We start from the raw sequence: 53,568 nt of genomic DNA on the forward strand, positions 1-53,568 counted from the left end.
GCCCTGAACGCGGCCGCGCGTCGCCTCATCGCGCCGGGCCGCGCCGTCGAGCCCGCCGGCCTGCTGGCGCTGCTGGACGCCGAGCCCGGCCGGCGCGTCGTCACGCTGCCCACCGAGCATGGCCAAGAGCGCGCCGTGCTCGCCGTCTCCGCATTGACCGTGCAGGGACAGGCCTGGCGGCTCGCGGCGCTGGCGCCCATCGAGTCGGAACTGGAGACCGAGGCCCTGGCCGCCTGGCGCCAGCTCGTGCAGGTGCTGACGCACGAGATCATGAATTCGCTGACGCCGATCGCCTCGCTGGCCGGCAGCGCACCGGCCCTGCTGGAGGCCGGCGAGCACGCGGAGCTGCAGACGGCGCTGGCGACGCTGGCGCGCCGCGCGGCGCATCTGCAGGCCTTTGTCGAGCGCTATCGCAGCGTCAGCCAACCACCCGCGCCGACGCTGGTGGACACGCCGCTGCTGCCGCTGCTGCAGGCGGTGCAGCGGCTGGTGGCGCCCGCCTGGAGCGCCGTGGGAGGGCAGGTTGATCTCGCCGTCGAGCCCGAAAGCCTGGCCCTGCGCACCGACGCCGCCCAGCTCGAGCAGGTGCTGATCAACCTGGCGCAGAACGCGCTGCAGGCCTGCGCCGGCCGGCCGGCACCGCGGCTGAGCATCGAGGCGCGCCTGAGCCGCGGCGCGCGGCTGCGGCTGACGGTGGCCGACAACGGCCCGGGCGTCGCGCCGGGCCTGGAGACGCGCATCTTCACGCCCTTCTTCACGACACGCGAGGGCGGCAGCGGCGTGGGCCTGGCCGTCGTGCGCCAGCTCGTGCATGGCCTGGGCGGCACGGTGCGCCATGCCAAGCGGCCCGGCGGCGGCGCCTGCTTCGTGCTGACCTTCTGAAGCCCCCTCGTCCAAGGAGTACCTGGGCCGGTCTTGCAGACCGCGCCCAGCGGGCGCACCGCGTCCGGCCTCAGCCCCCGAGGGGACGACGATGCTTGCCGGATCGACCGGCAAGCACATCGCCAAGGCGGGCCGGCTAGCGAGCGGCCCCGCGCCCGGCCCGAAAACAGCTACAAACCCCCGGCATTCGTCGAGAAATGCCGGCTTTCCTTGATGGTGTGACCTTGTGGCGGATGTTAGGCTGCCCGTTGTTACACCCCAGGGATGGAGTCGATGTTTCACGAGCTGCAGGAGTTGCTGGGCGCCTATCTGATGCCGGTATTGATCGCGATACCCCTGGCCATCATCGTGCTCATCGCCGCCTTCAAGCGTGACGACTACCGTCCGCCGCGCGAATACACGCCGCCGCCGCGCTCGCCCGAGGGCACGCAGCGCGCCAACGCGCCAGTGGTGCTGCCGCCCCTGCCGGTCGGCCCCAATGCCGGCCCGTCGATGGCCAGCGCCTTCGTCACGGCGCCCACGCCGATGCAGCCGCCGGCAGCGGCCACGCCTGCGGCGCCCGTGGTGCCCGAAGGCCCGCCCACCGTCCTCATCGCCGATGACTCCGCCGTCGTGCGCACCAAGCTCAAGCGCCTGCTGGAAGGCGCCGGCTTCACCGTGGTCCAGGTCAATGACGGCAACGAGGCCATGGCCCAGCTGGAAGAGAAGCCCGAGATCGCCGTGCTGATCACCGATCTCGAGATGCCCAACAAGGACGGCTTCGAGCTGATCGCCGACGTGCACGGCAGCCTGACGACCGAGGACCTGCCCGTCATCGCCATCACCGGCCACGACGAGCTGCATGGCCGAGTGGGCCAGATCGAAGGCGTCTACGGCATCTTCAAGAAGCCCTGGAACGACCGCGAACTGCTCAAGCGCGTCGAGTCGCTGGTGCACCTGCGCACGGCTGCAAGCCGGCGCGGCCGCCGCGCCAGCGATCTGCGCGCCCCCCCGAGCGCCTGACTCGCGGGCCGAGCGCCGGGCCGCCCCTAGCCGGCCCGCCTTGGGCGATGTGCTCGCGGCTCGAAGCCGCGAGCATCGCCGTCCCCTCGGCTTCAAATCAAGCCGGCCTGAAGCTCCAGCGCAGCTTGATCTCCGCCTGACCGGTCCCGGCCGGCAGCCGCGCCTGGTCCTGTCCCTCTGAACTGAGCTGCACGAGGCGCTGCTGCAGCCAGGCCTGGGCCTCCCGCCATTGCAGGCCGATGCGGCCCTCCTGGCGCTGCGGGCGGCGGTTGGTTTCCTCGCGGGTGCGCACGCCCTGCACGTCCTGCGGCACCAGGGCCAAGGCCGTCCAGACGCGGCCGTTGCGGGTGTCGAGCACGGCCTGCAGCGTCGGGCAGGGCGCGTCGTCGCGGCGCGCTTCCTGGCCCAGGGCGGTCTCGGTGTAGTTCACGACGCCCTGCACGTCGTTGAAGCGCCCCTTGACGCGGTCGTCCAGCCGGGCCGTCGTCTGCAGGCCGCAGGCCATGGGCCCGGTGAAGAGCAGATAGGGCGTGGCCGGGCCGCTGTCCTCGGTGGCCTCAGCCCCCCCGCCGGCCTGGCGGCGCGCCTCGGCGCGGCAGGCTTCGCGGGCCTTGCCGGCGGGCTGGCGTTCACAGTTCGCTGTCGCCTGGCCGTAGCCCTGCAGCACGCCTTGGCTGCCACGGTTGACGCCGGGCATGCCGGCGGCGCTCAGCGCCGAGGCCTCGCGCATCAGGCAGGCCTGGTCCTGTCCGCAGCGGGCTTGCAGCGCCTGGGCCTTGGCCTGCATGGCGCGCCAGTCGGGCATGGGCGCCATGGGGGCGGCGGCCGCCGTGCGCTGGGCGGCTTCGGCCTGGCGGCGGTGGTCCTCGGGGTCCAGCGGGTTGTAGGGGATGGGCGCGCCGTCGCTCTGCAGCAGGGCGCTGAACTGCCAGCGCTGACTGAGGGTCTGCTCGCCGCGGTCGGCGCCGGCCTGCACGGGGCCCTGGCGCTGCAGCTCGACGTCGAGCACGAGGCGGCGTTGCTGGGGGGGCTGCGCTTGCGCGGTGTCGGCCAGCAGCCCGAAAGCGGCGAGGGCGAGCAGCAGGGTCGGTGCGGTGGGGCGTGAAGGCATGAGGAAGGCTCCGGCGTGGATGGGTTGGCCGGCATCGTCTGGCAGGCGACGCGGCGGCGCATCGCCCATGGGGAGCCAGCATTCATGACAGCGCCATGGCTCTCGCATGGCTCTTCGCGGGCGATGCGGCCGGGAGGCCCGAAAAACACACTGGCGGCCTTTCCAACCCATCCCGAGCCCACCATGAAAACGCTGCTGACCCTCCTCCTGGCGTCCACATCCCTGAGCGCCCTGGCCGCTGGCGGCCAACCCACCGGGTCGTCCGGTGCCAGCGCCTATGCCGGCGGCCAGACGCTGGGCGGCACCGGGCACGCCAGCGCCAACAACAGCTATGCCAATGTCAATGTGAAGGGCGTCGCGTCTGCCTCGCTGGTGGACGGCACCCTGCATGCCTATGCCTGGTCCAGCAACAACCCGACGCTGCCCAAGGGCTGCCGGCCCGACATGCTGTCGTGCAACTGGGGCACCAGCGCCGACGCCTGGTACTGGGACAAGATCACCCTCGAGGCCGGCGACGACTACGAGCCCGGCGAGGAAATCACCTGGAGCTGGTCGGTCGATGGCACGACGACGCGCGGCAAGTGGTGGAGCGGTGCCTCGGCCTACAGCTATTTCTACGTCGGCCCCAACGCCGAGGGCTGGCGCAAGCCCATCTATCTCGATGTGAAGAACCAGTCGCGCAGCATCAGCGGCAGCTTCGTCATGCCCGCGGATGGCAGCCCGCTGACGCTGTACAGCTATGGCTCGCTGTCGGTTTTCGCCGAGGGCGGCGCGGTGGCCGACTACTCGCACACCGCACGTTTCAGCTGGGCCCTGCCCGACGGTGTCACCTTCACCTCGGCCTCGGGCCAGTTCATGGCAGCAGCCGTGCCCGAACCTTCCACCTGCGGCCTGATGCTGGCCGGCCTGGCCGTGCTGCCCTGGGTGCGGCGCCGACTCGCTGCGCGTGACTGAAGTCCCAGCGGAAGTCCCGGTATCACCGCCGGTTACTCGACCGAAGCGGCGGCAAGCGCGGATGATGCGGCCACGCACTTCAGGAGAGTTGCCGCATGTCTTATGTTGACCCGCTGGATCAGCAGGCCCTGGACGTCAAGATTTCCGAACTGCTGGTCGCCACCTCCGACAGCTATGACACCTCGCTGGACCGGCAGATCACCGATGTGCTGCTGTTGCTGCGCAAGCAGTTGCGCATGGATGTCGTCTTCGTGTCGGAGTTCGTCGATGGCGAGCGGGTGTTCCGCTTCATCGACGGCGGCGAGCCCCTGGGCTTGCATGCCGGCGACGCGGCACCGCTGGAGGAAAGCTATTGCCAGCGCGTCGTCGAGGGCCGCATGCCCGAGCTGGTGCCGGATGCCCGCGTGCTGGTCGCAAGGGGCGAGCTGTTCGACCCGGGCATCGCGGTCGGCGCCCACCTGAGCACGCCGGTCGTGCTGCCGGATGGCCGCATCTACGGCACGGTCTGCTGCTTCAGCGCTGAGGCCCAACCCGACCTGCAGCAAAGCGCCCTGGCCTGCCTGCGCCAATGCGCGCGGCTGGTGGCCCGCAAGGTGGACGTCGAGCCGCGCATGGACTTTGCACCGACGCAGCTGGAGTGGCTGCCGACCGAGCCGGCGCCGTTTCCGGACATCACAGGCTAGGGCAACGTCCTGACCTTGATGTTCCTGAAATGCACCGTGCTCTCGGGGTCATGCCCCTGCAGCGCGAAGGTGCCGCTGGCGAGAAACCGCTGCTCCAGGCCCTTCTTGCGCACGATGGGCGATTCCTCGGTGTAGTCGGCCGTCTTCTCGTTGCCGACGAAGGTGGTGACGTGCTTGCCGTCGACGCGGATGGTCAGCGTGAACCACTGGCCATCGGGTGCGATGACCTTGGGGAAATCCTGCACACCCCACAACCCACCGGTGCGGCTGGGGTCGCTGTGCGAGTTGTTGACCTGCACCTCGTAGCCGAGGTTGGGCCAGCCGACCTCCTGCCACTTGGTGTGGAAATAGACGCCGGAGTTGGCCTTGGCAAAGGTCATCACATCGGCCTTGAACTCGAAGTTCTTGAAGTCGTGCTGCTGCACCGGGCCGACATAGAAGAGATGAGAGCGCGGGCCCTGGACGATGATGGCGCCGTCCTTGACGCCGAAGCTTCCGGGCGCATCGCTGGCACGCCAGTTGTCCAGCGTCTTGCCGTCGAAGAGCAGCTTCCAGCCCGCCGCGGTTTCTTCGGCGCTGAGCGTGTTGAGGTTCATGTCGGCGGCGTGGGAAACGGTGAATGCGGCGGCGAGGCCGGCGGCAACCAGGGTGGCTTTCATGTCAGGTCACTCCAACGATCTGCAGGACTTTGAGAGGCGGGCCGTCGAAAGTGACGGACGGGGTATTGCCGGCGAAGCCGAGGTCCTTCGAACCCTCGGGCGTCGTATAGAAACCGCCGGCCGTCAGGTCGCGGAAGCGCTTGAAGAAGCGTGCCGCGGCGGCGTGCTCGGGCTTGGCTTTCTGCACCCAGCAGATGTCGTCGGCGATCTGCGACTGCGCGGTGACATCGAGCTCGGCAAAGGCCTTGTGGAAGCGTGAACGGCTTTCGGCATCCAGCCAGGCCAGGCCCTTGACGATGACCTCCTTGTCCCCGGCCTGGTCGGGATAGGGCGCGCTGATCCACTCGTCGATGAAGAGGTGGACCTTGAGTTGCGCGGCGCTGGGCGAGCTCTCGTCGGCCGGGATGATGAGGCCGCACAGCGCCTGCGCGGTGCGCGCTTGCGTCGGCGTGAAGGTCAGCGGCCACAGCTCGCCGCTGCGGTAGGTCTGGGTCAGCTTGGGGTCGGTGCCATAGCCCTTGCCCTTTTTTTGCGTGGCCGGCGTGGCACCGGCGGACCGCTCCACGCCCATGGCCGCGCTGGCGGCCAGCATCCATTGCAGGGTCTGTCTGCGGTCCATGCTCAGAGCTCCTTCTTGCGCAGGCGGTCGACGATGTGGTCGGCCTGGCGCCAGGCCAGGGCCATGATGGTCAGCGTCGGGTTCTTGTCGGCATTGGACGCAAACGGCGCGCCGTCGGACAGGAAGAGATTGGGCACATCCCAGGTCTGGCCCCAGCCATTGGTGACCGAGGTGCGCGCATCCGCGCCCGTGATGGTGCCGCCGACCTCGTGGATGATGGAGCCGCCCGGCGCGATGGCCTTGACGCCGTCCAGCTCGGGTCCGCCGCCCTGCACGCGGCCGCCCATCGCCGTGATGATGTCGGCGAAGGTCTTCTGCATGTGGGCGGCCTGGCGGGTCTCGTGCTCGGCCCATTGCCAGTGGAAACGCAGCACGGGGATGCCGAAGCGGTCCTTCACGGTCGGGTCGATCTCGCACCAGGACTGCTCGTTGGGGATCATCTCGCCGCGACCCGAGAAGTAGACGAAGCTGCCGTAGAGCCGCCTCACGTCCTGCTTGAAGCCCGCGCCGTAGCTGCCTTGCGTGAGCCACTCCAGGCCCGCGCCGGTGCCCGAGGTGGGCATGCGCTTGCCGGTGCTGATCTCGATGTGATAACCCCGTGGGAAGCCCAGCTTCTTTTCCCAGTCGCGGCCCTGCTGCTGATAGAGCCACCAGGGCGAATAGGCATGGCCGCCACCGGCACCGTCCTCGTTGTGGGCGGGGAGGGCCTCGAGGCCGGGCACCTGGCCCGACAGATCGCTGCCGACGGTGTCCATGATGTAGCGGCCGACCTTGCCGCTGCTGTTGGCCAGGCCGCCGGGCTTGCTGTTCAGCAGGATGCGCACCGACTCGCAGGCACTGGCCGCCAGCACGACGGCGCGGCCCTTGGCCTCGATGTGCTTGCCGCTCTTGCGGTCGACAAAGCGCACGCCGCTGGCCTTGCCGTTCTTGGTCGTCACCTCGTAGACCATGGCGTCGCAAAGCACGTCGAGATTGCCGCTGGCCAGGGCCGGCGGCAGATGCACCGCGGGGCTCTGGTAGGTGGCACCGATGGAGCAGCCGCGGCCGCAAGGCGTGGCCCAGAAGCAGGCGGCGCGCTCGCGCATGGACTGGGCAACGAGGGCCTGGGCGCGCGGGTTGCCGGGATGCAGCAAGGCCGGCAGGCGGGCGTCGTCGAGCTTCTTCGTCAGCACCGCGCGGTGGATGGGCACGACGGGCACGCCCAGCTTGGCCGCGTGCTTCTTGATGAGGCGCTCGCCGACGCGCAGGGCCGGCGCCGGCAGCAGGCAGCCGTCGGGCGAATCGGGCGTGTTCTCCAGGCCCTCGCTGCTGCCGTAGATGCCGACCAGCATCTCGACCTTGTCGTAATAGGGCGCAAGGTCTTCGTAGCCGATGGGCCAGTCGAAACCCAGGCCGTCACGGCTGTGGGGCTTGAAGTCGTAGGGCCCGTTGCGCAGCGAGATGCGGCCCCAGTGGTTGGTGCGACCGCCCAGCATGCGGGCACGCCACCAGTCAAAGCGCTGGGTCTCGTCAGTGGAAGCTTGCGTGTAGGGTTCGCCGGGCACCTGCCACCCGCCATCCACCGTCGCGTCRTAGAAGCCGAAGGGCTTGTCCGGCGTGCYGGCACCGCGCAGCGGTGCGTCGGCGCTGGTCTGGAACATCGGCGTCTCGGTGCGGAAGTCGTAGTGGCGGCCGGCTTCCAGCATCAGCACCTTCACGCCTTCGAGTGCCAGCGTGTAGGCCGTCTGGCCGCCGCCGGCGCCCGAGCCGACGACGATGACGTCGTAATCCTTGGCCATGCTGCGCGTCGTGACGAAACCCATGCACCTCTCCCGGGGAAGACGGCGCAGTGTGCCACCACGCGAAAGCGATTTCAGCCGCCGGGCTGCGCCCTCGGACTGAGCAAGGCGGCGACGGTGACCAAGCCCAGAGCCAGCAGCAGCACCGGCAGAACCTGGCGTGTGACCGGGTCGAACAGCAGGCCGGCCAGCGCGAGTGCGGCGCTGCTGGTCAACGCGTCGCAGAGCTGAAGCGAGGAGGTATTGCTACCTTGCTGTTCGGGCGGCGACAGCTTGAGCAGCAGCACCGACAGGATGGGGAAGGACAGGCCGATGCCCAGGCCGACCAGCGTCCAGCCCGCGAAGACCAGGGCCGAGGGCAGGGGGAACAGCAGCGGGGCGATGACGATGGTCAAGGCCAGCGCCGTCAGCGTGAAGCCGCCCGGCAGCAGCAGACGGCGCGACTCGGGTTTTTGCACGCGGGCCTGCAGGGCGCTGCCGATGCTCCAGGTCACGGCACCGGCGCTCAGCGCAATGCCGGCCTGGGTCAGGCTCCAGCCGAAATGCTGGGTCAGCATCAGCGGCAAAAAGGCCTCCGCGCTGGCAAAGGTGGCGGCAATGAGGCCGCGCAACAGGATGACCGTCGGCAGGCCGCGCGCCGCCCTCATCGTGCCGGCCGGCAGCAGCAGCCGGGCGGCAATGCCGGCGGCCACCAGCCCGGCACCGAACAGCAGGGCCGAGTTGGTGCCGCTCTGCTGGCTGGCGCTGTGCAGGGTCAGCGCGCCTGCGCTTGCCAGCAGCGCCCAGCGCATAGCGCCCCAGCGCAGCGCATCGCCGGTGCCCGTGCCCACGCGTTTGAGTGCCGGCAGCACCAGCATCGCCGCCACCGGCACCGCGGCCGCCACCGCCAGGAAGACCGAGCGCCAGCTCAGGAACTGCACGAGGAAGGACGCCAGCGCCGGCCCGACGAGGCCGGGCACGACCCAGGCCCCCGCGAACATGGCGAACATCTTGGGATGAAGCGCTGGCGGCACGACCTGGCCCACGCCGACATACAGCGTCACGCCCAGCACGCCACTGCCCAGGCCCTGGAGCGCACGACCCAGCACCAGCGCCGGCATGGATGGCGCGAAGCCGGCCAGCAGCAGGCCGGCCAGAAAGGCGGCCAGGCCGGCCAGCGCCGCCCGGTAGGGTCCGCGCTTGTCGCAGAGCTGGCCGGCGGCCGTCATGCCCAGCACCGAGGTGGCCAGCGTCGCGCCGAAAGCCAGCGCGTAATAGGGCAGGCCGTTCAGCGCCTCGGCCACGGCCGGCATCGCGGTGGCGACGGCGATGGACTCGAACGCCAGCATGGAGATCAGCGCGACGGCGCCGATGCAAGCGGCGCTGCGGCCCGGGGCAAAGAGTTTTTCGGACGCACTCTCGGGCGCGTCGACGGGGTCAGCGAGATTCATGGCGATGGAGACTAAAAGCTCAAGCCCACTTCAAGTCAAGCGGGGTGGGAGGGTCCGTGACATCCCCATGGGTCGCGGCGGGGTCTTTGCCGGATGCTGGGCAAGGCGCGGACCGCCGCCCAGGCTGGTTGCCTGGGCAAGGTTCGCAACGCCGTCCAGCGCCGGCAAAGCCACGCCCCGGTGGGTTTGCGATAAAAAGGGCCGCGCGGGTGTTGCACCGCTTGCTGAGGCGCCCAGCCACAGCTTCGCGGCGCGCCTACTCGCGGCCCTTTTTATCGCAAACGCGACCCACGGAGATGCCACAGGCCCTCCCAAGGGGCCGCGCGACAATCGGGGCATGTCCCTTTCCGTCCTGCACTGTGCCTCAGCCGGCTTCGAGTCAGCCTGCCGTATTCCTGCCCTGCCCGCCTCCCATCGCAGCCATGGCCTGCATGGCCACAGCTATTTCGCCACCGTCCGCTCGGCGCTGCCGGCGGGCTGGGCGGCTTTCCCCGGTGGTGAGGTCGAGGCGCTGCGCGCGCGCATGGCCGACACCGTCGCGCCGCTGGACCATGCGCTGCTGAACGACCACCTCGCCGAACCCACCGACGAGAACCTCGCGCGCTGGGTGCGCCGGCGGCTGGCTGTGCCGGGCATCGTGCAGGTCGGCGTGCAGAGCACCACGCACAGCGGCGTCGACCTGGACAACGCCGGCCACGCCCATGTGTGGCGGCGCTACCGCTTCCAGGCGGCCCATCAGCTGCCCAATGTGCCGGCCGGCCACCAATGCGGCCGCATGCACGGCCATGGCTTCGAGGTCATCCTGCATGCGAATGCCGACCTTGGCGAGCGCGACCTGTCCATCGACTACGACCACCTCGACGAGGTCTGGGCGCCGCTGCACTTCGAGCTGAACTACCGCTGCCTGAACGACATTGCCGGCCTGCAGAACCCGACCAGCGAGAACATCTCGGCCTGGCTGTGGGACAGGCTCAAGCCCGAGCTGCCGGAGCTGAGCTGGGTGACCGTCTACGAGACCGGCTCCAGCGGTGCCAACTTCAATGGCCAGAGCTACCGCATCTGGAAGGAGATGACGCTGGACAGCGCCGTTCGCATGCGGCAGGCTCCCGAAGGCCATCCGCTGGCTGGTATCCATGGCCACACCTTCACGCTGCGCCTGCACCTGGCCGCGCCGCTGGACCAGGTCATGGGCTGGACGGTGGACTTCGGCGACGTGAAGCAGCTGTTCAACCCGATCTTCAAGCGGCTGGATCACCACCCGCTGTTCGAGATTGCCAACCTGCCCGATGGCGACGCGGCGTCGATCGCGGCCTGGGTGCTGCGCGAGGGCGGCAGCGTGCTGCCGCAGATCGATCGCGTGGACCTGTACGAGACGCGCGGTTCGGGCGCCATCGTCAGCCGCGCCGACTCGGAAGAATTGATCCCCGTATGACCTATTCCGTCAAAGAGCTGTTCTTCACGCTGCAAGGCGAAGGCGCCCAAGCCGGCCGCGCCGCCGTGTTCTGCCGCTTTGCCGGCTGCAACCTCTGGACCGGCCGCGAGCAGGACAGAGCGACGGCGGTCTGCACTTTCTGCGACACGGATTTCGTCGGCACCGATGGCGTGGGCGGCGGCAAGTTTGCGACGGCCGATGACCTGGCCGATGCCATTGCGAAAGCATGGCCCGGCGGCGGCAAGCCCTACGTCGTCTGCACCGGCGGCGAGCCGCTGCTGCAGCTGGACACGCCGCTGATAGCCGCCCTGCACGCGCGCGGCTTCGAGGTGGCCGTCGAGACCAATGGCACCCAACCGGCGCCACCGGGGCTGGACTGGATCTGCGTCAGCCCCAAGGCCGATGCGCCGCTGGTGCTGACCTCGGGCCACGAGCTGAAGCTGGTCTACCCGCAGCCGCTGGCCCAGCCGGAGCGCTTCGCGAACCTGAACTTCCAGAACTTCTTCCTGCAGCCGATGGACTCGGTGCTGCAGCGTGAGCACACCAAGGCGGCGGTCAAGTACTGCATGGAACACCCGCAATGGCGGCTGTCGGTGCAGATGCACAAGGTGGTCGGGATCGCCTGAGCAGGCGTTGTGGCGCAATCAGTCGCAGATCAGCACCACATAGGCGCCGTGCTCTGATTCACCCCTGCCCACCTCGCGCCAACCGGCCCTGGCATAAAAGGCCAGTGCCCGGGTGTTGAGGCTCACGCACTTCAGCCGCCACGGCTTGGGCAGCCAGGGCTGGAGCGACGCCAGCAATTGCTGCCCCACACCTTCGCCCCGCACCAGCGGGTCTACATAGAGATGGTGAATGAAGGGATCGCCCACCTGCACGGACACCAGGCCAAGCACCTGGCCATCATCGCGAACCGCGACGTGAACCTCCTCGTTCACGGACACATCGGCGAAGCGGAGAGACCGCTTGGCGCTGTCCGGCAGCCAGTCGGCATTGGTGATGGCTTCGGCGTAAAGGGTTTGCAGTGCTGGGGCGTCTTCAGCCAAGGCAGGGCGGATGGTGAGCAATGGACGAGAAGTTCAAGGTTGCGGATGCGCCGCTGACCGCCAGCAAGCGGTAGGCGCCAAGCCCGAGTTCCTCAATCCTAGGCGTGGAATCCGTCAATCGCGGCAGTAGCCTTCGCCGGCCTTCACGATCAGGCAATCGCGCTTGTCTGCCAGCCACTTCATGCCGGTCTCGGGGCCGGTGCCGGCACGGACGGTTTCGAGCACGCCATCGCGGGTGAACAAGAGCGTGCCGGAACCGCCCTTGGCATCGAAGCTGCGCGGTCCATCCAGGTTCTGTACCGTGAGGCTGTAGGTGCCAGGCCCGCCGGTGATCTCCAGATAGGTGCCTTCGGGTCCTTGCCATTTGCCGACCCAGGCGCTGGACGGCGCCGAAGCGGCCAGGGCAGACGCCGGCGGTGCCATAGGCGCATCGGCGGGCTTGCTGCAAGCACTCAAGGCGGCAAGCCCGGCCATCAGCATCACGAGGTTCTGGCGTCGCATGGCTGCGTGGGAATTTGCTGGGATGCCCGAGTTTGAGCGCATGCCATGTCGGGCGGTGTCGGAGGACTCCCCGTCATGCACGAAACCCGAGCCGCGTCAGCAACCGATCTCGACCGCCTGCAGCACGCTGCCGTCGCGGGCATCGGCCGCCACGGCTATCCAGCGGCTCGGATGGCCCGGCTCCGTGGCATTCACCGGCACCGACCATTCGCCTCGTCCATGCCCGTCCCAGCCTGGCAGCCGCGCGTAGTCACGCACGACGCTGTCATGGCTGAGCGTCTCGCCGCGGTTCTCGCCAGCGCGAACGCGGCTCTGGTGACCATCCTCGACGCGAACCCACCAGAGCTGGATGCGCGAGGGCGCACCAGTCAAGGCCTCGGCACTGAGCTTGAGTTCACCGCTGGCGCTTCGGCTCCAGGCCAGCCGCACGCGCGCCGGCTCGGTGCTCGCCGCCGGCAACGAGGCTCCGCGCCAATCCCGCCCGTTGACGACGATCTGCGGCGTGTACGCATAGCGCGAGCCGTTGACGCCGACGCCCTGCTTCTGGCGGTCAGTAAAGGCCGGGCTGGAGAAGCGGTCCGGCCAGCCCAGCCCGTTCCAGTAGTCGACGTGAAAGGCCACCGGGATGACGCCTCGCTGGCCTTTCAGCGAGCTCAGCCAGCGATCCGCCGGCGGGCAGGAGGAGCAGCCCTCGGAGGTGTAGAGCTCGACGACGCGCGGCACGGTCGCAGCGCTCTGGACGGTGGCGGCGACCGGACAGGTCTGGGCGATCACGAGGGGTGCGGCCAAGGCCAGCAGCAGAGGATGCAGCTTCATGCGACAGAGTCGCCAAGGCAGGACGCAACCTGACAGCCGGCAATGAAAAAGGGAGCCAATGGCTCCCTTGCCATGCACCGGTGGAGCGGATCAGGCGCCCGCGCCGCCCGGGAACAATTGATTGACCAGCTCGGTGATCTTCTTGTCGGCGTCGATGAACTTGCCCATATTGCCACCGCCGCGCGTCGAGTCGTACTTGGCCTCACCGACCGGTTTGCCGTCGCTGTAGACCTTGATTTCCGCGTAGGCCATGTACATGGCCAGGTCCCAACGCCAGTTGGCCGTGTAGGTCGATGTGATCGGGCATTCGACCAGCGAGGCACCGGCCGGCAGCTGGCGCACCGCAAAGCCCTTGGCCGTCAGCGCACGCTTGTAGCTGTCCAGGAAGCCTTCCCTGACATCGCCGTTCTGCACGATGCAGATCTGCTTGGCCTGCAGCTTCTCGACGGGCTGCACGGTTTGATGAATGGCGCAGCCACTCAGGCTTGCGGCGGCTCCGATGGCCAGCCATGCGCGAATCGACATGATGATTTCCCTCCCGTTGGATGTTTGATCAGGTGCTCGCTCGCGGTCGGCGCGAACGGCGCGCGGACTATGCCGCCAAATGTCACCATCCGTGACGAGAACCACTCCCGGCACCATGAAAAAGGGAGCCCGCAGGCTCCCTTTTGCTGATCGGCCGGAGCCGGGTCAGAAGCGATAACCGATGCCGAACTTGATCGACACCGGGTCCAGCGTCGTTTCGATGGTCTGGCCGGTGGACAGGCTGCCCGTCGTCTTGATGAAGGTCTTGGTGACCGACAGGCTGGCGGACCAGTCCTTGGTGAGGTTGACGGCACCGCCCAGTTCCATCGTCGTGCCGAAGCGGCTCTTCATGGACAGCGTCGTCGGGTTGCTGGGCGTGCCGCCGGTGATGCCGGACAGCGTGGCCGTGGAGCGCGGCTTGAAGAAGTAGCCGTAGGTGATGCCTGCGCCGACGAAGGGGCGGAAAGTGCTGTTGGCTTCGCCGAAGCGGTACTGGGCCAGCAGCGTCATCGGCAGGGACTTGACCGTGCCCAGCTTGCCCACGCCTTCGATGGCACCGGCGCCAACGACGTCGTGCTTGAAGGGCAGCGCGACGGGCAAGTCGATGCTGATGTTGTCGGTCCAGTAGTAGGTGATGCCGCCGACGAAGGAAGAAGCCTTCTTCACGTCGACCTTGGTGCCGGCCAGGCTGGGCGCCGTCAGGTCACCGCTCTCGACATGGGGGTTGATCTGGGCGGCGCCGCCGTAGATGACGATGCTGCCGGCCGATTGGGCGAAGGCACTGCCTGCACCGAGGGACGCGATGAGGGCGGCCGCGGCACCGAGGAGGAACTTGGTTTTCATGGGTTATCTCCGTGTGTCGAGGCGCGGTTTACAGCCAGCCCTTGGTGGCCAGGGACTTGGCGATCAGCTGTTGGGTCAGCTGGTGGCCATAGGGCGTGGGATGGAAGCTGTCGGAGAAGGCATAGCTCTTCCACCAGTCGGCGCCACCGCTGACGCCAGCGGGCGGTGCAGCGGACAGGGCCGCGGCCGTGCAGGCCGGGAAGTTGTAGGTGGGCAGGCCGTCGCTGCCGACACCTGCGATGGGGCAGGCCGGTGTCTTGACGTTGCTCAAGCCAAACTGGGCCGGCGTGGCCACCTGATCCTGGAAGGCCTTGTAGAAGTCGATGACGATGACGTTGTCGTTGCCGGCGAACTTGGCGGCCAGTTCGGTATTGAAGGCCGTCATCCAGCCTTGGAACACGGCCTGCGACTGCGCGCGCGCCGTGGCGCCGGCTGTGCCGCCACCGCTGGCTGCGGCGATGCTGTCCAGCACCATCTGGAAGCGCGGCGTGTAGGTCACGTCGGGCATGTTCATGACCACGACATGGGTCGCGCCCTTGTCGAGCACGCTGGCCTTGATCTGGGCGTAGAACTTGTCGGCCAGGGCCGTCATGTAGGTGCCACCGATCTGGGCCGTCGTCGCGGCGCCACCTTGCAGGGCGGCACCGATCTGGGCGGGCGTCAGCAGCGTGCCGAGCAGGGCCGAATAGGTCTTGGCGGCGTCCTTGGGGATGGTCAGATAGGCGCCGACGAGGTCGGCCGCGTCATTGCCACCACCGTCGATGATGACGAGGTCGCTGGCGCTGTAGCTGCCGGCTGCTGCATAGGTGGCCATCTGCGTGCCCACATTGAGCGGGTTGGCCGCGCCGCCGGCACCGGTGTAGGTAATGCGGCCGCCGCCGATGGAGTAGTTGGTGCAGCCCGTCTTGGCCGTGTTGGCCGCGAAGGTCGTGCCCGTAAAGACGAAGAAGTTGCACAGCGTCTGGCCATAGTTGGCCGCGATGCGCTCAGCGTAGATCAGGTTGTCCGGGCTCTGGACAGTGAACTTGTAGCCGAAGGTGCCGCTGTCCTGGATGCTGTCACCAAAGACCTTGACCGCAGTGATGGAGATCTTGGGCGTCGTGTCGGCCGTGGCACCGCCACCACCGCAGCCGGCGACCAGCACGCTGCCCAACAGCGCCACCGTGGCGGCAGCGATCCGGGTGAGGAAGGGTTTCATTGTTGTCTCCTAGGCGACACCGCAACATCGCAGTGCATTCAATTCGGGAGCGCAACTCTAGCCGCAGCTTTTTAGAACGGTCGTTCGTTTTTCCCCTCAGTGCGCGTAAAGAAACAACGGTGAAGGCTTGAGGAAGGCCAGCCCGCGGCCGCCCGGGGCAAGTCTGTGGATGGCGCTGGGACAACTGCCCGGATATCCACAGGCTTCAGGCCTTTCGCGAAGTTGTACCCAATCGGGGGTCAATCCATCAGGCCTCGGCGCACAGGCTTGTGCGGCGGCCAAGCGCTTGTGCCCCAAGGACTTTTTGCGCTTGTCCACAGCGCGGGCGGCCCACTACTACGACCACTACCTTTGAAATCTTGAATACCGTTTAGGAATACATCGGACACTTTCGTCCATGCAACGACCTGCATTCGCTCTCCCCTGATGGACATTCCGACCCTGCAGCAGCGCCTGCGCCAGTTCGCCGCCGACCGCGACTGGCAGCCCTACCAGACCCCGAAGAACCTCGCCATGGCCATGACCGTGGAGGCCGCCGAGCTGTTGGAGATCTTCCAGTGGCTGACGCCCGAGCAATCGCTGAACCTCGACGCCGACCAGCGCCGCCATCTCGGCGAGGAGCTGTCCGACGTGCTGCTCTACCTCGTGCAGATCGCCGACCACGGTGGCGTCGACCTGGATGCCGCCGTCGAGCGCAAGCTGGCGATGAATGCGGTCAAGCACCCGCCCAAGAAGAAGTCTTGATGAAGATGATGGAAACCATCGCCGTCGTTGACTTCGAGACCACCGGCCTGGGACCCAGCACGGGCGGTCGAGCCACCGAGATCGCGGCAGTGCTGGTGCGCGGCGGCATGGTTGTCGATGCCTGGAGCAGCCTGATGAACAGCGGCGCCTGGGTGCCGCCCCATATCCAGGCCCTGACCGGCATCAGCAACGAAATGCTGTCGGGTGCGCCGGATGCAGCGAGCGTCATGCGCGAGCTGGCCCGCTTCACGGTGGGTTGCCCGCTGGTGGCGCATAACGCGTCTTTCGATCGGGGCTTCTGGCAGGCCGAGATGGCGCGCGCTGGTGTCGCGCCCGACCCGGCCCATGAGTTCGCCTGCACGGTGCTGCTGTCCCGCCGCCTGTGGCCCGAGGCCAAGAGCCATGGCCTGGGTGCGATCACGCAGTTCCACGACATCCGGTTCGATGGCCGTGCCCACCGGGCCATGGCCGATGCCCGCGTGACGGCGGAGTTGTTACTGAAGGTTCAAGCCGAGGTCGCGAAGCGCTTTTCGTTGGACCTGGGCGACGCCGTGGTGGACCATGCCCTGATGCGGGAGCTGCAGCGCACGCCGCTGCGCTGGCTCAGGCGCGGCCTTGTCGAACACGTGAAGTCGCGAAGAAAGACTGCTGGAGCGCAGGAAAAATTTCTGTCAAGAGCTGACTCCGAGGCGATGGGCTAGGACAATCGCGCCCTTTCGTCCCCGTGCTATTGCTCAAGAGTTCCATGTCCGTGATCCAGGTTCGCCCCGCCACCCTGCGCGATGCCAAGGCCATCGCCGAGATTCACGTCGCTTCCAGCCAGGATGCCTACAAGGCCTTGCTGCCTGTGGCCGCGCTGGATTCGATGTCGGTGCAGAAGCGCCAAGCCTTCTGGCGCGAGGCCATCGACCTCTGCGAGCCGCAGGTCATCGTTGCCCATCTGGACAACAAGATCATGGGCTTCGCCGGCTTCGACCGTTCGCGCGACAAGGGCACGCCCGCCACCACCGGCGAGGTCTGGGCCATGTTTGCCGACCCGGTGCACTGGGACAAGGGCGTGGGCCTGGCGTTGTGGGATGCCACGCGCGACGGCCTGCAGGAAGAAGGCTGCACCAAGGCCACGCTGTGGTGCTATCTGCGCAACGAGCGCGCCCTGCGCTTCTTCGAGCTGGCCGGCTTCAAGCGTGAACTCGGCAGCGCCCGCACGACGGAAGTCGGCGGCGCACGCGTCGAAGAGATCCGACTGCATCGTTCGCTCGTCTAAGACCAGGCCCGTCCGCGCCAAGAGAAAGCGCCCCTCGGGGCGCTTTCGTTTTCATGCGTCGCTGTTTTATGTATTTCGGGCCGAGCGCTGGGCCTGCCATGGGCCAGAGGCCCATGGTCTTCCGTAGGCACAAGCAGTCCGCAGGGACTGCTTGTGGGACTTGTCGTGCCTGCCGAAGAGCAGCCGCGTCGTCGGCTGCGCGGTCTGCAAGACCGTTCAGACACGTCCGCGTTCAGCTGGACGAGACTGGACGAGGGGTCGCAATTCATGCCGCGTAGCCGTTGCTCGCCAACGCCCAGCCGTCGGTGGCGTCGTCGTGGCGCTGGATGTGCACGGGGCTGAGCTTCTTGGCCGCTGCGCGCTCCACAAGGTTCTCGGCCTGCTCGGCCGTCAGCTGCAGCGCGAAGCGGGCCCAGCGCTTTTGCACCAGCGGCAGGGTCCAGGCGTCTTCCAGCGCCCAGCGGATCTGGTGCGGCTCCTGCAGTTCGGTGGCGGCCAGCACGCGCGGCGCCAGGGCGAGCAGGAAGCGGTTGAAGTCGGTGCGCAGGGTGTCGGTCGGCAGCAGGGCTTCCAGGCGGCTCAGGCGGGCGCTCCAGCCTGGCGTGGCGAGCTGGCGGGTGACCAGGGCCTGCAGGGCCTGGATGGGGTTGAAGAGGCGCAGGCGGTTGGGCGGCAGCACGCGCAGCGGGATCAGCGCGGCTTGCTCATGGCTCAGCGGCGTGACGAAGCTGGCCAGCACGGCCAGGCGCTCCCATTCGGCTTCGGCCAGGCCGCCGATGCGGGTGATGGGGCCGGCGGCGCAGCTGGCGGCCATGTCGGCCAGGGCGGCATGGCCGCGGTGGCCCTTGGCCTGGTTGGCGCGTTGGCTCATGACGGCCAGATTGCCAGCCGCATAGCCGGCGTCGTCGCGGACGCGGTCGATGCTGGCGCTGTCTTCGTCCAGCAGCTCGCGGGTGATGGGGCAGTGCCGGGTGTCGAGCTGGGCCAGGTGGTTGGGCGTGAGCTGGATGTCCTCGAAGCTGCGGCCACGCGCCCAGGCATGGGTGCGCAGGGCCAGCCAGCGCTCCACCTGGGCGCTGGCCGGTGCGCGCACCGTGCGGCCGCGGCCGGCCAGCCAGCCACGCTGCAGCGGCGACTGCGGGTAGAGGTGGGCGATGGGCGGCGTGACGCCATGCAGGGCGTAGTCGCGGCCCAGGGCCAGGCCGGTGCGCTCATGGGCGCTGATGGCGACAGGGGCGTCGTCCATGTCCAGATCGAACTGGACCAGGGCGGGGCGGGTGGCGATCTGGGTGTTGAGGACGGCTTGCATTTCGGAACTCCTGTCGTTGGGCTCGCCGATGAAGTTCGCGGCCTTGCAAGCAGTTTGCGAGCTACCTAGCTCATGAGATGATCCACCTCGAAAACACTGTAAATATTTTCAGGAAATTTCCCTGACATGGACCGCACCGAACGCTTCTACAAGATCGAACAGCTGATCCGTTCCAAAGGCTGCGTGTCCTTCGCGACCCTGCTCGAGGCGCTGGAGGTGTCGCCCGCCACGCTCAAGCGCGACTTGGCCTATCTGCGCGAGCGCATGGACGCCCCCATCGACTACGACGCCGCCGAGAACGGCTACCGCTTCGGCCAGCAGTGGCGCGGCGGCAAGCACGAGCTGCCAGGCGTCTGGTTCAACGAGGCCGAACTGCATGCCCTGCTGACCATGCAGCAGATGCTGGCCGGCCTGGACGAGCAAGGCGTTGTCGGCCGCCATCTGCAGCCGATGTTCGACAAGATCACCGGCATGCTGGGCGTGGACGCGGCCGAAGCGGACGAACTGCGCCGCCGCGTCAGGCTGATCGGCACGGCGCGGCGGCGCATGGCCAGCGACAGTTTCGAGACCGTGGGCAGCGCCGTCGTCAAGCGCAAGCGCCTGGCCATCCGCTACCGCAAGAAGCGTGACGGTGCCGGCAGCGAGCGCGAGGTCTCGCCGCAGCGCCTCGTCCACCACCGCCATGCCTGGTATCTGGACGCCTGGTGCCACGCCAGCGACGCCTACCGCCGTTTCGCCCTCGACGGCATCGAGGCTGCGACCTTGCTGGAGACCGATGCCAAGCCCGTGCCGCTGTCCGAGCTGGAAGCCGACCTCGACCAAGGCTACGGCATCTTTGCCGGCGGTACGACGCGTGAGGCGGAGGTCGTGTTCAGCGCCGGCACAGCCGCCTGGGTGTCGCGCGAAGAGTGGCACCCCGCCCAGCAAAGCGAATTCCTGCCCGATGGCCGCTGGCGCCTGCGCCTGCCCTATGTAGACGACACCGAGCTGCTGATGGACCTGCTGCGCCATGCCGGCCAGGTCGAGGTCGTGGCGCCCGCGGCGCTGCGCGAGGCGTATGCGGCGCGCCTCAAGCAGGCCGCCGCGGCCTTGTAGGACAAGTCCGCTTCATTCGTGGTGGTGCGTGTTGCGTGCGAGTCAATCGCGTTAGGCTTGCCCTGTGTTTGATCCCCGACCGAGGAGCCAGCGATGAGTGACACCACCCAGGCGAAGGAAAAATTGGCCAGCGATTTCCGCGCAGTGATGGACGACATCGACGCGCTGATGACGGCCACGACCAACAAGGCGGATGGCGAGGTCAAGGCCTTGCGCGCCCGTATCCAGGACCGGCTGTCCGGCGCCAAGGAGAAACTGCTGGATGCCCAGCATGAAGCTCTCCAGCGCGCCAAGGATGCTGCAACTGCGACCGACGATTACGTCCATGCCAATCCTTGGCAGGCGATTGGTGCTGCGGCCGCCGTTGGTTTGGCACTTGGCGTACTGATTGGTCGCCGTTGACGTCATTGAAGCCCCTCGTCCAAGGTATACCTTGGCCGATCCCCCGCGGGGACGGCGATGCTTGCCGGATCGACCGGCAAGCACATCGCCCAAGGCGGGCCGGCTTGGGAGCGGCCCGGCGCTCGGCCCGCGAAGCCATGTGTCTCGGGCTGAGCTGACATGAGCGACGCCAAGGAACCCGTCTCCGCACCGCTGCGGCGGCTCGGCGTCTCGTTGTTGACGCTCAGCCGCATCCGGCTCGAGCTGTTCGCCATCGAGGCCCAGGAGGAGAAGGAGCGCATCGCCAGCCTGCTGCTGTGGGCCGTGCTGGCCGCGCTGCTGGCGGGCTTTGGTCTGCTGATGGGGCTGGTGCTGATCACGGTCGCCTTCTGGGACGACCACCGGCTGCTGGCCCTGGGCGGCGGCACGGTCGTGCTCATCGCCGCTGCCGTCGTCGCCGTGCTCAAGGTGAAGAAGCTGATCGACCAGCCGGCCAGCCTTTTCCAGTCCAGCATCGGTGAGCTGCGCGCTGACGCCGATGCGCTGCGGCGCCGGCCATGATTCCCAGGATCCCGGCCGACCCCCGGCAGCGCAGTGAGCGCAAGGCCAATCTGCTGCTGGCTTCCGAGCTGATGCGCGGCCAGGCCGCGCTGTCGGTGGACGATATCGGCCAGCGCGCCGACGGCTGGGTGCGGCGGATCCTTTCCTGGCGCGATCTGCTGTCCAACCCCATCGTGCTCGCCGCAGCCGGCGGCGGTGCGGCCTTCTTCGCCGGCGCCGGGCCGGACCGTCGCGGCAAGCTCTGGCGCGGCCTGCGCTGGGCCTGGCTGGCCTACAAGGTCTGGGGTCGCAGCAAGCGTTAGGCCAGTGGGCTGTCGCGGCCCCGCGTATGAGCCGGGATGCTGTCCAGCTCGGGCAGCCAGGGCATCGCCGAGTCTTTCCAGACCTGCACCACGGGCTTGAGCTGGGTGCGTTCGTTGACGCAGCCCAGGCGGATGTTCAGGGTCTTGGGTTCGTCCGCCTCGGTAGCGAACAGCTGCGTACCGCAATCACCGCAGAAGGCCTGTGCGCGGCGGTTGCCACTGGCCGCGACCTTCACGTAATTCTTGGGCGAGCCCTGCAGCTCGACCTGATCGGCCGGGATGGCCACCACGGCGCGGAAGGGCCCGCCCGAGATGATCTGGCAGTCGGCGCAGTGGCAGGCAAACACCTTGCCAGGGTCTGCCGTCGCCGAGAAACGGATGCTGCCGCAATGGCATTGGCCGGTGATCTTCATGGAACAACTCCGAGGGTGCGATGGGCGGCCGGGTGCAGCCGCTTCAGCCGCGGGTTGCCGCCAGTAGACCGCATTCGCGCCTGGGCCGTCGAGGGCTTCAGGATTTGCGCTGCGCATCGGGCAGGGGCAGGACGCCGAGCTGCTGCAGCACAACGATGATGAACAGCGCGATGCACAGCAGCGTGGCGCTCACGCAGGTCAGCAGTCCGGACAGCAGCCAGGCCTGGGTGCTGCGGAACTCCTCCTCGTGGGCCTGCCAACCCGTGATCTCGCCGGGCGCCAGCAGGTCCAGCATCAGCAGGCTGCAGCTCGCCAGCGCGGGAATGATCATGGCCATCAGCGCGATCAGCCAGACGCCGGCGTCGCGCCGGGCGTTCTCGGCGTGCAGCCGGCCCGCCTTGTGCAGCAGGAAAAGGCCGGCCACACACCAGCCTACCGTGATGGCGCACCACCTGCCGATGGGATGGGTGAGCAGGAAGCGCTGCAGCGTCTCCGAGGCCAGCAGATCGTGCAGGCGCTGGGTCGTCAGCAGGCCGACGCGGCCATCGGTGTAGGGCAGCAGTCCCAACTCCTCGCTCATGCCGACGGCGGCAGCCAGCACCCAGAGCCACAGCGCGACCCACCACAGGCGGCGCCGCGCCCGCTGGTAGGAGCGCTCGTTGTCGCGCCGGTCGTGGTGGTCGACGATGGCCACCGAGCAGGCGGCGGCGCTGGCCAGCGCGGCAAGCGAAAACACCAGGGCCGGGATGCCGCTGAAGTGCAGCGGCACGCCCACGAAGAAGAACATGTGGCCCGACAGCACGCCGATCAAGGCCCAGGAAACCCAGGTCAGGCTGACCAGGCCCAGCAGCACGCGCTGCGCGGCCGGCACGTGGTTGGCAACGTAATGGGCGCGCGGCCGGCCCCATTGGGCATGCAGGCGTTCCTGGTGCGCTCGCAGCGGGCGCGTGTCCTGGAAGTCGTCCGGCTCGGCGGGCAAGGGGGCCTCAGTTCTCGGCCGCGTCCAGTCGCTTCATGCGCTCGCTCTGCCAGTAGACATCGTCGCCGCCCAGGCCGTCGAGATTGGCGCGGTTCAGCACGCGGGCCAGCACGAAGAGCAGATCGGACAGGCGGTTCAGATACTGGCGCGGTGCGGCGCGCACCGCCTCGGTGGCCGCCACCTGGATGACGGCGCGCTCGGCACGGCGGGCAATCGTGCGGCAGACATGGGCAATCGCCGCGCTGCGTGTGCCGGCCGGCAGGATGAATTCCTTGAGCCGCGGCAGATGCTCGTTGTAGTGCTCCAGCGCCTCGTCAAGCCGCAGCACGGCGGCGTCCTTCAGCAGCTCGCCGCCCGGCCAGGACAACTCGCCGCCGAGGTTGAAGAGCTCGTGCTGGATGGTGACGATGAGGTCGCGGACGTCGTCGGGCAGGGGCTCGGCCAGCAGCAGGCCGAGGTTGGAGTTCAGCTCGTCGACGTCGCCCATGGCCTGCACGCGCAGATGGGTCTTGGGCACGCGGCTGCCGTCGGACAGGCCGGTGGTGCCGTCGTCGCCGGTGCGGGTGGCGATCTGTGAAAGTCGGTTGCCCATGATGGCGGTGCAGGTCGGTGATCGGACCTGCATCCTGCCTGAATCTTCAGGCCACGGCGGCCTTGGGCGGCAAGGTGTTGACCAGGATGCGCTTCATCACGGTGAGGTATTGCCTGAACAGGCTGCCGGTGTTGTAGCGCAGGCCATATTTGCGGCACAGCGCCTGCACCTGCGGCGCGATCTCGACGTAGCGGTGCGCCGGCATGTCGGGGAAGAGGTGGTGCTCGATCTGGTGGCTCAGATGGCCGGTGAGGATGTGAAAAGCACGCCCGCCGGTGAGGTTGCTGGAGCCGGCCAGCTGGCGCAGATACCAGTCGCCACGGGTCTCGTTCAGGCAGTCTTCCTGGCGGTAGATGGCCACGTGCTCGGTGAAGTGGCCGCAGAAGATCACCACATAGGTCCACAGGTTGCGGATCAGGTTGGCCGTGAAGTTGCCGGCCAGCACGCGCGGCGCGCTCCACAGCGCCAGCGCCGGGAACAGCAGATAGTCCTTGAACCACTGCTTGCCCACCTTGCCGAGGAAGCGGTTCAGGCGCTCCTTGAACACGGGCTTGGGGATGGCGCCATGCTTGTAGCGCCCGATCTCCAGGTCGTGCGAGCCGACGCCGTACTGGAAACCCAGGGCCAGCATCAGGTTGGCCAGCGGCTGCAGCCAGTGGCGCGGTTTCCACTTCTGCTCGGGCGTCATGCGCAGCAGGGAGTAGCCCAGGTCGCGGTCCTTGCCGAGGATGTTGGTGTAGGTGTGGTGGGTGACGTTGTGGGAATGGCGCCAGGCCTCGCCGTCGCAGGCGATGTCCCACTCGAAGGTCTGGGAGTTCAGCGCCGGGTCGCCGGTCCAGTCGTACTGGCCGTGCATGACGTTGTGGCCGATCTCCATGTTGTCGAGGATCTTGGCGTGGGCCAGCGCCAGCACGCCGGCGATCCAGCTCAAGGGGCCGACGCCAAAGTGCAGCAGCGCGCGGCCGCCCACCTCGCTGGCGCGGCAGATGGCGATCATCTTGCGGATGTGGTCGACATCGGCCTGGCCGAGGGAGTTCATGACGCGGGCGCGGATGGCGTCGAGTTCGGCTTGGAATTCGTCGACTTGGGGGCGGGTCAGGGTGTGCATGATCAAAGATCCAGTTCGAGGTCGGAGCGGGCGGCGCTGACGCACAGCCGGATCAATTCGTTGGGCGCGCTGGACAGCTCGCCCGTGTGCAGGTGCTGCACCGTGCCGCTGCGCTTGACGCATTGGCAGGAGCGGCAGATGCCGATGCGGCAGCCATGCTTGGGCGCCAGGCCGGCGGCCTCGGCCTGGTTCAGCAGCGGGGCGGCGCCGAGCGACGCGAAGCCCGTGGCGCTGCGCAGCAGCTGGATGTGAACGGGCGCGCTCAATGGCTCGGCTGCCAGCGAGGCGGCGGCAAAGCGCTCGCTGTGCAGCGGTGCAGTGATGCCGTGGGCCTGCCAGTGCGCATGCATGGCATCCATCAGCGCGGCCGGGCCGCAGACCCAGGTGGCGCGCTCGGCCAGGTCGGGCACCTGCGCCTGCAAGGCGGTCGGCGTGAGGCGGCCGGCGCTGGCAGTGAAGTGCTGAATCAGGCGCAGCCCCGGCAGGGCCGCCAGCTCGGCAGCAAAGATCTGCTCGGCGGGGCTGCGGCAGCTGTGCACGAAGACGACGCGGTCGGCCGCGCCGCGCGCCTGCAGCTCGCGCAGCAGGGCCATCACCGGCGTGATGCCGCTGCCGGCGCTGAGCAGCAGGATCTTGTCCGGCAGCACGGCCGGCAGCACGAACTCGCCCATCGCCGGGCCGAGCGTCAGCACATCGCCCACGCGCACCTGCTCATGCAGATGCGTGGACACCAGGCCCTGGCGCTTGACCGTGATCGCCAGCAGGCGCGAACCTGGTCTCGAGGTCAGCGAGTACATGCGCTCCTGGCGCCGGCCGTTGATCTCGACGGTCAGGCTGACGAACTGCCCGGCGCGGGCACCACGCCACATCGCGTTGGGGCGCAGCACCAGCGTGCGGGTGTCGGCCGTCTCGGCGATGCACTTGACCACCCGCGCCTTCACCTGATGCAGCGACAGCAGCGGGTGCAGGGCCTGCAGGCTGTCCTCGACCGCGCTCTCACGCACGATGGCTGCCACCCAGGGGTGCTGCAGAGTGGCACGCAGTGGGCGGATCAGGGTTTCGAGGCGGGTGGGGCGGAGCGTTTGCATGCCTGCATTGTGTACGGTCGTACACAAACAGACAAGCCACTCAACCCGGTAGGTACTCCACGCCCGTGCATAAATAGGCACACGGACGGGGTGAAGCTACGATACGAGTGTTCACAAACCAGCCACCATGTCCGATACCGCTGCCGACAAGCTCTCACGCGCCGAGCGCAAGGACCTCACCCGTGCCAGCCTCACCCAGGCCGCGTTGGCGCTGATGGGCGAGGGGCGCAGCTTCACCAGCCTGGGCATCCGCGAGATCGCCCGCGAGGCGGGCATGGTGCCCAACGGCTTCTACCGCCACTTTCGCAACACCGACGAGCTGGGCCTGGCGTTGGTGGAGGAGGTGGGCATCAGCCTGCGTCGTCTGCTGCGCGAGGCGCGCCAGGGCGGCGCCGCGCCGGCCGACCGCGTGCGGGTTTCGGTCGAGGTCTATTGCAGCTATGTGCAGCAGCACCGGCTGCTGTTCCTCTTCATCAGCAGCGAGCGCGGCGGCGGCAGCCGCATCCTGCGCCTGGCCATCCGCAACGAGGTGAGGCACTTCACCAACGAGATGGCGCAGGACTTCCGCGCCATCGGCGCCTATCCCGACATGCCGACCGCCACCCTGCAGATGGTGTGCGGCCTGATCGTCAACACCATGCTGGCGGCCGCGCCAGAGATGCTGGACCTGCCGCCCCAGCAGCCGCTGCTGGAGGCCGAGATGATGGACAACTTCGTGCAGCAGCTGCAGGTGGTGCTGCTGGGCGCGGCGGCCTGGCGGGTCAGCCCCGGCTGAAGCCGGCGCTGCGCCTGAATGCCGCCTTAGGCGCTCAGAGCTCGTTCGTCGGGTCGTGAGCCGCCATCTTCAGCGGGGGTGGTTGGTCGGGCCGCTGTGTGCCGATGAACAGCTCGCGCCAGCGGGCGACGAGCATGTCCGGGCGAATCGCCGCAAGCACGATGAGGATTGCCGCAACGATCAGCAGCAGCCAGGTCAGGGTGGGGTCCATGCAGATCTCCCAATTTCACTGTAAGGCCCATGCTGTCACCATGGCGCCGCCGCTGCAACACAATCTTTGTGTCGCCCCTGGAGCCGCCGATGAACGCGCCCGACCACTTTTCCCCTGCCGCGCCGCTGCCGGCCGCGCTGCTGGATGCCCTCAAGGCCGATTTCACTGAGCGCTGCTCGATCGCGCTGGCCGTTCGCGAACAGCATGGTCGCGATGAATCGGTGTTCGACGTGCCGCCGCCCCAGGCCGTCGTCTTTGCCGAGAGCGAAGCCGAAGTGGCGCGCGTGGTGGCACTCTGCGCGCAGCACCGCGTGCCGGTCATTCCCTACGGCGCCGGCTCATCGCTCGAAGGCCATCTGCTGGCCGTGCAGGGCGGCATTAGCCTGGACGTGTCGCGCATGAACCGCATCCTGCGCGTCGACGCCGAGGACCTGACGGTGACCGTGCAGCCCGGCGTGACGCGCAAGGCGCTGAACGAGGCGCTCAAACACGAAGGGCTGTTCTTCCCTATCGACCCCGGCGCCGATGCGTCTCTGGGCGGCATGGCCGCCACGCGCGCCAGCGGCACGAACGCCGTGCGCTACGGCACCATGCGCGAGAACGTTCTGGCGCTGCGCTTCGTGTCGGCCAGTGGCGAAGTCGTGCGCAGCGGCTCACGGGCCAGGAAAAGCAGTGCCGGCTATGACCTGACGCGCCTCGTCATCGGCAGCGAAGGCACGTTGGGCGTCATCACCGAGTTGACGGTCAAGGTGCATCCGCTGCCCGAGGCCGTGTCGGCGGCGGTTTGCTTCTTCCCCAGCATCGACGCCGCCGTGCGCACGGCCATGCAGATCATCCAGATCGGCGTGCCCATCGCCCGCTGCGAGCTGCTGGACGCCAACGCGATCAAGGCCGTCAACGCGCACGACAAGCTGGGGCTGAAGGAAGCGCCCATGCTGCTGATGGAATTCCACGGCAGCGAAGCGGGCGTGGCCGAGCAGGCGGCGGTGGTGCAGGACGTTGCCGCTGATCACGGCGGTGAGGCCTTCGAGTGGGCGACGACGCCCGAGGCGCGCACGAGGCTCTGGACCGCTCGCCACCACGCCTATCTGTCGGGCCTGCAGATGCGCCCGGGCTGCCGCGCGGTGACGACCGACACCTGCGTGCCCATCTCGCGCCTGGCCGAGAACATCAACGTGAGCATCCAAGAGGTCGAGGCCGCCGGCCTGCCCTATTTCATCGTCGGCCATGTCGGCGACGGCAACTTCCACATGGCCTATCTGCTGGATCCGGTTGATCCGCAGGAGCTGGCGACGGCCGAGCGCCTGAGCGCGCAGATGGTGGCGCGGGCGATTGCGCTGGAGGGCACCTGCACGGGCGAGCATGGCATCGGGCTGCACAAGCAGGGCTTCCTGCTGGACGAGACCGGTGAGGAGGCGGTGGCGCTGATGCGGGCGGTGAAGCAGGCGCTGGATCCGCTGGGGATCCTGAACCCGGGCAAGATCTTTGCGGCATAGAGCGAAGGTCTAGCCGCCATGAACAGACGCGCTCAAATTTCCGTGCTGCTGCTTTCACTGGGGATCTACCTGGTATCCCTTGGCATGCCGATATTCATGTGCCAGCGCGGCAAAAGCGTGTTGGGCCTTCAGGTACTGCTGACAGGCTGGCTTGGAGTTCTTGCCCTTGATCCCCGTTGGATTGCAAACCTTGGTTTCTTCTGGATCTTGGTATCTGTGATCTTCAGGCGCAAGCCGCCGGGCCCGTTCATGGTGCTGGCGACCGTGGCAAGTGCAATCGCAAGCCCCTTGCTACCGGCCATGAGTTGCGGCGATGGCGCCGGCGCCGCGGCCATGTCTGTCGGCTTTGGGCTGGGTGGCTATCTTTGGATGCTTGCGATGTTTGCCTCTGTTGCGGTATTGATCGCGCATGACGCATCGAAACCGCTTTCAAGCGATCTTGAAACCACCCAGCCAATGGCAACTACTCCGGATGAGCGGCCTCCAAGAGAGCAAGGCTAGCTGGGCAGTCTCCGACGCATCATCAAATTGAACGGCGCTAGCCGCTGGGCCGGCTTCTAAACTGCCCCGATGGACACCCTCGCCGCCCCTCCCGCTGGCGCGCTGCGCCAGTTCGACGATTTACCTGGCCCGCGAGGCGTGCCGGTGTTTGGCAACCTGCTGCAGATCGACTCGACGCGGGTGCACCAGCAGGTCGAGGCCTGGTGCGAGGAGTTCGGGCCCATCTTCAAGCTCAAGCTGGGCAAGCGCCGCCTCGTCATCGTCGGTGACCACGAGCTGATCAGCACCGCTCTGCGCGACCGGCCCGATGGCTTCCGGCGCACCCAGCGGCTGGAGGACGTTGGCCGCGAGATGGGGTTGAGCGCGGGTCTGTTCGCTGCCAACGGCGAGGTCTGGAAGCGCCAGCGCCGCATGGTCATGGCCGGCTTCGACCCGGTGCATGTGAAGCGCTACTACCCCTTCCTGCTGCGCGTCGCCGAGCGCCTGATCGGCCGCTGGCAGATCGCTGCGCGCGAGGACAGGACCATCGCTCTGCAGGCCGATCTGATGCGCTTCACGGTCGATGCCGTCGCCGGCCTGGCCTTTGGCGAGGACGTCAACACGCTGCAGTCCGACGAGGACGTCATCCAGCAGCATCTGAACCGCATCTTTCCGATGCTGTACAAGCGCATGTTCGCACCGCTGCCCTTGTGGCGCTGGTGGCCGTCGGCCGAGGACCGCGCGCTGACGCACAGCGTGGCCGAGATCGATGTCGCCGTGCAGGGCTTCATCGCCAAGGCGCGGGCCCGCTTGGCGGCCGACCCGGCCTTGCAAGCCCAACCCGGCAACCTGCTGGAGGCCATGCTGGTGGCCGCCGACGCGCCCGACAGCGGCATCGACGACGCGCAGGTGGCCGGCAATGTGCTCACCATGCTGCTGGCCGGCGAGGACACGACGGCCAACACGCTGGCCTGGATGATCTGGCTGCTGTGGCAGCACCCCGAGGCGCTGGCCCAGGCGCAGGCCGAGGTGGACCGCGTCTGTGGCGATGCCGGCCTGCCGAGCCTGGAGCAACTGGGCGCGCTGGATTTCGTCGAGGCCTGCGCGCACGAGACCATGCGGCTGCGGCCGGTGGCGCCCCTCAACAACTTGCAGGCCGTGCGCGACACACGCGTGGGCGACGTGCAAGTGCAGGCCGGCATGATCGTCATGGCCGTGATGCGCCGCGATGCCACCAGCGCGCGCCACCTGCCCAACGCCACCGCCTTCGACCCCGCACGCTGGTTGGGCGACGCCAAGCAGGCCGGCGCCGTCAAGCGCCTGTCCATGCCCTTTGGCGCCGGGCCGCGCATCTGCCCCGGGCGCTATCTGGCGCTGATGGAAATCAAGCTGGCCATCGCCACGCTGCTGCGCCATTTCGACATCGCCGCCGTCGACACGCCCGACGGCCAGGCGCCGCGCGAGCATCTGCAGCTGGCCATGGGGCCGGTGGGGCTGTCGATGCGGCTGCGCTTGCGGGCCTGAACGAAAAACGCCGCCCGAAGGCGGCGTCGCTGAAGCAGCAGGCGAGGCTTAGAACAGCGCCTTGAACTGCACGCCGTAGGTGCGCGGGTCGTTGATGAAGCCGGTCAGGTTGTTGAAGTCGATGGCGCCGGTGACGCGGACCTGGTTGGTGATGTTGCGGGCGAAACCAGCCACTTCGTACTTGCCGTTGCCCCACAGATAGCCCACGCGCAGGCCGCCTTCGGTGAGCGCCTTGCCGGTGAACTCGGTCGCCTCGTACAGGAAGAAGTTGACCTTGGAGCGGTAGGCCCAGTCGGTGTAGACATAGACCTCGTCGCCACTGGCCAGCGGGATGCTCCAGCGCGCGGTGAGGTTGTAGGTCCACTTGGGCGCATTGGGCAGGGCGTTGCCGTCGATCATGGCGTTGCCGTTGACGATCGGGTCCAGCACCGTCGGGAAGCCGGTGCCCACCTTCAGCGAGCCGCCCGGCGGCACGCCCAGGCCGGCGTCCTTGAGCTTGGTGTTGTTCAGCGAGCCGCCCATCGTGACGGTGAAGTCCGGCGTGATCAGCGCTTCCAGGTTCAGCTCGGCGCCGTTGCCGGTGGCCTTCTTGGCGTTGAGCAGGCGGGTCGCGTTGACGCTGCCGCCGACGGCCGTCAGCTGCAGGTCCTTGACGGTGTAGCTGAACAGCGAGCCGGACAGGCGCAGCGTGCGCTTGAGCAGTTCGCTCTTGAAGCCGACTTCGTAGCTGTTGATGCTTTCCGGGCCGGCCTGCGACTGCGGGCCGAAGGCCGAGGCGTTCTGGATGGACGAGGCGCGGAAGCCGTTGGCGACGCGGGCATAGAGGTTGGTGTCGGCGTCGAGCTTGTAGCTCAGTGCCAGGTCGCCGCTCCACTTGCCGTCGCTGGTGGCGGCCGTCTTGCCGTTGGCGGCGTTGACGGTGCCGGTGGTGGCCAGGTCCTTCTTGTCGTGGGTGTAGCGCAGGCCGGCGCGCAGCTGCAGCGCGTTGCTCAGGTTGTAGTTGACGGAACCGAAGCCGGCATAGGCCTTGTTGCTCTGGCTGGTCAGGATCTCGCTGCGCACGGCATGGGTGGCGGGGTCGTAGTCGATGTTGTCGATGACATAGCGCTCATCGAACAGGTAGACGCCGGCCTGCCAGCGCAGCGGGCCGGCTGCTGCCGACTCCACACGCACTTCCTGCGACAGCTGGCGGTGGCCGTCCATGCGGCTGGCCGTTTCGCTCTGGAAGGGGATGAAGCCCGGGCCGGCCGTGACCGAGCCGCTGGCCGCGTGGCCGCCGTCGATGTCGCCGCGCGAGAAGGGCTTGACCTTCTCGTAGCCGCTGATCGAGTAGATGTTGATCTCGGGCAGCGACCACTTCAGACGCAGGCTGCCGCCGGTTTGTTTCAGCGTCTGCTCGTTGACGCCACCGATTTCCATCTTCTCGGGGTCGAAGCCGTCGACGAGGTCATTCGTGCCGCGCTTGATGATGTTGGCGCGGAACAGGCGCGGGCTGCCGTCGAGGTCGCGCACGTGGATGTTGGCCAGGGCGCTGAACTGCTTGTGCGGCTCGAACAGCACTTGCGCGCGCACGGCGTTGTCGGTGTAGCCCTCGGTCTTGGGCGTGACCTGGCCGGCCAGCGTGTTCTTGGCCCAGTCGCTGCGGCGCTGGCTCTGGCCGGAGATGCGGGCGGCCCAGTCGCCGGACAGCGGCAGGTTGGCGGCGCCTTCGAGGTTGAGGGTGCCGTAGTTGCCGACGGTGACGCTGGCGTAGCCGTCCTGCTTCTGGCTGGGCTTGACGGAGTCGAACTTGACGACGCCGGCCGGCGTGTTGCGGCCGAACAGCGTGCCCTGCGGGCCGGCGACGACTTCGACCGCGGCCGTGTCGAAGATGGGGAAGCCCTTCAGGATGGGGTTCTCCTGGATCACGTCGTCCACCACGACGCTGACGGGCTGCGAGGCGTTGAGGCGGAAGTCGGTGTTGCCATAGCCGCGGATGTAGAAGCGCGGGAAGGCGCGGCCGAAGCTGGACTCGATGTTCAGGCTGGGCACGCGGCCCGACAGGAAGCGCAGGTCCTGGCCGCCGGAGGCCAGCACGTCGAGTTTCTCGCCGCTGATCTTGGAGACGGCGTTGGGCACGTCCTTGATGTTCTCGGCACGGCGCTCGGCCGTGATGACGACGGTTTCGAGCTGGCTGCGGTCCTTGGGGGCTTCCTGGGCCAGGACGGGCAGGGCGGTGCTCAAGGCGAGGGCCAGGAGGCTGAGGCGTGGGACGTACATCGGGCAACGACTCCAAAAAAAGCGGCCCCAACTGCAGGGCCGGCGGCGATTGTGCGGATGCCATCCCGGCCTGACTGGCGTAATGACAGCGTTGTTGCGCAAGTCTGACGGAGTAGTCAGTTTCTCGACGGGCGACGCTGGTGCCCTCGCACCAAGGCCAGGCAGGGGCGCACGAAAATGCGGCGCATGAAACGTCGCACCCTGCTGTCTCAACTGATGGGCCTGAGCGCCCTGCCCGCCTGGCCGGCCCTCGCGCGGCCCGCACCGGTCCCCGACTTCGCTGCGCTGGAGCGCGGCGTGCAGGGGCGCCTGGGCTTCTTCGCACTCGATACCGGCAGCGGCCGCACGCTGGCCCACCGGGCCGACGAGCGCTTCGCCATCGCATCGACCTTCAAGATCCTGCTGGCCGCCCGCGTGGCCCAGGGCGTGGAGGCCGGGCGTTGGGGCTGGAACGATGCCGTGTCGCTGCAAGACGGCCAGCGCGTGCCGCATTCGCCGGCCTTTGACCGCTATCTGCCGCGCGGTCACGCGACGCTGGCCGAGCTGGTGCAGGGCATCGTCGTCGAGAGCGACAACCCCTGCGCGAATGTGCTGCTGCGCCACTGCTGTGACTCGCCCGCCGGTTTGACGGCCTGGCTGCGCGAGCAGGGCGACACCGTCACGCGCCTGGACCGCTTCGAAACCGAGCTCAACGAGAACGCACCCGGCGACCCGCGCGACACGAGCACGCCGCGTGCGTTTGCGAAGACGCTGCAGCATCTGCTGCTCGGCCCGGGCCTGAAGCGCGCCAACCAGGCGCGGCTGTGGGCCGACCTGCAGGCTTCGCGCACGGGGCTCAAGCGCCTGCGCGCCGGCGTGCCGGATGCGAGCTGGCGCGTCATCGACAAGACCGGCAGCGGCGCCCGTGGCGCGGCCAACGACGTGGCCCTGGTCTTCCCGCCGGGCAGCCGCTCGCCCTGGGTCGTCGTTGCCTTCCAGTCGGATGCCAAGGCCTCGACGGACCAGCTCAACGCGGTGCATGCCGAGGCGATGCGCCTGCTCGTGCAGGCTTGGGCCGGCTAAGCCAACGGCGCGAACTCGCTGACCGTGCGGTCGCGCCCGGTCTGCTTGGCCTGGTAGAGGGCCCGGTCGGCGCGCTCGATGGCCAGGTGCAGGTCCTCGCCCGGCGCGCATTCGGCCACGCCGGCCGAGAAGGTGATGCGCAGGCCGGGCACGATCTTGTCGAAGCGGCTGCCGGCCAGCGCCTCGCGCAGGCGCTCGACCAGGGCCGCGGCCGTGTCGGCGCTGGCCTGCGGCGTGACGACGAGGAACTCCTCGCCGCCCCAGCGGCCGGCGAAATCGGTGCTGCGCAGCGTGCCCTGCAGGGTGCCGGCGAAATGACGCAGCACCGTGTCGCCCACGCCATGGCCGTGGCGGTCGTTGACCAGCTTGAAGTGATCGATGTCGATGAGCACCAGGCTCATGGTCTGGCCGCTCTGCCGTTGGTTGAGCTGCTCGGCGGCCAGGCGCTCGCTGAGGTGGCGGCGGTTGCTGATGCGGGTGAGTTCGTCGTGGTGGGCGAGGTACTGGATGCGCTCCAGCGCCGCGCGCAGCTCCGTCGTGCGTGCGCCGAGCTTGGCGCGCAGCTTGGCCATGTTGACCGACAGCACCGACACCGCCGTCATCAGGATGGCCGCGAAGCTGAAGTGCAGCACCTCCACGGCCGGCGGGAAGCGTGCCGGGTCCGTGCTGGCGCCATAGACCATGGCGGCGCCCAGTGACACCAGCCCGAACAGATAGAGGCCGAAGGCCTGGCGCTGCGACAGCACGAACATGCCCCACACCAGGTTGAGCAGCATGATGGCGATGATGGCGCCACGCAGCGGCGGGTCGATGGCATAGCCCCAGGCCGTGATCAGCACGCCGAAGACCGACTGCGGCAGCGTCAGCGACGGGTCGCCGCCCAGATGCCGGCTCAGGCCCGTGCGCACCAGCAGATAGAAGGTCGTGATGCCCGCCAGGCTCAGGGCGCTGACCCAGATGCCGGGGGCGGCGTCCATCAGGCCCTGGTTCACCTGCACGGCCACATTGAGCGCGAACAGCCCATAGACCACCACGGCCAGCAAGGTCAGCTTCACCGCACCGCGGCCCTGGCCATCGGGGCCTAGCAGCCAGGCCACCCAGCGTGACGGCGCGGGGTTGGCGATGGTGGGTCGCTCGGGAGGCATGGGGCGCCGAGGATAGCGGCCGCCCGGCTCGCCGTGCGCGCCGACACAGTTGGTTGCAAGGCCCGTCAGGGCGTGATGCGCAGCCCGTCCTCGGCCCAGCCCAGCGGGCCGGCGTAATGCGCGCGGATGGAAGCCTGGACCGCCTCGCGCTGGGCCTCGATGGCCGGCGACAAATGGGCCAGCAGCAGCTGGCCGGCCTGAGCGTCGGCGGCGATCGCACCGATCTGGGCCGGCGCGGTGTGCAGGGTGTAGAGCACCGGTGGCGAGCCGGGCGGGTCCAGCACGACGCTGTTGAACACCAGCAGACTGGTGCCTGCGGCGAGGCGGCGCAGCGCGGCATGCCCGGCGGGGTCGATGTCGCCGCTGAAGGTCAGGCTCTTGCCGCCGTGGTCGACGCGGTAGATGACGGCCGGCGCGTCGCGGTGGTGGCCGGCCAGGGCGGTGATGCGCAGGCCGTCTTCGTCCAGCAGCACGCGCGGCTGGGGCGTGGCGCCGATGTCGGTGGCGCGCAGCGTCAGTGGTGCCGAAAACGCCGGCAGGTAGGCGAAGGCGCCCTGCTTGCCGAACAGCAGGTCCACGAAGCGCCGCGTGGAGGGGAAGTCGCCGTCGTCGCGCTGGCGGGCGCGTTGGCCGGCCGGGCCGAAGATCTGCAGCGTCACCGGCCGCCCCGCCGACACCGCGCGGGCCTTGACGATGCCGGGCAGCCCGCCGGCATGGTCGGCATGCAGATGGGTCAGCAGGATGATGTCGAGCTTGCCCAACGCGAGCTTGGCCTCGCCCAGGCGCGCGAAGGAGCCCGGGCCGGCGTCCACGAGGATGCGCGGCACGCCGTCCACCAGCACCAGGTGGCTGGACCCGGCGCGGCCGGTGGCGCCAGGCCCGCCCGACCCCAGCACGACGAGTTCGAGCGCGGGCGGCGGGCTCTGGGCCTGCACGGCCGCGGCCAGGCTGGCCAGCAGCAAGAGGAGGGCGCGACGCAGCGGCTTCATGGCGGTCCTTGGGAGCGGGCGGAGGCGGCGCCATCATCGCGCGACGCTTCGTTGCACAGCGAAGCATCTCGGGCCCATGGCGCCACACACTGGCTGCATTCCTTCAACACGCCGTGAGTCCACCGTGCCCATCACCTGCTTCATCCGCTACGAACTCGATCCGGTCCAGCGCGAGGCCTTCCGCGAATACGCCCAGGCCTGGGGCCACATCATTCCGCGCCTGGGCGGCCGGCTGCTCGGCTACTGGCTGCCGCACGAGGGCACGAACTACGAGGCCTGGGGCCTGGTGGGCTTCGATTCGCTGGCGGCCTACGAGGACTACCGCACGCGGCTCAAGGCCGACCCCGAGGCGCGCGCCAACTTCGAGTTCGCCCAGAAGCAGCGTTTCATCCTGCGCGAGGAGAGGACTTTCTGTGAGGATGTGCAGCCATGATCGCCGTCATCTTTGAAGTCCAGCCGACCGAGGAAGGCCGTCAGGCCTATCTCGACCATGCCGCCGCCTTGAAGCCGCTGCTGGAGCGCATGGACGGCTTCATCTCGGTGGAGCGCTTCCAGAGCCTGACGAATCCGGACAAGCTGCTGTCGTTGTCCTTCTGGCGCGACGAGGAGGCCGTGCGTGGCTGGCGCGAGATGGAGCGCCACCGCGAGGCACAGCAGGCTGGCCGCGGCGGGCTGTTCCAGGACTACCGGCTGCGGGTGGCGCATGTGGTGCGCGACTACGGCTTGAACGAACGCGAACAAGTACCTCGATGAACGCCGAACCTCGTCTCGCTCGCATCGCCGCGGCAATCGCCGATCCGACGCGGGCACGTACGTTGGCCCGTCTGCTCGATGGGCGCCTGCATACCGCGGGCGAACTGGCCACGCATGCAGGCGTCGGCGCGGCGACGATGTCGGCCCACCTGAAGCTGCTCGTCGACGAAGGCCTGGCGCGGGTGCGGCCGCAGGGGCGGCATCGCTATTTCGGCCTGGCGGACGGCGACGTGGCGCATGCCCTGGAGGCCCTGCTGCGCGTGGCCGATGGCCGCGACGCCGGACCCGCCGCAGACCTGAAGCGCTGGCAGAAGCCCGAGATGCGCGGCCTGCGCCATGCACGCAGCTGCTACGGTCATCTGGCCGGCGAGCTGGGCGTCCGGTGGCGCGAGGCGCTGCTGGCCAAGGGCTGGGTGACCGCCGCGCCAGATGGGCGCTATGAGCTCAGCGATGCCGGTCGCGAGGCCTTGGCTGAGCTGACGCCCGAAGGCTTTGCCGAAACGGGACGGGTGCTCTACGACTGCGTGGACTGGTCCGAACGTCGCGACCATTTCGCGGGGCCGCTGGCGGTGGCCTGGCTGGAGGCCATGGTGGACAAGGGTTGGCTGAAGCGGGTAGCCGATACGCGTGAGCTGCGACTCACACCGCCCGGCCGGCCGGCGCTGGTGGAGAGCTTGATGGGCGGCGTGTCATCGCCCGAGCTTTAGGCATCGAACTACCATCTGCCCTCCCCCTTTCACTGACCTTGGACTGAGCATCAATGGCCGACGCCCACGATCCCTTTCATGCGCACATCTACTACGAGGTCTCCGATCGGTCGGCCGCCGAGCAGCTGCGGTCGGAACTGCAGGCCAACCAGGGCAAAGCCGAGCTGGCCGACATCCTTTTCGTTGGGGACATGACGGACCGGGCGGTGGGGCCCCACCCCCTGCCGCAGTACGAGATCCACTTCTACCGCCGGGCGCTGCCGGTCGTCCTGGAGCGAATCCAGGCCCATGGGCTCAGGGCCCTCGTCCATGAACTGACGGACGATGATCTTGCGGACCACACCTCCCAGGCGCATTGGATAGGAGAGCCTTTGCCGCTGCTGCTTTCGGTGCTTGATCCGCCAGGCATGAACAAGGGCATCGCCCGGTTTGGAAGATCGGACTTCTGAGCGTTTTCGGCCATGCCTCCTCGACTTCTTTTCGCTCTCGTGGCCGCCTACTTCGCCGCCAGCCTCGCCCACTTCAGCCACAACGCCCAGTACATCGCCTTCTATCCCGGCATGCCGGCCTGGCTGACGCCGGGAACGGTGTGGCTGTGCTGGCTTGCTGTCTGCGCTGTCGGCCTTCTGGCATGGGCATTGACCCGGCTCGGCCTGCCCGCGCTGGGGCTGCTGGCTCTCGGCGTCTACGGTGCTCTGGGCCTGGATGGCCTGCTGCATTACCGCCTGGGCCTGTGCTCCCAGCACACGCTGCTGGCCAATCTGACGATCTGGGCCGAGGCGACGACGGGCCTCACGCTGTTGCTGGTGTCGGCCGTGCTGTTCGCGCGGCTGCTGGGTAGTCGCAGGCAGCTCGCCGCCGGCTAGCGCTTGCGCTTGGGTGGCACCAGTAACGCGCCGCGCTGCCGGGTGGTGAGGTCCCACAGATAGACCTCGCGCGTGGCCTTGTCGACGGCGTAATGGCCGAGCAGATGGCTGGCATCCTTGGGTTCGCCGGGGCCGTCGAAGCGCAGCGTGAAGACGAAGTCGGTGTCGACGGGATGGCGCTTGCAGCGGTAGTCGCCGCGCTTCTTCTCGCCGGCCAGGTGCAGGGCGCGCGCGGTGCCGATCAGTTTCATGCAGGCCTGGCGTTCGGTCAGGCCCACCGCGTGGGCGGGCAGTGCCGTGGCGACGACGAGGGCGGGCAGCAGCAGCCGGAACATGCCAGCCAGTATCAGCCCGCCTGAGCCGGCACGCGCCAGCGTTTTGTCACGCCCGAGGACCCGATCGACTATGCCCGCGACGGGCGGCTTTGCAGTAAGGTGCGGTGGCCGTACCGCCGCCGGGCGGGTTGCAGGGGGTGGCCATGCTCAACCTATCAACGCTTGCCTTGCGGAAGCTTCGCACCGACGTGCGCCACGAGTCCTGCCGGTCGCCAGCCCAGCACGAATTGCACCGGCTGCATTGCGTCTACCTGGTGGCCCTGGGGCACAGCTGCCGCGAAGTGGCCAGCTGGTTTGGCGATGGCACGCGCAGCGTTCAGCGCTGGGTGACGGCTTACGCGGCCTGCGCGTGCGAGGCCGACACATGCAGCGGTGCCGAGCGCGCATCGCTGGCGGGGCCGAGCGGCCGCCCGCCACGCGTCTCACCGGAGGCCGCGCAGCAGGTGCGGCTCGATCTGCAAGGCCTGCCCTGTCAATTTGGCTACCCGCAGGGCCGCTGGGACGGCCGGTTGCTGCAGCAGCATCTGCAGGCCTGCTTCCGCGTGGAGATGGGCTTGCGGCAATGCCAGCGTTTTCTGCGCGACGCAGCGCAGGCAATCGGCGCACCGGCCTAGCGGCGCCGACGCCTTGCCATCAGGGCCGCTGCGCTGACCAGCAGCCACAAGGACAAGGCACCGGGCTCGGGAAGGATGGTGGCCCGCTGGCGCAGCACGAAGGTGGTGCTGCCGTCGTTGTCGGCCACACCCTGTGCATCGACGTCATGGATGTGCAGACCGAGGGTGAAGATGTTGGGCGTGGGGCCGCCACTCGGGAAATCGGGGCCGGACGCGAGCCAGTCCAGCGAGTCCGGCGCGGTGGGATCGTCTTGCCCGCTCAGGACGAATTGGTCACCGGTGGGCGCTGGCGTGTTGAAGAAGAAGACATCGTCGGTTTCGCCCGACTCCCTGAATCCAGCGCCGCTACCGTAGCCAAGGGTGTGGTGGAAATCGTGCCATCTGAAACCCGTCATGTTCTCGACGCCTTCAAACAGCGTGATGTCGGTTGAACCGCCCTGCGCCATGCCGGACACGGTGATCGTCACATCACAAGGCCCCAGACCGGTCATCAATTTGCCAAAGCCGAGCAAGGGCGCATTGAAGCCCTGTGGGCCGACGGCCGTGCAATTGCCGCTCATCGAATCGACCGTTGCCGTGACTGCGGCATAGGCCGTCAAGGTGAGCGACGACAGCGCCAGTGCGGCGACGGTACTCGCCAATACTCTGAGTCCGGTCATCGGGTGCTCCTGTGGCGTTGATGGGGCAAGCGCTGTCGCGCCTGCCAACCCAGGGCCTGGCAAGCCGTAGCGGCGTTGCTGTGGACCCTCGCCTACCCTTGGACGCATCCTCCATGCCAAAGTCCCCTGCCGCGGCGGCTCGACAGAACTGCTGGCCGAGCCCGGTCGCCGCTTTCAGGCATGGCTGGGGCCAGACGGAGTCGCTGGTGGCATGGCGTCGCGCCAGATTCCGTCGCGGCGATGGGCAGGGGCGAGCCGCCTCCCGGCTCGCTGCGAGCGGTGAGCGTTGCAGTTGTAAGTTTTTTCGACAGCGCCGCGGGTTGTCGTCGGCGCGGGGATGTCGAGTACCTGGCGCCGTTCAGCCCACCTGCGCCGGCACGTTCCAGCGCTTGGTCACGTCGCCGCGCGTGTTGACGCTTTCCAGGTTGACCGCGAAGCCCCACAGCCGGCCGACATGCTTGAGCACTTCCTGGGCGCTGTCGTGCAGCGGGCGGTTGAGGTGCTGCACATGGCGCAGTGTGAGGGACCGGTCGCCGCGCAGGTTCACGTTCCAGACCTGGATGTTGGGCTCGCGCGTGGACAGGTCGTACTGGCGCGACAGGGCCTGGCGCACGTGGCGGTAGCCGCCCTCGTCGTGGATGGCGGAGATCTCGTACTCGCTCTTGGCCTCGTCGTCGAGGATGGAGAAGAGGCGGAAATCGCGCATGATCTTCGGGCTCAGGTACTGGCCGATGAAGCTTTCGTCCTTGAAGTTGCGCATCGCGTGGTCGAGCGTGGGCAGCCAGTCGCTGCCGGCGATGTCGGGGAACCAGTCGCGGTCTTCGGCTGTCGGGTTCTCGCAGATGCGCCGGATGTCGGTGTACATCGCGAAGCCCAGCGCATACGGGTTGAGGTTGGCGCCCGGGTGCTGGTAGATGACGTTGGTGTGGGACTTGAGCCACTCGATCATCATGCCGTCGCTCAAGTAGCCGTCGTCGTACATCTGGTTGAGCAGGCGGTGATGCCAGAACGTGGCCCAGCCCTCGTTCATCACCTGGGTCTGGCGCTGCGGGTAGAAGTACTGCGCGATCTTGCGGACGATGCGCACGACCTCGCGTTGCCAGGGGTCGAGCAGCGGCGCGTTCTTCTCGATGAAGTACAGCAGGTTCTCCTGCGGCTCGTCGGGAAAGCGGCGGCTCTCGGCGGCCTCGTCGGGGCGGTCGGCCTTCTTGGGCAGGGTGCGCCAGAGGTCGTTGATCTGCGACTGCGCGTGCTGCTCGCGGTCCTTCAGGCGCGCGCGCTCCTCGGCCAGTGACAGCTTGGCCGGGCGGCGGTAGCGGTCCACGCCGTGGTTCATCAACGCGTGGCAGGAGTCGAGCAGGGACTCGACGGCGTCCAGGCCATAGCGCTCCTCGCACTCGGCGACGTAGTTCTTGGCGTAGACGAGGTAGTCGATGATGGACGAGGCATCCGTCCACATGCGGAAGAGGTAGTTGCCCTTGAAGAAGCTGTTGTGGCCGTAGCAGGCGTGGGCGATGACGAGGGCCTGCATGGCCAGCGTGTTCTCCTCCATCAGATAGGCGATGCAGGGGTCGGAGTTGATGACGATCTCGTAGGCCAGGCCCATCTGGCCGCGCTTGTAGTTGCGCTCGGTGCTGATGAACTCCTTGCCGTAGCTCCAGTGCCGGTAGTTGACCGGCATGCCGACGGAGGCATAGGCATCCATCATCTGCTCGGCGGTGATGACCTCGAGCTGGTTGGCATAGGTGTCCAGGCCGAAGCGTTCGGCGGTGTTCCTGATGACGGTGTGGTACTCGTCGATGAGGTCGAAGCTCCAGTCGTTGGGCGACGGCAGGGGCTGGCTGGGGCGTTGCAGCAGCGGCTTCATGCGCTGCAGCGGCTGGCGCTGGCGGCGCTCCGGCACGCCGGGCGGCGGTACCGCGGCGTGCTCGTGATGACGGCGATCCTCTTTGCTGCTCATGTGGCCGCCCCTTCCTTCTTGAACAACTCGCGGAAGACGGGGTAGATCTGCGAGGCCTCGATGGCCTTGCGCATCGCGAAGTGGCGGGCGTCCTCGCTGAGCTTCTGGTATTCCTCCCAGAGGTTCTGCTCGGGTTCGGCCACCTGCACATAGGCGAAGTAGCGGCACAGCGGCAGGATCTTGTCGGCCAGCAGCTCGCGGCAGCGGCCGCTGTCGTGGTGCCAGTTGTCGCCGTCGCTGGCCTGGGCGCCGTAGATATTCCACTCGGTCGGCGAGTAGCGCTCCTTGATGATCTGCTCCATCAGCACGAGGGCGCTGGAGACGACGGTGCCGCCTGTTTCTGTCGCGTGGAAGAAGTTCTGCTCGTCCACCTCCTGGGCCTGGGTGTGGTGGCGGATGAAGACGACGTCGATCTTCTCGTAGTGCCGCGTCAGGAAGAGGTAGAGCAGGATGAAGAAGCGCTTGGCGAGGTCCTTGCGGCTCTCGTCCATGGAGCCCGACACGTCCATCAGGCAGAACATGACGGCGCGCGTCGTCGGCACCGGGATGCGCACGCGGGCGCGAAAGCGCAGGTCGATGGGATCGAGGAAGGGAATGGCCTTGAGGCGCGCCAGCAGATGCTGGATGCGTTCGCGCGTCTCGGCCAGCAGGCGCGGGGTTTCGGGGCGGTCTTCCTTGAGCAGCTCCTGCTCGCGGGCTTCGAGCTCGTGCAGCTCGCGGCGCTTGTCCATGCCCAGCGCAATGCGCCGGCCCAGGGCGCCGCGCATGGAACGCACGACGTGCAGATTGGTGGGCGTGCCGTCCGAGACGAAGCCGGCGCGCTGGCTGCGCCATTCGGGCGTGTCGGCCAGTGTCGTGCGCGCGAGATTGGGCAGGGCCAGGTCCTCGAAGAAGACCTGCATGAACTCTTCCTTGCTGAGGTGGAAGACGAAGTCGTCCTCACCCTCGCCCTGGTCGCTGGCCTCACCGCCGCCGCCACCGCCGCCTTGCCCACCCTTGGGCTTGGCGATGCGGTCGCCCTTCACATACTCCTGGTTGCCGGGCCGCACGACCTCGCGCACGCCGCCGTCGCCATGGCCGAAGACGGGCTCGCTGAGGTCCTTCTTCGGGATGTGCACATCCTCGCCGCGCTCCATGTCGCGGATGCCGCGGCCGTCGACGGCACGCTTCACCGCCTCGCGGATCTGCTCCTTGTGGCGGCGCAGGAAGCGCTCACGGTTGCCGATGGACTTGTTCTTGCCCGACAGCCGGCGGTCGATGATCTGTTGAAGCGACATGCGCTTGCCTTCCGATCAGCTGCTCTTCCTCACGCGCAGATACCACTCGCACAACAGCCTGACCTGCTTGGCCGTGTAGCCCTTGTCCACCATGCGCTGCACGAAGTTCTCGTGCTTCTTGGCGTCCTCGGCGCTGGCCTTGGCGTTGAAGCTGATGACGGGCAGCAGCTCCTCGGTGTTGGAGAACATCTTCTTCTCGATGACGGTGCGCAGCTTCTCGTAGCTGGTCCACAGCGGGTTCTTGCCCGCGTTGTTGGCGCGCGCCCGCAGCACGAAGTTGACGATCTCGTTGCGGAAGTCCTTGGGGTTGGAGATGCCCGCCGGCTTCTCGATCTTCTCGAGCTCGGCGTTCAGCGCCGCGCGGTCGAAGACCTCGCCGGTGTCGGTGTCGCGGTACTCCTGGTCCTGGATCCAGTAGTCGGCATAGGTCACGTAGCGGTCGAAGATGTTCTGGCCGTACTCGCTGTAGCTTTCCAGATAGGCGGTCTGGATCTCCTTGCCGATGAACTCGGCATAGCGCGGCGACAGCTGCTCCTTGATGTAGCTGACGAACTTCTCTTCGGTCTCCTTGGGGAACTGCTCGCGCTCGATCTGCTGCTCCAGCACATACATCAGGTGCACCGGGTTGGCGGCGACTTCCGAGCTGTCGAAGTTGAAGACCTTGGACAGGATCTTGTAGGCGAAGCGCGTGCTGATGCCGCTCATGCCTTCGTCGACGCCGGCGTAGTCGCGGTACTCCTGGTAGCTCTTGGCGCGCGGGTCGGTGTCCTTGAGGTTGTCGCCGTCGTAGATCTGCATCTTGGAATACAGCGACGAGTTCTCGGGCTCCTTGAGCCGCGTCAGCACCGCGAACTGGCTCATCATCTTCAGCGTGCCGGGGGCGCACTTGGCCTCGGCCAGCGACGAGCCGCGGATCAGCTTCTCGTAGATCTTGACCTCTTCGCTGACACGCAGGCAGTAGGGCACCTTGACGATGTAGACGCGGTCGAGGAAGGCCTCGTTGTTCTTGTTGTTGCGGAAGGTCTTCCACTCGCTCTCGTTGCTGTGCGCCAGCACGATGCCGTCGAAGGGAATGGCGCCGAAGCCCTCCGTGCCCTTGTAGTTGCTTTCCTGCGTGGCAGTCAGCAGCGGGTGCAGCACCTTGATGGGCGCCTTGAACATTTCGACGAACTCCAGCAGGCCCTGGTTGGCCAGGCACAGGCCGCCGGAATAGCTGTAGGCATCGGGGTCGTCCTGGGCATAGGTCTCGAGCTTGCGGATGTCGACCTTGCCCACCAGGCTGGAGATGTCCTGGTTGTTCTCGTCACCCGGCTCGGTCTTGGCCACGCCGATCTGCTTGAGCACGCTGGGGAAGCGCTTGATGACCTTGAACTTGCGGATGTCGCCGCCGAACTCGTCCAGGCGCTTGACGGCCCAGGGGCTCAAGACGCGGTTCAGATAGCGGCGCGGGATGCCGTAGTCGCGCTCCAGCAGCGGCCCGTCCTCGACAGGATCGAACAGCCCGAGCGGGCTCTCGTTCACCGGCGAGCCGGCCAGCGCATAGAAGGGCACGTGCTCCATCAGCTGCTTGAGCCGCTCGGCGATGGAACTCTTGCCGCCGCCCACGGGCCCGAGCAGGTAGAGGATCTGTTTCTTTTCCTCCAGCCCTTGCGCAGCGTGTCTGAAATAGGACACCACCTGCTCGATGGCTTCTTCCAGGCCATAGAACTCGGCGAAGGCCGGATAGATCTTGATGGTCTTGTTGGCAAAGATGCGCGACAGCCGCGGGTCGTTCCGCGTGTCGAGCATCTGCGGCTCGCCGATGGCCTGCAGCATGCGCTCGGCAGCCGTGGCATAGGCCAGGGGGTTTTTCTTGCACTCCGCGAGGTAGTCCTCCAGCGAGAGCTCCTCGACCTTGCTGCGCTCGAAGCGCGCTGCGAAATGGCTGATGACGTCCATGCCGATCTCCTGCGGTTTGAACTCCACAGGGCCACAGGCACGATCCGTGCCCGAGGGACTGGGGGGTTCTGATCGCGCCTCAACTGCAAGGCGTCATCAGAACTCTCCACTCGTCTGATCAGCAGCTTGGCGCCGCCGACGTCGCGTCAATCACAAGAATAAGCCGGCATCTTCCCAACTGCTTGCCCAGCAACACATCGGCCGGGCTTTTCGTTGACAGGGTGCCGGGCCAGCATACGCCCGCAGTTTGGGCAAGACCTGGCACTTTTCGGGCAAACCACACAAACATGGGGGCCTTGTGGCTGGCCGCAGACAGCGCCGTCGGTGAAGAACTGTTGAGAGCCCGGCGAGCCTCGGGAATGCATCACCATCGACTGCAGCAGCGGGTGGGCATCGTTGCCACGCGCCCTAGTGTTGAGCGCCTGCGTGCGACGTGTTTGTCGGACGCCGCCGCATTGCACGGCGGCCCGCGTTCTCAGCCGCCGCGCAGCTTGTCGAGGATGCCGGACAACGCGTCCAGCGAGTCGAAATGGATGGCCAGCTCACCGCTCTGGCCACGCTTGCTGCGCTTCTTCACGCGCACCTCGACGGTGGCGCCCAGCGCGTCGGCCAGCTCTTCTTCCAGGCGCAGCACGTCGCGGCTCTTGTCGCTCTTCACACGCAGCAGCGGCGCCTGGCGGGCAGCGCCCTGGTGCTTGGCGACCAGCTTCTCGGCCTCGCGCACGCTGAGCTTCCTGGCGGCGATCTCGCTGGCCGTCGTGATCTGCGTGGCGCCGTCCAGCGGCAGCAGCGCGCGCGCATGGCCCATGTCCAGGTCGCCGGCCATCAGCATGTTCTGCACCGGCGCCGAAAGGTTCAACAGCCGCAGCAGATTGCTGGCGGCACTGCGCGAGCGGCCGACGGCCTGGGCGGCCTGCTCATGCGTCAGGCCGAACTCGTCAGTGAGTCGTTTCAGGCCCTGCGCTTCTTCCAGCGGATTCAGGTCTTCGCGCTGGATGTTCTCGATCAGCGCCATCGCGGCCGCCGATTCGTCCGGCACCGCCTTCACCAGCACCGGCACCTCGCGCAGGCCCGCAAGTTTTGCGGCACGGAAGCGCCGTTCGCCGGCAATGATCTCGTAGGTCGCGCTGCCGTTCGGTGCGATCGGCCGAACCAGGATCGGCTGCATGATCCCTTGCGACTTGATCGACTCGGCCAGCTCGTACAGCGAGCCCTCGTCCATGCGCGTGCGCGGCTGGTATTTGCCGGCCTGCAGCTGTTCCAGCTTCAGGGCGGAGGGCAAGTCGGTGGCGGGTGCCTCGCTGACCTTGGGGCCGAGCAGGGCTTCCAGGCCGAGGCCGAGGCCTTTGGGTTTCTTGGTGACCATGCGCCAGATTGTCCTTCAGCGCTTCGCGAGGCTTTCCAGCAGTTCCCGTCCCTCTGGCCAGTCACCCAGGCCGGATTCGGCGTTCAGATGACCGCGCGGCCCGGCGACGACGACGCTGCTGCCCCAGTCGGCCGCCATCTGCGAGCTGCGCTCGGCGGCGCCAAAAGGGTCGTCGCTGCTGATGACGGTGATGCTGGGGAAGGGCAGGCGCGGGCGGCGGATGGGGCGCCAGTTGTGCAGCTGGGGCGGCATGTCCGCGCGTTCGGTGTCGGGCGGAGCCACCAGCAGGGCGCCTTTCACGCGGCCGACGTGCTGGGAATGCTCGGCCCAGGCGGCCACCAGCTGGCAGCCCAGGGAGTGGGCGACGAGGATGGCCGGGGCATCGTCCAGCAGCAGCACCTCGTCCAGCCGCGCCATCCAGTCGCCACGGCGCGGCCAGTCCCAGTCGTGCTGCTCGACGCGTTCGTCGCCATGCAGCCGCTCCCAGCGGCTTTGCCAGTGGTCCGGGCCCGAGTTTTGCCAGCCCGGGAGAAGCAGTACACGCTCAGATTTCATGGTTTGCCCTTATCCTGCACAGTTCGATTTTCAGCGGTTGGAGCAGCGGCAATGACGTTCAAGGTGTTTGTGGATGGCCAGGAAGGCACCACGGGTTTGCGGATCCACGAGTACCTCGCGGCCCGCAGCGACATCGAGGTGCTCAAAATCGACGCCGACAAGCGCAAGGACCCGGCCGAGCGCTCGCGCCTGCTGAACGCCGCCGACGTGGCCTTCCTGTGCCTGCCCGACGCGGCCTCGCGCGAGGCGGCCTTCATGGTCAACAACGACCGCACCTGCCTCATCGACGCCAGCACCGCCCACCGCACGGCGCCCGGCTGGGCCTTCGGCCTGCCGGAGCTCGCCCGCGGCCAGCGCGGCGCCATCCAGGCCAGCAAGCGCATTTCCAACCCAGGCTGCCATTCCAGCGCCTTCATCCTGTTGGTGCGCCCGCTGGTGGATGCCGGCCTGCTGTCCAAGGACGCCGCCATCAGCGCCACGTCCATCACCGGCTACTCGGGCGGCGGCAAGAGCATGATTGCCGAGTACGAGCAGCAGCCCTTGCCGGCGCACCTGCAGGCGCCGCGGCCCTATGGCCTGGGTCTCAAGCACAAGCATCTGCCGGAGATGGCTGCCCACACGGGGCTGGCGACGCCGCCGGTCTTCCAGCCCATCGTCAGCAGCTTCTACAAGGGTCTGGCCGTCAGCGTGCCGCTGCACCTGAGCCAGCTCAAGGCCGGCACCACGCCTGAGCACGTCCACGCCGCGTTGGCCGCCCACTACCAGGGCGAGCGTTTCATCAACGTGAAGCCGCTGCGCGACGCGGCCGCGCTGGACGCCGGCTTCTTCGACGTGCAGGCCTGCAACGACACCAACCGCGTCGACCTCTTCGTGTTTGCCAGCGACACCCAGGTGCTGCTGATGAGCCGCCTGGACAACCTCGGCAAGGGCGCCAGCGGCGCGGCCGTGCAGAGCATGAACGTCCACCTGGGCGTCGAGGAAAGCCTCGGGCTGGTCTGAACCAGAAATCTGGGCGCTGAGGCCCGGCCCGGCGACATAGGATGACGCCTCTCTCAAGCGAACGACGGGCCGCTCCCGAGTTTGCTTGACCCCCTCGGGGGGCCTGGCGCGTAGCGACAGGTCTGGGGGCGCTATGTTGGGAGGCGTGATGTCGAAGACTGCAGGCACTGATCCTGTTCTGGCCCGGATCTCTTTGGTCATTCCGGGCCGCACGATCGCCTTGGGCGGCCAGCCCGAGGAGGGCGTGCCCGTGTGCCGGCTCGACACCGAAGCCATGCGCTGGACCTATGTGCTGCGGGCGCGCGAACGCTGGCTCAGTTCGAGTGACGCCAGCAACAGCCGTGAAGAGCAGGCCAACCGCACGCTGAAGGGCTTTGGCCTGAAGGACGCCGACCTGGAGGCGCTGGCCCGCGCGCCGCGCGTCGTCGTGCGCATGCCTTATGCGTCGGAACGCGAGGGCTGGCAGGGCCGCATCTTCCCCTGGGAATACCTGCTGGCCAAGGCCACGCGGCGCTATCGCAATGTGGACAACCACCGCGTCACCGTCATGCGTGAAGTGGTGCCCAAGGCCCCGGCCCGGTGGAAAAAACCCGGGCAGCGCAGCCTGCTCTATGTGCAGAGCGCACCCGGCGGCTTGCGGCAGACCTGGGATTTCAGCGCGGAAACCAAGCGGCTCAAACGCGCGCTGGGCGACATCCAGCTGATGGAGTTGAAAGACCCGAGCTGGCAGCAGCTGCACGACGTCGTGAAGGCGCACAAGCCCGACCTCATCCACCTGAGCGGCTTCGACAACCTGGCCGGCCTGAAGGCCTTGCGCGATCTGGTACCGGACGGCGAAGCGGTGGAGGCCGAATTCGGGCCGATGCGGCTGGACGACGTGCTGGCCAAGGAAGCCAGCGTGCCCGACGGCATGCTGCTGGCCGGCGAGACCGGCGGCGCCGCCGTCGTCGGTGCGCAGCGGCTGGCCGAAGCGCTGGGCGCGGGGGGCGAGCACTGCGCCTATTTCGTCTCGCTCAGCCTCGAAAACTCGGCCGCCCGCACGGCGGCCCTCATCGTGGCCGAGCGCGCGGCCCTGTCGGCCGTGGGCTTCCAGGACGCGGTCGAGGACCAGCTGGCGGACTTCTTCTTCGAGCTGGTCTACGGCCAGCTCGACCAGGCCGTGTGGAACCTGCCGCTGGCCTTCGAGAGCGCCTGGTTGCGCGCGCGCAAGGAGCCCAGAGCCACGCGCGCCACCGGCGTCACGCTGTGGATGGGCGCGCCGCTGAACGAGGCTGCATTCACGCTGGGCGAACCCGCCGCGGCTGAACTGCGCGAGGCCGACACGCCGCCGCGCCTGCTGGCCAAGCCCGAAAAGGAGCTCAACTACGCGGTGCTGCACAACAACGGGCGGCTGTTCAGCGAGATCGTCGTGGAGCGTGGCAACGCCGGGCCCGAGGACGGCTTGAGCGTCGACGTGGAGCTGCAGCTCGGGCCCGAACAGGCAAGCTGGCGCAAGCGCTTCGTGGCCAGCGAGACGCGCTTTGACCTGAGCAACGAGGTGCATGTGCCGCTCACCGCGGCGCTGATGCGGTCGCTGCAGGAAGCGGTCAACAGCACCTTGATGGTCCAGCTCAGCCACAACGACAAGGTGCTGACGCGCGACAGCCATCGCCTGCGCCTGCTGCCGGTGGACCAGTGGCGCGACAACGACAAGGACGGCCAGTGGCTGCCTTCCTTCGTGCTGCCGCGCGATCCGGCCGTCGTCAGCGCGGTGGAACTGGCGCAGCGCTATGTGCGCATCCTGCGCGACAACCCCAGCGCCGGTTTCGAGGGCTATCAGGCCGCACCGAGCACCGAGGAAGAGCAGCTGCGCGAGGTCGATCTGCAGGTGCAGGCGATCTGGGCGGCCCTGCTGCATGAGTGGCGGCTCGGCTATATCAACCCACCGCCGTCGTACAGCAGCAAGCTCGATTCGCAGCGCCTGCGCACGCCCAGCACCATCCTTGGCGCCCGGGCCGGCACCTGCATCGACCTGGCCCTGCTGTTTGCCGCCTGCCTGGAGCTGATCGACGTCTACCCCGTCATCTTCCTGCTCAACGGCCATGCGCTGCCGGGCTATTGGCGGCACAGCAGCTTCCAGGCGGACTATCTGGCGGTCAGCGGCGAGGGCGCGCATGGCGCCATGGCCGGCGCCGCGGATCGCAATTCCTCCGCCAGCCTGCAGCGCTATGCCTGGCAGGCGATCGGCAATGCCCCCTACCGCGAGGTCAGGCAGCTGATCCGCGCGCGGCGCCTGGTGCCCATCGAGACGGTGCGGCTGACCGAGCACTGCGGTTTCGTGGAGGCGGTGGAGGCGGGCATCGACGCGCTGTCCGAAGCGGAAGACTTCCACTCGGTGCTGGACATCGTGACAGCGCGCATGAGCGGCATCACGCCCCTGCCCATCGTGGAGGAGAGGCCATGAGCGGTAACCAACTTTGGGCCGACGTGAGCGCCCGTCTGGTGCTCGAAGAGGAGCCGACCGAGGTCAGCACCCTGCCCATCGGCCAGCGCCGCCGGCGCGCCGCGGCGCGCGACGCCGATGGCCGCGCCAAGGTCGAGCTGGTGCGCGACGAGGACGGCCTGCTGCGCTGGGTCTATTCGCCGCCCACCACGCCCGGCGGCACGGGGCGGCGCTCCTACCGGTCGATTCGCGTGGCGCCGGACGACGTCGTGCAAAGCTTTCGCTTCAACGACTTCGGTGCCAATGCGGTCACCGACAAGCTGATCGCGGCCGATGACTGGTTGACGCCCGACAAGGGCATGCAGCGCTGGCAGGACGGCCGCCTGGTGAACGACGCCCAGCCCAGGATAGACAAGGGCCGCGTGCTGCTGCTGGTGCATGGCACCTTCAGCAAGTCGCAGATGTGGTTCGACGAGCTGCAGGCCACCGACGCCGGCAAGAAACTGCTCGCCGGCTGGCAGCAGAAGTACAGCGCCATCCTGGCCTTTGGCCACGCCACGCTGTCCGTGGCGGCCTGGTCCAACGCCCTGGATCTGCACAGTGCCCTGCAGGACGTCAGCGCGCCCATCGACGTGGTCTGCCACAGCCGGGGCGGCCTGGTCGTGGGCTGGCTGATGCGGCTGCGCGCCGTGCCGGTGGAGCGGGTGATCTTCGTGGCGTCGCCGCTGGTGGGCACCAGCCTGGCCGCGCCGGACAAGCTGCGTGCGGCCCTCGACATGATCGCCAGCTATGCCGATGCCGTGTCGACGCTCAGCAAGCATGCGACGGGCATCGTGCCCTTTGCCGAGGGCGTTTCGCTGCTGGCCAAGATCTTCGGCAAGGTGCTGCACCTGGGCAGCACCACGCCCATCGTCGACGCGGCGGTGGGCCTGGTGCCGGGCCTCGCGACGCAGCAGCTGGTCAAGAACAACAACGATGTGCGGCAATTGTTTGCCGCGCCCTGGCTCAGCAGCCCCCAGATGTCCGGCATCGGCGCGTCTTTCCAGCCCGACGAGAGTGCGCAGCCGATCTGGAAGTTCTGGCGCCGCTTCAGCCACATCGGCGACCAGGTCAAGTACGGTGCGGCCGATCTGGTGTTCCCCGGCCCCAACGACCTGGTGGTGGACGTGGACTCGATGTTCCGTCTCGGCGAGGGCGGCAACATCACGTTCGAGGCCCTCGGCGTGGGCCCGACCACGCACCACACCAACTACTTCCGCGATGAGCGGGTGATCGGCTATCTGGTCGATCAGTTGTCGATCCAGAACTGAGCGGCTTCGCTCTTGGAGGTCTCGCAGCATGAAACCTTGCGCTCTCTTCCTCACCCTCCTGGCTTCGGCGGCTGCCGCGGCACCACCAGCCACCCTGCCTTTCAAGGAAACGGTGCACGGCATCCCGCTGGCCGACGAGTACCGCTGGATGGAAGACCCGGCCCGGGCTGGCGACATGAGCACCTGGGTGCTGTCCGAGTCTGCAGCGGCCCAGGCTGCACTGCGGGCACTGCCCGAGCGCGCGGCATTTGCCGCCAGGCTCAGGGAGGTGTCATCCGATCTGACGAAGGTCCGGGACGTGCAGATCGCCGGCCCGGTGACGGTGTTCCGTCGCACCTCGGCAGGCGACAAGACCGCCAAGCTCATGGTGCGCGAGAACGGCAGGGAGCGGGTGCTGCTGGACCCCAACACCGCGTCGGGCTCGGTCGTCGCCATCAACAACGTCTCGCTGTCGCCCGACGGCAAGCTCGTCGCCGTGCACCAGGCCAAGGGCGGCGGCGAGGTCGGTGAGATCGCCGTCTACGACATCGCCACGGGCCAGGTGGTTGGCACGCCTTTCGAGCAGATCTGGGGCGAGTTCCCGCTGCAATGGCTGGGCGGCGACTGGGTGAGCTACACGCAGATGGCCGCGGCGGGCAGCCGCGCCGATCCCATCATGGGCATGCGCACCTTCCTGAAGCGGGTGACGGAGGCCGGCCCTGGGCGCGCCGTTCTCGGCGCCGACACCCCTGGCCCCGCTTTTCCAGAGAAGGACTTCCCCATCGTTCGCGCCGCGCCCTGGAGCGAGTGGGTCGTGGGCATGGGCGCCGGTGCCCGTGCGGACGCCAATTACTGGATCGCCCGCAAGGCCGATCTGGTGGCAGGCCAGCCGGCCTGGCTGCCGCTGGCGACGCTGGAAGACAGGGCCAGCGACGCGGACCTGTTCGGCGATGCGGCCTTCGTGTTGACCACGCGGGCGAACGCGTCGGGCGCGATCGTGCGCCGGCCCGTCAGCGGCGCCGGCCTGGGCGCCCCGGCGACGGTGTTCGAGGGCGACGGGCGGCTGTTCCTGACGTCCCTCATCGTCGCCAAGGACGGCATCTATGTCGCCGCACAGTCGGACGGCGTGACCCGGCTGTTCTACAGCCCCGACGGGCAACGCAAGTTCACGGAGATCAAGTTGCCTATCGAGGCCGGCGACATCCTCGATACGCGCGTCAGCATCGACGGCAGTGGCGTCACGCTCGGCCTGATGGGCTGGTTGTCCAATGTGCGGACCTATGCCCTGGTGAAGGGCAGGATCAGCGACACGGGCTTGGGCAGCCAGACCTGGGCCGGCGCGCGCGCCATGCAGGTGGATCGCCTGCAGGCCAGGAGCGCCGACGGCACCCTGGTGCCGCTGGTGGTGCTGCGCCGCAAGGGCGTGCTCCCCAAGGGCGGTCTGCCCACCATCCTGGAGGCCTACGGCGCCTACGGCACGCCCTCGACGACACCCGTCTACTGGCGCGACTTCATGGCCTGGGTCGCGCAAGGCGGCGCGATGGCCTTCTGCGGCGTGCGGGGCGGCAACGAGCGCGGCCGCGCCTGGCACGAGGGCGGCCGCAGCGCCAACAAGCCCAACGGCCATGCCGACTTCATCGCCTGCGCGACGACGCTCAAGGCCCGCGGCATTGCCACCGCCAAGGGGGTTGTCGCCGTGGGCACCAGTGCGGGCGGTGCCCTCGTCCCGCCGGCGGTCCTGAAGGCGCCTGGCGCCTTTGCAGGCATGGTGCCGCGCGTGGCGGTGCTCAACACGTCGCGGCTGGGCGCCGCGGCCAACGGTGCCAACCAGTTCGACGAGTTCGGTGACCCGGCCACGCCGCAAGGCTTCAAGGCCCTCGTCGCCATGGACGCCTACCAGGCGCTGGCCACGGCGACGGACATGCCGGATACCTTGCTGACCATCGGACTGAACGACAAGCGCGTCAGCCCGTGGATGAGCGCCAAGTTCGCCGCGCGCGCACAGGCCCGGTTCGGCGACAGGCGCAAGGTGTGGCTGCGTGCCGAAACGGATGGCGGCCACGGCATCGGCACTGCGGAGGAAGCGCATGCCGCCGAATACGCCGACATCTTTGCCTTTGCCTGGGACCGCAGCCGCTGAGCACGGAGAAGCCATGTTCGACCATGTCAAGTTCGGCGTCAGCGACTTCGCCGCCAGCAAGTCCTTCTACGCCGCGGCCCTTGCGCCGCTGGGGGTGACGGTCGTTGCGGAGGGGGTGCCGACCTATGGCGCCGAGCTTTGCCGCCCGGACGACAACTGTTCCTTGTGCATCTTCCAGACCGAAGAGAAGCCGGCGCATCTGCACCTGGCTTTCGTGGCCGCGAGTCGCGAGCAGGTCGACGCCTTCTACCTTGCGGCGCTGGCGGCCGGCGGGCAGGACAACGGCCCGCCCGGCCTGCGCCCGAACTACCACGCGAACTACTACGCCGCCTTTGTCATCGGCCCGGACGGCCACAACCTCGAGGCGGTGTGCCAGGCGCCCGAGGCCTGAGCTGGCGCACTAGCGCCGAATCTGCGCGGACGTGAACCGGC

58 protein-coding genes (1 of these 58 only partly in view) are annotated in these 53,568 nt (G+C 67.9%); 29 read left to right on the top strand and 29 right to left on the bottom strand.

The window, feature by feature from the left end; translation table 11 throughout:
• Positions 1 to 882: sensor histidine kinase (locus tag AC1DW3_RS17650; protein ID WP_477933246.1), on the top strand; the 882-nt coding region annotated here is incomplete at its 5' end.
• A gap of 273 nt (positions 883 to 1,155) precedes the next feature.
• Positions 1,156 to 1,884: a response regulator gene (locus AC1DW3_RS17655; protein WP_477933248.1), complete on the top strand. Its 729-nt coding sequence runs from the start codon at positions 1,156 to 1,158 to the stop codon at positions 1,882 to 1,884.
• A 97-nt stretch (positions 1,885 to 1,981) separates the two neighbouring features.
• On the opposite strand, the gene AC1DW3_RS17660 is transcribed toward AC1DW3_RS17655, so the two are convergent.
• Positions 1,982 to 2,995 carry a hypothetical protein gene (locus tag AC1DW3_RS17660; RefSeq protein ID WP_477933250.1) on the bottom strand — a complete coding sequence of 338 codons (1,014 nt, stop codon included), beginning with the start codon at positions 2,993 to 2,995 and terminating at the stop codon, positions 1,982 to 1,984.
• A gap of 183 nt (positions 2,996 to 3,178) precedes the next feature.
• Here AC1DW3_RS17660 and AC1DW3_RS17665 point away from each other — a divergent pair, with 183 nt between their 5' ends.
• Both AC1DW3_RS17665 and AC1DW3_RS17670 read left to right on the top strand, forming a co-directional pair.
• Positions 3,179 to 3,949, top strand: coding sequence for a PEP-CTERM sorting domain-containing protein (locus tag AC1DW3_RS17665; RefSeq protein ID WP_477933252.1), 771 nt, complete (start codon positions 3,179 to 3,181; stop codon positions 3,947 to 3,949).
• 95 nt (positions 3,950 to 4,044) lie between these two features.
• A complete protein-coding gene (locus AC1DW3_RS17670) occupies positions 4,045 to 4,632 on the top strand; it encodes a GAF domain-containing protein (protein ID WP_477933254.1) in 588 nt (195 codons plus the stop codon).
• Here the strand turns inward: AC1DW3_RS17670 and AC1DW3_RS17675 are convergent.
• From AC1DW3_RS17675 to AC1DW3_RS17690, 4 genes are read right to left on the bottom strand one after another with little or no spacing between them, the layout of a single operon-like run.
• Positions 4,629 to 5,291: a 3-keto-disaccharide hydrolase gene (locus AC1DW3_RS17675; protein ID WP_477933255.1), complete on the bottom strand. Its 663-nt coding sequence runs from the start codon at positions 5,289 to 5,291 to the stop codon at positions 4,629 to 4,631. The genes AC1DW3_RS17670 and AC1DW3_RS17675 overlap by 4 nt on opposite strands.
• Before the next feature lies 1 nt (position 5,292).
• A complete protein-coding gene (locus AC1DW3_RS17680; protein ID WP_477933257.1) occupies positions 5,293 to 5,910 on the bottom strand; it encodes a gluconate 2-dehydrogenase subunit 3 family protein in 618 nt (205 codons plus the stop codon).
• Positions 5,911 to 5,912: 2 nt separating this feature from the next.
• Complete coding sequence (locus AC1DW3_RS17685; protein ID WP_477933259.1) at positions 5,913 to 7,712, bottom strand: GMC family oxidoreductase; 1,800 nt, start codon at positions 7,710 to 7,712, stop codon at positions 5,913 to 5,915.
• A 50-nt stretch (positions 7,713 to 7,762) separates the two neighbouring features.
• Positions 7,763 to 9,118, bottom strand: coding sequence for an MFS transporter (locus AC1DW3_RS17690; RefSeq protein WP_477933261.1), 1,356 nt, complete (start codon positions 9,116 to 9,118; stop codon positions 7,763 to 7,765).
• Between the two features lie 337 nt (positions 9,119 to 9,455).
• Between AC1DW3_RS17690 and AC1DW3_RS17695 the strand changes: the two genes are divergently transcribed.
• Both AC1DW3_RS17695 and queE read left to right on the top strand, forming a co-directional pair.
• Positions 9,456 to 10,550, top strand: coding sequence for a 6-carboxytetrahydropterin synthase (locus AC1DW3_RS17695; protein ID WP_477933263.1), 1,095 nt, complete (start codon positions 9,456 to 9,458; stop codon positions 10,548 to 10,550).
• The gene (queE, locus tag AC1DW3_RS17700) at positions 10,547 to 11,176 is read left to right on the top strand and encodes a 7-carboxy-7-deazaguanine synthase (RefSeq protein WP_477933265.1); all 630 of its coding nucleotides are present in this window, start codon (positions 10,547 to 10,549) and stop codon (positions 11,174 to 11,176) included. Before AC1DW3_RS17695 ends, queE begins: the two co-directional genes overlap by 4 nt.
• 18 nt (positions 11,177 to 11,194) lie before the next feature.
• Here queE and AC1DW3_RS17705 read toward each other — a convergent pair whose 3' ends face one another.
• The 6 genes from AC1DW3_RS17705 to AC1DW3_RS17730 form a co-directional block, all read right to left on the bottom strand.
• On the bottom strand, positions 11,195 to 11,596 hold the full coding sequence (locus AC1DW3_RS17705) for an N-acetyltransferase family protein (protein WP_477933267.1): 402 nt from the start codon (positions 11,594 to 11,596) through the stop codon (positions 11,195 to 11,197).
• A gap of 114 nt (positions 11,597 to 11,710) precedes the next feature.
• Entirely contained in the window at positions 11,711 to 12,097 is a 387-nt protein-coding gene (locus tag AC1DW3_RS17710) for a hypothetical protein (protein WP_477933268.1), read from the bottom strand.
• Between the two features lie 96 nt (positions 12,098 to 12,193).
• Positions 12,194 to 12,913, bottom strand: coding sequence for a DUF1223 domain-containing protein (locus AC1DW3_RS17715; RefSeq protein WP_477933270.1), 720 nt, complete (start codon positions 12,911 to 12,913; stop codon positions 12,194 to 12,196).
• Between the two features lie 90 nt (positions 12,914 to 13,003).
• Positions 13,004 to 13,438, bottom strand: a complete 435-nt coding sequence (locus tag AC1DW3_RS17720) for an Sbal_3080 family lipoprotein (RefSeq protein WP_477933272.1) — start codon at positions 13,436 to 13,438, stop codon at positions 13,004 to 13,006.
• A gap of 165 nt (positions 13,439 to 13,603) precedes the next feature.
• Positions 13,604 to 14,281, bottom strand: a complete 678-nt coding sequence (locus AC1DW3_RS17725; protein ID WP_477933274.1) for an OmpW/AlkL family protein — start codon at positions 14,279 to 14,281, stop codon at positions 13,604 to 13,606.
• A 28-nt stretch (positions 14,282 to 14,309) separates the two neighbouring features.
• Positions 14,310 to 15,479, bottom strand: coding sequence for an SGNH/GDSL hydrolase family protein (locus AC1DW3_RS17730; RefSeq protein ID WP_477933276.1), 1,170 nt, complete (start codon positions 15,477 to 15,479; stop codon positions 14,310 to 14,312).
• Between the two features lie 426 nt (positions 15,480 to 15,905).
• Between AC1DW3_RS17730 and AC1DW3_RS17735 the strand changes: the two genes are divergently transcribed.
• From AC1DW3_RS17735 to AC1DW3_RS17745, 3 genes are read left to right on the top strand one after another with little or no spacing between them, the layout of a single operon-like run.
• On the top strand, positions 15,906 to 16,223 hold the full coding sequence (locus AC1DW3_RS17735; RefSeq protein ID WP_477933278.1) for a nucleotide pyrophosphohydrolase: 318 nt from the start codon (positions 15,906 to 15,908) through the stop codon (positions 16,221 to 16,223).
• On the top strand, positions 16,223 to 16,924 hold the full coding sequence (locus AC1DW3_RS17740) for a 3'-5' exonuclease (RefSeq protein ID WP_477933279.1): 702 nt from the start codon (positions 16,223 to 16,225) through the stop codon (positions 16,922 to 16,924). Before AC1DW3_RS17735 ends, AC1DW3_RS17740 begins: the two co-directional genes overlap by 1 nt.
• A gap of 44 nt (positions 16,925 to 16,968) precedes the next feature.
• Positions 16,969 to 17,487: an N-acetyltransferase family protein gene (locus AC1DW3_RS17745; RefSeq protein ID WP_477933281.1), complete on the top strand. Its 519-nt coding sequence runs from the start codon at positions 16,969 to 16,971 to the stop codon at positions 17,485 to 17,487.
• Between the two features lie 265 nt (positions 17,488 to 17,752).
• Here the strand turns inward: AC1DW3_RS17745 and AC1DW3_RS17750 are convergent, their stop codons facing one another.
• Positions 17,753 to 18,796, bottom strand: coding sequence for a hypothetical protein (locus AC1DW3_RS17750; protein ID WP_477933283.1), 1,044 nt, complete (start codon positions 18,794 to 18,796; stop codon positions 17,753 to 17,755).
• A gap of 126 nt (positions 18,797 to 18,922) precedes the next feature.
• Here AC1DW3_RS17750 and AC1DW3_RS17755 point away from each other — a divergent pair, with 126 nt between their 5' ends.
• The 4 genes from AC1DW3_RS17755 to AC1DW3_RS17770 all read left to right on the top strand — a co-directional run bounded on the left by AC1DW3_RS17755 (position 18,923) and on the right by AC1DW3_RS17770 (position 21,135).
• Positions 18,923 to 19,891 carry a helix-turn-helix transcriptional regulator gene (locus AC1DW3_RS17755; protein WP_477933285.1) on the top strand — a complete coding sequence of 323 codons (969 nt, stop codon included), beginning with the start codon at positions 18,923 to 18,925 and terminating at the stop codon, positions 19,889 to 19,891.
• A 93-nt stretch (positions 19,892 to 19,984) separates the two neighbouring features.
• On the top strand, positions 19,985 to 20,293 hold the full coding sequence (locus tag AC1DW3_RS17760; RefSeq protein ID WP_477933287.1) for an ElaB/YgaM/YqjD family protein: 309 nt from the start codon (positions 19,985 to 19,987) through the stop codon (positions 20,291 to 20,293).
• A gap of 159 nt (positions 20,294 to 20,452) precedes the next feature.
• Positions 20,453 to 20,833: a phage holin family protein gene (locus tag AC1DW3_RS17765; protein WP_477933289.1), complete on the top strand. Its 381-nt coding sequence runs from the start codon at positions 20,453 to 20,455 to the stop codon at positions 20,831 to 20,833.
• Entirely contained in the window at positions 20,830 to 21,135 is a 306-nt protein-coding gene (locus AC1DW3_RS17770; RefSeq protein ID WP_477933291.1) for a hypothetical protein, read from the top strand. The genes AC1DW3_RS17765 and AC1DW3_RS17770 overlap by 4 nt, the downstream gene beginning before the upstream one ends.
• Here AC1DW3_RS17770 and AC1DW3_RS17775 read toward each other — a convergent pair.
• The 5 genes from AC1DW3_RS17775 to AC1DW3_RS17795 all read right to left on the bottom strand — a co-directional run bounded on the left by AC1DW3_RS17775 (position 21,132) and on the right by AC1DW3_RS17795 (position 25,315).
• Entirely contained in the window at positions 21,132 to 21,548 is a 417-nt protein-coding gene (locus AC1DW3_RS17775; protein ID WP_477933293.1) for a GFA family protein, read from the bottom strand. The genes AC1DW3_RS17770 and AC1DW3_RS17775 overlap by 4 nt on opposite strands.
• A gap of 97 nt (positions 21,549 to 21,645) precedes the next feature.
• Positions 21,646 to 22,527 carry a hypothetical protein gene (locus AC1DW3_RS17780; RefSeq protein ID WP_477933295.1) on the bottom strand — a complete coding sequence of 294 codons (882 nt, stop codon included), beginning with the start codon at positions 22,525 to 22,527 and terminating at the stop codon, positions 21,646 to 21,648.
• 7 nt (positions 22,528 to 22,534) lie between these two features.
• Complete coding sequence (locus AC1DW3_RS17785; protein WP_477933297.1) at positions 22,535 to 23,119, bottom strand: cob(I)yrinic acid a,c-diamide adenosyltransferase; 585 nt, start codon at positions 23,117 to 23,119, stop codon at positions 22,535 to 22,537.
• Between the two features lie 46 nt (positions 23,120 to 23,165).
• Positions 23,166 to 24,227, bottom strand: coding sequence for a fatty acid desaturase family protein (locus AC1DW3_RS17790; protein ID WP_477933299.1), 1,062 nt, complete (start codon positions 24,225 to 24,227; stop codon positions 23,166 to 23,168).
• 2 nt (positions 24,228 to 24,229) lie between these two features.
• The gene (locus AC1DW3_RS17795) at positions 24,230 to 25,315 is read right to left on the bottom strand and encodes a ferredoxin reductase (RefSeq protein ID WP_477933300.1); all 1,086 of its coding nucleotides are present in this window, start codon (positions 25,313 to 25,315) and stop codon (positions 24,230 to 24,232) included.
• Between the two features lie 127 nt (positions 25,316 to 25,442).
• Between AC1DW3_RS17795 and AC1DW3_RS17800 the strand changes: the two genes are divergently transcribed.
• Positions 25,443 to 26,090: a TetR family transcriptional regulator gene (locus tag AC1DW3_RS17800; RefSeq protein ID WP_477933302.1), complete on the top strand. Its 648-nt coding sequence runs from the start codon at positions 25,443 to 25,445 to the stop codon at positions 26,088 to 26,090.
• A gap of 34 nt (positions 26,091 to 26,124) precedes the next feature.
• Here the strand turns inward: AC1DW3_RS17800 and AC1DW3_RS17805 are convergent, their stop codons facing one another.
• Complete coding sequence (locus tag AC1DW3_RS17805; protein ID WP_477933304.1) at positions 26,125 to 26,301, bottom strand: hypothetical protein; 177 nt, start codon at positions 26,299 to 26,301, stop codon at positions 26,125 to 26,127.
• 89 nt (positions 26,302 to 26,390) lie between these two features.
• Here AC1DW3_RS17805 and AC1DW3_RS17810 point away from each other — a divergent pair, with 89 nt between their 5' ends.
• The 3 genes from AC1DW3_RS17810 to AC1DW3_RS17820 all read left to right on the top strand — a co-directional run bounded on the left by AC1DW3_RS17810 (position 26,391) and on the right by AC1DW3_RS17820 (position 29,801).
• Positions 26,391 to 27,797 (top strand): FAD-binding oxidoreductase, encoded by a 1,407-nt coding sequence (locus tag AC1DW3_RS17810; RefSeq protein ID WP_477933306.1) that lies wholly within the window; start codon positions 26,391 to 26,393, stop codon positions 27,795 to 27,797.
• Between the two features lie 18 nt (positions 27,798 to 27,815).
• Positions 27,816 to 28,298, top strand: coding sequence for a hypothetical protein (locus AC1DW3_RS17815; RefSeq protein ID WP_477933308.1), 483 nt, complete (start codon positions 27,816 to 27,818; stop codon positions 28,296 to 28,298).
• A 69-nt stretch (positions 28,299 to 28,367) separates the two neighbouring features.
• Positions 28,368 to 29,801: a cytochrome P450 gene (locus AC1DW3_RS17820; RefSeq protein WP_477933310.1), complete on the top strand. Its 1,434-nt coding sequence runs from the start codon at positions 28,368 to 28,370 to the stop codon at positions 29,799 to 29,801.
• Between the two features lie 48 nt (positions 29,802 to 29,849).
• Here the strand turns inward: AC1DW3_RS17820 and AC1DW3_RS17825 are convergent, their stop codons facing one another.
• Positions 29,850 to 32,024: a TonB-dependent receptor gene (locus AC1DW3_RS17825; protein WP_477933312.1), complete on the bottom strand. Its 2,175-nt coding sequence runs from the start codon at positions 32,022 to 32,024 to the stop codon at positions 29,850 to 29,852.
• Positions 32,025 to 32,246: 222 nt separating this feature from the next.
• Between AC1DW3_RS17825 and bla the strand changes: the two genes are divergently transcribed.
• Positions 32,247 to 33,122, top strand: a complete 876-nt coding sequence (gene bla / locus AC1DW3_RS17830) for a class A beta-lactamase (protein WP_477933313.1) — start codon at positions 32,247 to 32,249, stop codon at positions 33,120 to 33,122.
• On the opposite strand, the gene AC1DW3_RS17835 is transcribed toward bla, so the two are convergent.
• The gene (locus tag AC1DW3_RS17835) at positions 33,119 to 34,267 is read right to left on the bottom strand and encodes a GGDEF domain-containing protein (RefSeq protein ID WP_477933315.1); all 1,149 of its coding nucleotides are present in this window, start codon (positions 34,265 to 34,267) and stop codon (positions 33,119 to 33,121) included. The genes bla and AC1DW3_RS17835 overlap by 4 nt on opposite strands.
• 65 nt (positions 34,268 to 34,332) lie before the next feature.
• Positions 34,333 to 35,256 carry an MBL fold metallo-hydrolase gene (locus AC1DW3_RS17840; protein ID WP_477933317.1) on the bottom strand — a complete coding sequence of 308 codons (924 nt, stop codon included), beginning with the start codon at positions 35,254 to 35,256 and terminating at the stop codon, positions 34,333 to 34,335.
• A gap of 124 nt (positions 35,257 to 35,380) precedes the next feature.
• Here AC1DW3_RS17840 and AC1DW3_RS17845 point away from each other — a divergent pair, with 124 nt between their 5' ends.
• From AC1DW3_RS17845 to AC1DW3_RS17865, 5 genes are read left to right on the top strand one after another with little or no spacing between them, the layout of a single operon-like run.
• Entirely contained in the window at positions 35,381 to 35,689 is a 309-nt protein-coding gene (locus tag AC1DW3_RS17845; protein WP_477933318.1) for an NIPSNAP family protein, read from the top strand.
• Entirely contained in the window at positions 35,686 to 36,009 is a 324-nt protein-coding gene (locus tag AC1DW3_RS17850; RefSeq protein ID WP_477933320.1) for an antibiotic biosynthesis monooxygenase family protein, read from the top strand. The genes AC1DW3_RS17845 and AC1DW3_RS17850 overlap by 4 nt, the downstream gene beginning before the upstream one ends.
• Complete coding sequence (locus AC1DW3_RS17855) at positions 36,006 to 36,716, top strand: ArsR/SmtB family transcription factor (protein WP_477933322.1); 711 nt, start codon at positions 36,006 to 36,008, stop codon at positions 36,714 to 36,716. The genes AC1DW3_RS17850 and AC1DW3_RS17855 overlap by 4 nt, the downstream gene beginning before the upstream one ends.
• 53 nt (positions 36,717 to 36,769) lie before the next feature.
• Entirely contained in the window at positions 36,770 to 37,165 is a 396-nt protein-coding gene (locus AC1DW3_RS17860) for a DOPA 4,5-dioxygenase family protein (protein ID WP_477933324.1), read from the top strand.
• Positions 37,166 to 37,204: 39 nt separating this feature from the next.
• Positions 37,205 to 37,582, top strand: coding sequence for a hypothetical protein (locus tag AC1DW3_RS17865; RefSeq protein WP_477933326.1), 378 nt, complete (start codon positions 37,205 to 37,207; stop codon positions 37,580 to 37,582).
• Here the strand turns inward: AC1DW3_RS17865 and AC1DW3_RS17870 are convergent.
• Positions 37,579 to 37,917: a hypothetical protein gene (locus AC1DW3_RS17870; RefSeq protein WP_477933328.1), complete on the bottom strand. Its 339-nt coding sequence runs from the start codon at positions 37,915 to 37,917 to the stop codon at positions 37,579 to 37,581. The genes AC1DW3_RS17865 and AC1DW3_RS17870 overlap by 4 nt on opposite strands.
• A 143-nt stretch (positions 37,918 to 38,060) precedes the next feature.
• Between AC1DW3_RS17870 and AC1DW3_RS17875 the strand changes: the two genes are divergently transcribed.
• Positions 38,061 to 38,531: a hypothetical protein gene (locus AC1DW3_RS17875; RefSeq protein WP_477933330.1), complete on the top strand. Its 471-nt coding sequence runs from the start codon at positions 38,061 to 38,063 to the stop codon at positions 38,529 to 38,531.
• Here AC1DW3_RS17875 and AC1DW3_RS17880 read toward each other — a convergent pair.
• From AC1DW3_RS17880 to AC1DW3_RS17905, 6 genes are all read right to left on the bottom strand, one after another.
• Positions 38,528 to 39,190 carry a hypothetical protein gene (locus tag AC1DW3_RS17880; RefSeq protein ID WP_477933332.1) on the bottom strand — a complete coding sequence of 221 codons (663 nt, stop codon included), beginning with the start codon at positions 39,188 to 39,190 and terminating at the stop codon, positions 38,528 to 38,530. The two genes, AC1DW3_RS17875 and AC1DW3_RS17880, sit on opposite strands and share 4 nt — an antisense overlap.
• Positions 39,191 to 39,548: 358 nt before the next feature.
• Positions 39,549 to 41,150 carry a SpoVR family protein gene (locus AC1DW3_RS17885; RefSeq protein ID WP_477933334.1) on the bottom strand — a complete coding sequence of 534 codons (1,602 nt, stop codon included), beginning with the start codon at positions 41,148 to 41,150 and terminating at the stop codon, positions 39,549 to 39,551.
• A complete protein-coding gene (locus AC1DW3_RS17890; protein WP_477933336.1) occupies positions 41,147 to 42,427 on the bottom strand; it encodes a YeaH/YhbH family protein in 1,281 nt (426 codons plus the stop codon). Before AC1DW3_RS17890 ends, AC1DW3_RS17885 begins: the two co-directional genes overlap by 4 nt.
• 15 nt (positions 42,428 to 42,442) lie before the next feature.
• A complete protein-coding gene (locus AC1DW3_RS17895) occupies positions 42,443 to 44,365 on the bottom strand; it encodes a PrkA family serine protein kinase (RefSeq protein WP_477933337.1) in 1,923 nt (640 codons plus the stop codon).
• Positions 44,366 to 44,840: 475 nt separating this feature from the next.
• Positions 44,841 to 45,731 carry a ParB/RepB/Spo0J family partition protein gene (locus AC1DW3_RS17900; protein ID WP_477933339.1) on the bottom strand — a complete coding sequence of 297 codons (891 nt, stop codon included), beginning with the start codon at positions 45,729 to 45,731 and terminating at the stop codon, positions 44,841 to 44,843.
• 15 nt (positions 45,732 to 45,746) lie between these two features.
• Positions 45,747 to 46,286, bottom strand: a complete 540-nt coding sequence (locus AC1DW3_RS17905) for an RBBP9/YdeN family alpha/beta hydrolase (RefSeq protein ID WP_477933341.1) — start codon at positions 46,284 to 46,286, stop codon at positions 45,747 to 45,749.
• Between the two features lie 51 nt (positions 46,287 to 46,337).
• Between AC1DW3_RS17905 and argC the strand changes: the two genes are divergently transcribed.
• The 5 genes from argC to AC1DW3_RS17930 all read left to right on the top strand — a co-directional run bounded on the left by argC (position 46,338) and on the right by AC1DW3_RS17930 (position 53,527).
• Positions 46,338 to 47,285 (top strand): N-acetyl-gamma-glutamyl-phosphate reductase, encoded by a 948-nt coding sequence (argC, locus tag AC1DW3_RS17910; RefSeq protein WP_477933343.1) that lies wholly within the window; start codon positions 46,338 to 46,340, stop codon positions 47,283 to 47,285.
• Between the two features lie 193 nt (positions 47,286 to 47,478).
• Positions 47,479 to 49,728, top strand: a complete 2,250-nt coding sequence (locus AC1DW3_RS17915; protein ID WP_477933345.1) for a hypothetical protein — start codon at positions 47,479 to 47,481, stop codon at positions 49,726 to 49,728.
• Positions 49,725 to 51,017 (top strand): esterase/lipase family protein, encoded by a 1,293-nt coding sequence (locus AC1DW3_RS17920; RefSeq protein ID WP_477933347.1) that lies wholly within the window; start codon positions 49,725 to 49,727, stop codon positions 51,015 to 51,017. Before AC1DW3_RS17915 ends, AC1DW3_RS17920 begins: the two co-directional genes overlap by 4 nt.
• 28 nt (positions 51,018 to 51,045) lie before the next feature.
• Positions 51,046 to 53,136, top strand: coding sequence for a prolyl oligopeptidase family serine peptidase (locus AC1DW3_RS17925; protein ID WP_477933349.1), 2,091 nt, complete (start codon positions 51,046 to 51,048; stop codon positions 53,134 to 53,136).
• Between the two features lie 13 nt (positions 53,137 to 53,149).
• Positions 53,150 to 53,527 (top strand): VOC family protein, encoded by a 378-nt coding sequence (locus AC1DW3_RS17930; protein WP_477933351.1) that lies wholly within the window; start codon positions 53,150 to 53,152, stop codon positions 53,525 to 53,527.
• A 9-nt stretch (positions 53,528 to 53,536) separates the two neighbouring features.
• Here AC1DW3_RS17930 and AC1DW3_RS17935 read toward each other — a convergent pair whose 3' ends face one another.
• Positions 53,537 to 53,568, bottom strand: the 3' portion of a protein-coding gene (locus AC1DW3_RS17935; protein WP_477933353.1) for a beta-glucosidase. The gene runs 2,230 nt beyond the window's last position; 32 of the gene's 2,262 nt are visible here — the last part of the coding sequence; its start codon lies beyond the right edge, outside the window; its stop codon occupies positions 53,537 to 53,539.

It is taken from the genome of Roseateles sp. P2_H4 (assembly GCF_056403315.1).

Bases quoted from the DNA above. Each gene is read 5' to 3' on its own strand.
- argC (WP_477933343.1), top strand. From the start codon at position 46,338: ATGACGTTCAAGGTGTTTGTGGATGGCCAGGAAGGCACCACGGGTTTG.
- bla (WP_477933313.1), top strand. From the start codon at position 32,247: ATGAAACGTCGCACCCTGCTGTCTCAACTGATGGGCCTGAGCGCCCTG.
- AC1DW3_RS17690 (WP_477933261.1), bottom strand. From the start codon at position 9,118: ATGAATCTCGCTGACCCCGTCGACGCGCCCGAGAGTGCGTCCGAAAAA.
- AC1DW3_RS17660 (WP_477933250.1), bottom strand. From the start codon at position 2,995: ATGCCTTCACGCCCCACCGCACCGACCCTGCTGCTCGCCCTCGCCGCT.
- AC1DW3_RS17885 (WP_477933334.1), bottom strand. From the start codon at position 41,150: ATGAGCAGCAAAGAGGATCGCCGTCATCACGAGCACGCCGCGGTACCG.
- AC1DW3_RS17720 (WP_477933272.1), bottom strand. From the start codon at position 13,438: ATGTCGATTCGCGCATGGCTGGCCATCGGAGCCGCCGCAAGCCTGAGT.
- AC1DW3_RS17740 (WP_477933279.1), top strand. From the start codon at position 16,223: ATGAAGATGATGGAAACCATCGCCGTCGTTGACTTCGAGACCACCGGC.
- AC1DW3_RS17820 (WP_477933310.1), top strand. From the start codon at position 28,368: ATGGACACCCTCGCCGCCCCTCCCGCTGGCGCGCTGCGCCAGTTCGAC.
- AC1DW3_RS17815 (WP_477933308.1), top strand. From the start codon at position 27,816: ATGAACAGACGCGCTCAAATTTCCGTGCTGCTGCTTTCACTGGGGATC.
- AC1DW3_RS17850 (WP_477933320.1), top strand. From the start codon at position 35,686: ATGATCGCCGTCATCTTTGAAGTCCAGCCGACCGAGGAAGGCCGTCAG.
- AC1DW3_RS17665 (WP_477933252.1), top strand. From the start codon at position 3,179: ATGAAAACGCTGCTGACCCTCCTCCTGGCGTCCACATCCCTGAGCGCC.
- AC1DW3_RS17670 (WP_477933254.1), top strand. From the start codon at position 4,045: ATGTCTTATGTTGACCCGCTGGATCAGCAGGCCCTGGACGTCAAGATT.
- AC1DW3_RS17895 (WP_477933337.1), bottom strand. From the start codon at position 44,365: ATGGACGTCATCAGCCATTTCGCAGCGCGCTTCGAGCGCAGCAAGGTC.
- AC1DW3_RS17905 (WP_477933341.1), bottom strand. From the start codon at position 46,286: ATGAAATCTGAGCGTGTACTGCTTCTCCCGGGCTGGCAAAACTCGGGC.
- AC1DW3_RS17835 (WP_477933315.1), bottom strand. From the start codon at position 34,267: ATGCCTCCCGAGCGACCCACCATCGCCAACCCCGCGCCGTCACGCTGG.
- AC1DW3_RS17795 (WP_477933300.1), bottom strand. From the start codon at position 25,315: ATGCAAACGCTCCGCCCCACCCGCCTCGAAACCCTGATCCGCCCACTG.
- AC1DW3_RS17765 (WP_477933289.1), top strand. From the start codon at position 20,453: ATGAGCGACGCCAAGGAACCCGTCTCCGCACCGCTGCGGCGGCTCGGC.
- AC1DW3_RS17750 (WP_477933283.1), bottom strand. From the start codon at position 18,796: ATGCAAGCCGTCCTCAACACCCAGATCGCCACCCGCCCCGCCCTGGTC.
- AC1DW3_RS17710 (WP_477933268.1), bottom strand. From the start codon at position 12,097: ATGCGACGCCAGAACCTCGTGATGCTGATGGCCGGGCTTGCCGCCTTG.
- AC1DW3_RS17790 (WP_477933299.1), bottom strand. From the start codon at position 24,227: ATGCACACCCTGACCCGCCCCCAAGTCGACGAATTCCAAGCCGAACTC.
- AC1DW3_RS17875 (WP_477933330.1), top strand. From the start codon at position 38,061: ATGCTCAACCTATCAACGCTTGCCTTGCGGAAGCTTCGCACCGACGTG.
- AC1DW3_RS17775 (WP_477933293.1), bottom strand. From the start codon at position 21,548: ATGAAGATCACCGGCCAATGCCATTGCGGCAGCATCCGTTTCTCGGCG.
- queE (WP_477933265.1), top strand. From the start codon at position 10,547: ATGACCTATTCCGTCAAAGAGCTGTTCTTCACGCTGCAAGGCGAAGGC.
- AC1DW3_RS17840 (WP_477933317.1), bottom strand. From the start codon at position 35,256: ATGAAGCCGCTGCGTCGCGCCCTCCTCTTGCTGCTGGCCAGCCTGGCC.
- AC1DW3_RS17725 (WP_477933274.1), bottom strand. From the start codon at position 14,281: ATGAAAACCAAGTTCCTCCTCGGTGCCGCGGCCGCCCTCATCGCGTCC.
- AC1DW3_RS17860 (WP_477933324.1), top strand. From the start codon at position 36,770: ATGGCCGACGCCCACGATCCCTTTCATGCGCACATCTACTACGAGGTC.
- AC1DW3_RS17855 (WP_477933322.1), top strand. From the start codon at position 36,006: ATGAACGCCGAACCTCGTCTCGCTCGCATCGCCGCGGCAATCGCCGAT.
- AC1DW3_RS17695 (WP_477933263.1), top strand. From the start codon at position 9,456: ATGTCCCTTTCCGTCCTGCACTGTGCCTCAGCCGGCTTCGAGTCAGCC.
- AC1DW3_RS17785 (WP_477933297.1), bottom strand. From the start codon at position 23,119: ATGGGCAACCGACTTTCACAGATCGCCACCCGCACCGGCGACGACGGC.
- AC1DW3_RS17900 (WP_477933339.1), bottom strand. From the start codon at position 45,731: ATGGTCACCAAGAAACCCAAAGGCCTCGGCCTCGGCCTGGAAGCCCTG.
- AC1DW3_RS17675 (WP_477933255.1), bottom strand. From the start codon at position 5,291: ATGAAAGCCACCCTGGTTGCCGCCGGCCTCGCCGCCGCATTCACCGTT.
- AC1DW3_RS17735 (WP_477933278.1), top strand. From the start codon at position 15,906: ATGGACATTCCGACCCTGCAGCAGCGCCTGCGCCAGTTCGCCGCCGAC.
- AC1DW3_RS17810 (WP_477933306.1), top strand. From the start codon at position 26,391: ATGAACGCGCCCGACCACTTTTCCCCTGCCGCGCCGCTGCCGGCCGCG.
- AC1DW3_RS17930 (WP_477933351.1), top strand. From the start codon at position 53,150: ATGTTCGACCATGTCAAGTTCGGCGTCAGCGACTTCGCCGCCAGCAAG.
- AC1DW3_RS17880 (WP_477933332.1), bottom strand. From the start codon at position 39,190: ATGACCGGACTCAGAGTATTGGCGAGTACCGTCGCCGCACTGGCGCTG.
- AC1DW3_RS17655 (WP_477933248.1), top strand. From the start codon at position 1,156: ATGTTTCACGAGCTGCAGGAGTTGCTGGGCGCCTATCTGATGCCGGTA.
- AC1DW3_RS17800 (WP_477933302.1), top strand. From the start codon at position 25,443: ATGTCCGATACCGCTGCCGACAAGCTCTCACGCGCCGAGCGCAAGGAC.
- AC1DW3_RS17715 (WP_477933270.1), bottom strand. From the start codon at position 12,913: ATGAAGCTGCATCCTCTGCTGCTGGCCTTGGCCGCACCCCTCGTGATC.
- AC1DW3_RS17890 (WP_477933336.1), bottom strand. From the start codon at position 42,427: ATGTCGCTTCAACAGATCATCGACCGCCGGCTGTCGGGCAAGAACAAG.
- AC1DW3_RS17770 (WP_477933291.1), top strand. From the start codon at position 20,830: ATGATTCCCAGGATCCCGGCCGACCCCCGGCAGCGCAGTGAGCGCAAG.
- AC1DW3_RS17730 (WP_477933276.1), bottom strand. From the start codon at position 15,479: ATGAAACCCTTCCTCACCCGGATCGCTGCCGCCACGGTGGCGCTGTTG.
- AC1DW3_RS17805 (WP_477933304.1), bottom strand. From the start codon at position 26,301: ATGGACCCCACCCTGACCTGGCTGCTGCTGATCGTTGCGGCAATCCTC.
- AC1DW3_RS17680 (WP_477933257.1), bottom strand. From the start codon at position 5,910: ATGGACCGCAGACAGACCCTGCAATGGATGCTGGCCGCCAGCGCGGCC.
- AC1DW3_RS17920 (WP_477933347.1), top strand. From the start codon at position 49,725: ATGAGCGGTAACCAACTTTGGGCCGACGTGAGCGCCCGTCTGGTGCTC.
- AC1DW3_RS17925 (WP_477933349.1), top strand. From the start codon at position 51,046: ATGAAACCTTGCGCTCTCTTCCTCACCCTCCTGGCTTCGGCGGCTGCC.
- AC1DW3_RS17745 (WP_477933281.1), top strand. From the start codon at position 16,969: ATGTCCGTGATCCAGGTTCGCCCCGCCACCCTGCGCGATGCCAAGGCC.
- AC1DW3_RS17760 (WP_477933287.1), top strand. From the start codon at position 19,985: ATGAGTGACACCACCCAGGCGAAGGAAAAATTGGCCAGCGATTTCCGC.
- AC1DW3_RS17755 (WP_477933285.1), top strand. From the start codon at position 18,923: ATGGACCGCACCGAACGCTTCTACAAGATCGAACAGCTGATCCGTTCC.
- AC1DW3_RS17870 (WP_477933328.1), bottom strand. From the start codon at position 37,917: ATGTTCCGGCTGCTGCTGCCCGCCCTCGTCGTCGCCACGGCACTGCCC.